Annotated in this window: 64 protein-coding genes and 2 pseudogenes (2 of these 66 cut by a window edge); 18 read left to right on the top strand and 48 right to left on the bottom strand. The window is 62.1% G+C overall.

All coding sequences use genetic code 11. The features are described from left to right. Both ACSYAO_RS13500 and ACSYAO_RS13505 read right to left on the bottom strand, forming a co-directional pair. A protein-coding gene (locus tag ACSYAO_RS13500; RefSeq protein ID WP_049430686.1) for a hypothetical protein crosses the window boundary here: on the bottom strand, positions 1-202 show its start. It extends 263 nt beyond the left edge of the window; only the first 202 of its 465 coding nucleotides appear in the window; its start codon is at positions 200-202; its stop codon lies beyond the left edge, outside the window. After that, positions 193-366, bottom strand: a complete 174-nt coding sequence (locus tag ACSYAO_RS13505) for a hypothetical protein (protein WP_156476632.1) — start codon at positions 364-366, stop codon at positions 193-195. The genes ACSYAO_RS13500 and ACSYAO_RS13505 overlap by 10 nt, the downstream gene beginning before the upstream one ends. 165 nt (positions 367-531) lie before the next feature. Between ACSYAO_RS13505 and ACSYAO_RS13510 the strand changes: the two genes are divergently transcribed. Further along, positions 532-2,322 carry a type 4 pilus major pilin gene (locus ACSYAO_RS13510; RefSeq protein WP_080356575.1) on the top strand — a complete coding sequence of 597 codons (1,791 nt, stop codon included), beginning with the start codon at positions 532-534 and terminating at the stop codon, positions 2,320-2,322. Between the two features lie 162 nt (positions 2,323-2,484). On the opposite strand, the gene ACSYAO_RS13515 is transcribed toward ACSYAO_RS13510, so the two are convergent. The 15 genes from ACSYAO_RS13515 to ACSYAO_RS13585 all read right to left on the bottom strand — a co-directional run bounded on the left by ACSYAO_RS13515 (position 2,485) and on the right by ACSYAO_RS13585 (position 10,558). Next, the gene (locus ACSYAO_RS13515; protein WP_100437638.1) at positions 2,485-3,246 is read right to left on the bottom strand and encodes an AbiU2 domain-containing protein; all 762 of its coding nucleotides are present in this window, start codon (positions 3,244-3,246) and stop codon (positions 2,485-2,487) included. Next, a complete protein-coding gene (locus ACSYAO_RS13520) occupies positions 3,243-4,160 on the bottom strand; it encodes a hypothetical protein (protein WP_149908577.1) in 918 nt (305 codons plus the stop codon). The genes ACSYAO_RS13515 and ACSYAO_RS13520 overlap by 4 nt, the downstream gene beginning before the upstream one ends. A gap of 90 nt (positions 4,161-4,250) precedes the next feature. Beyond that, positions 4,251-4,691: a DUF6573 family protein gene (locus tag ACSYAO_RS13525; RefSeq protein ID WP_044570520.1), complete on the bottom strand. Its 441-nt coding sequence runs from the start codon at positions 4,689-4,691 to the stop codon at positions 4,251-4,253. A gap of 263 nt (positions 4,692-4,954) precedes the next feature. Then, the gene (locus ACSYAO_RS13530; protein ID WP_049463000.1) at positions 4,955-5,428 is read right to left on the bottom strand and encodes a hypothetical protein; all 474 of its coding nucleotides are present in this window, start codon (positions 5,426-5,428) and stop codon (positions 4,955-4,957) included. Between the two features lie 25 nt (positions 5,429-5,453). Next, complete coding sequence (locus ACSYAO_RS13535) at positions 5,454-5,708, bottom strand: hypothetical protein (protein ID WP_049463712.1); 255 nt, start codon at positions 5,706-5,708, stop codon at positions 5,454-5,456. 161 nt (positions 5,709-5,869) lie between these two features. Next, entirely contained in the window at positions 5,870-6,196 is a 327-nt protein-coding gene (locus ACSYAO_RS13540) for a hypothetical protein (RefSeq protein WP_049462999.1), read from the bottom strand. Between the two features lie 243 nt (positions 6,197-6,439). Then, positions 6,440-6,928, bottom strand: coding sequence for a hypothetical protein (locus ACSYAO_RS13545; RefSeq protein WP_149908578.1), 489 nt, complete (start codon positions 6,926-6,928; stop codon positions 6,440-6,442). Next, positions 6,921-7,205, bottom strand: coding sequence for a hypothetical protein (locus ACSYAO_RS13550; RefSeq protein ID WP_088475617.1), 285 nt, complete (start codon positions 7,203-7,205; stop codon positions 6,921-6,923). Before ACSYAO_RS13550 ends, ACSYAO_RS13545 begins: the two co-directional genes overlap by 8 nt. Positions 7,206-7,293: 88 nt before the next feature. Next, the gene (locus tag ACSYAO_RS13555) at positions 7,294-7,515 is read right to left on the bottom strand and encodes a hypothetical protein (protein WP_024956690.1); all 222 of its coding nucleotides are present in this window, start codon (positions 7,513-7,515) and stop codon (positions 7,294-7,296) included. A gap of 38 nt (positions 7,516-7,553) precedes the next feature. Further along, complete coding sequence (locus ACSYAO_RS13560; RefSeq protein ID WP_049400425.1) at positions 7,554-8,051, bottom strand: hypothetical protein; 498 nt, start codon at positions 8,049-8,051, stop codon at positions 7,554-7,556. Continuing rightward, the gene (locus tag ACSYAO_RS13565) at positions 8,048-8,323 is read right to left on the bottom strand and encodes a hypothetical protein (RefSeq protein WP_141098915.1); all 276 of its coding nucleotides are present in this window, start codon (positions 8,321-8,323) and stop codon (positions 8,048-8,050) included. The genes ACSYAO_RS13560 and ACSYAO_RS13565 overlap by 4 nt, the downstream gene beginning before the upstream one ends. A 37-nt stretch (positions 8,324-8,360) precedes the next feature. Further along, positions 8,361-8,765 (bottom strand): hypothetical protein, encoded by a 405-nt coding sequence (locus tag ACSYAO_RS13570; RefSeq protein ID WP_088475618.1) that lies wholly within the window; start codon positions 8,763-8,765, stop codon positions 8,361-8,363. 292 nt (positions 8,766-9,057) lie between these two features. After that, the gene (locus ACSYAO_RS13575; RefSeq protein WP_024956693.1) at positions 9,058-9,540 is read right to left on the bottom strand and encodes a hypothetical protein; all 483 of its coding nucleotides are present in this window, start codon (positions 9,538-9,540) and stop codon (positions 9,058-9,060) included. Positions 9,541-9,599: 59 nt separating this feature from the next. Further along, positions 9,600-9,962 carry a hypothetical protein gene (locus tag ACSYAO_RS13580; RefSeq protein WP_046272117.1) on the bottom strand — a complete coding sequence of 121 codons (363 nt, stop codon included), beginning with the start codon at positions 9,960-9,962 and terminating at the stop codon, positions 9,600-9,602. After that, the gene (locus ACSYAO_RS13585; RefSeq protein ID WP_187143982.1) at positions 9,959-10,558 is read right to left on the bottom strand and encodes a hypothetical protein; all 600 of its coding nucleotides are present in this window, start codon (positions 10,556-10,558) and stop codon (positions 9,959-9,961) included. Before ACSYAO_RS13585 ends, ACSYAO_RS13580 begins: the two co-directional genes overlap by 4 nt. Positions 10,559-10,989: 431 nt before the next feature. Here ACSYAO_RS13585 and ACSYAO_RS13590 point away from each other — a divergent pair, with 431 nt between their 5' ends. Both ACSYAO_RS13590 and ACSYAO_RS13595 read left to right on the top strand, forming a co-directional pair. Beyond that, positions 10,990-11,340, top strand: coding sequence for a helix-turn-helix domain-containing protein (locus ACSYAO_RS13590; RefSeq protein ID WP_440565771.1), 351 nt, complete (start codon positions 10,990-10,992; stop codon positions 11,338-11,340). A 96-nt stretch (positions 11,341-11,436) separates the two neighbouring features. Continuing rightward, a complete protein-coding gene (locus ACSYAO_RS13595) occupies positions 11,437-11,733 on the top strand; it encodes a hypothetical protein (protein ID WP_141098928.1) in 297 nt (98 codons plus the stop codon). Here the strand turns inward: ACSYAO_RS13595 and ACSYAO_RS13600 are convergent. Both ACSYAO_RS13600 and ACSYAO_RS13605 read right to left on the bottom strand, forming a co-directional pair. Continuing rightward, entirely contained in the window at positions 11,730-12,518 is a 789-nt protein-coding gene (locus ACSYAO_RS13600; protein WP_149908579.1) for a DUF6988 family protein, read from the bottom strand. The two genes, ACSYAO_RS13595 and ACSYAO_RS13600, sit on opposite strands and share 4 nt — an antisense overlap. A gap of 97 nt (positions 12,519-12,615) precedes the next feature. Next, positions 12,616-13,215, bottom strand: coding sequence for a uracil-DNA glycosylase family protein (locus ACSYAO_RS13605; RefSeq protein ID WP_223224643.1), 600 nt, complete (start codon positions 13,213-13,215; stop codon positions 12,616-12,618). Positions 13,216-13,390: 175 nt separating this feature from the next. On the opposite strand from ACSYAO_RS13605, the gene ACSYAO_RS13610 reads away from it, so the two are divergent. Next, positions 13,391-14,497, top strand: a complete 1,107-nt coding sequence (locus ACSYAO_RS13610) for a hypothetical protein (protein ID WP_139338754.1) — start codon at positions 13,391-13,393, stop codon at positions 14,495-14,497. Between the two features lie 144 nt (positions 14,498-14,641). Here the strand turns inward: ACSYAO_RS13610 and ACSYAO_RS13615 are convergent, their stop codons facing one another. The 4 genes from ACSYAO_RS13615 to ACSYAO_RS13630 form a co-directional block, all read right to left on the bottom strand. Beyond that, positions 14,642-14,839 carry a hypothetical protein gene (locus tag ACSYAO_RS13615; protein ID WP_046272122.1) on the bottom strand — a complete coding sequence of 66 codons (198 nt, stop codon included), beginning with the start codon at positions 14,837-14,839 and terminating at the stop codon, positions 14,642-14,644. After that, the gene (locus tag ACSYAO_RS13620) at positions 14,836-15,015 is read right to left on the bottom strand and encodes a hypothetical protein (protein ID WP_046272123.1); all 180 of its coding nucleotides are present in this window, start codon (positions 15,013-15,015) and stop codon (positions 14,836-14,838) included. Before ACSYAO_RS13620 ends, ACSYAO_RS13615 begins: the two co-directional genes overlap by 4 nt. Then, positions 15,005-15,373, bottom strand: a complete 369-nt coding sequence (locus ACSYAO_RS13625; RefSeq protein WP_046272124.1) for a hypothetical protein — start codon at positions 15,371-15,373, stop codon at positions 15,005-15,007. Before ACSYAO_RS13625 ends, ACSYAO_RS13620 begins: the two co-directional genes overlap by 11 nt. Positions 15,374-15,595: 222 nt before the next feature. Further along, complete coding sequence (locus ACSYAO_RS13630; RefSeq protein WP_153643641.1) at positions 15,596-15,763, bottom strand: hypothetical protein; 168 nt, start codon at positions 15,761-15,763, stop codon at positions 15,596-15,598. Positions 15,764-16,004: 241 nt separating this feature from the next. On the opposite strand from ACSYAO_RS13630, the gene ACSYAO_RS13635 reads away from it, so the two are divergent. Continuing rightward, positions 16,005-17,450 carry an EAL domain-containing protein gene (locus ACSYAO_RS13635; RefSeq protein ID WP_046272226.1) on the top strand — a complete coding sequence of 482 codons (1,446 nt, stop codon included), beginning with the start codon at positions 16,005-16,007 and terminating at the stop codon, positions 17,448-17,450. Between the two features lie 478 nt (positions 17,451-17,928). Here the strand turns inward: ACSYAO_RS13635 and ACSYAO_RS13640 are convergent, their stop codons facing one another. The 3 genes from ACSYAO_RS13640 to ACSYAO_RS13650 all read right to left on the bottom strand — a co-directional run bounded on the left by ACSYAO_RS13640 (position 17,929) and on the right by ACSYAO_RS13650 (position 19,596). Further along, positions 17,929-18,135, bottom strand: coding sequence for a hypothetical protein (locus ACSYAO_RS13640; protein WP_153643642.1), 207 nt, complete (start codon positions 18,133-18,135; stop codon positions 17,929-17,931). Between the two features lie 564 nt (positions 18,136-18,699). Continuing rightward, positions 18,700-19,314, bottom strand: coding sequence for a hypothetical protein (locus ACSYAO_RS13645; RefSeq protein ID WP_032971128.1), 615 nt, complete (start codon positions 19,312-19,314; stop codon positions 18,700-18,702). Positions 19,315-19,362: 48 nt separating this feature from the next. Further along, complete coding sequence (locus ACSYAO_RS13650; protein WP_106468504.1) at positions 19,363-19,596, bottom strand: hypothetical protein; 234 nt, start codon at positions 19,594-19,596, stop codon at positions 19,363-19,365. A gap of 1,049 nt (positions 19,597-20,645) precedes the next feature. On the opposite strand from ACSYAO_RS13650, the gene ACSYAO_RS13655 reads away from it, so the two are divergent. Further along, a complete protein-coding gene (locus ACSYAO_RS13655; RefSeq protein WP_050559897.1) occupies positions 20,646-21,167 on the top strand; it encodes a response regulator in 522 nt (173 codons plus the stop codon). On the opposite strand, the gene ACSYAO_RS13660 is transcribed toward ACSYAO_RS13655, so the two are convergent. Further along, complete coding sequence (locus ACSYAO_RS13660; RefSeq protein WP_065427813.1) at positions 21,131-21,559, bottom strand: response regulator; 429 nt, start codon at positions 21,557-21,559, stop codon at positions 21,131-21,133. The two genes, ACSYAO_RS13655 and ACSYAO_RS13660, sit on opposite strands and share 37 nt — an antisense overlap. A gap of 15 nt (positions 21,560-21,574) precedes the next feature. Further along, positions 21,575-22,510 carry a sensor histidine kinase gene (locus tag ACSYAO_RS13665; protein ID WP_139338728.1) on the bottom strand — a complete coding sequence of 312 codons (936 nt, stop codon included), beginning with the start codon at positions 22,508-22,510 and terminating at the stop codon, positions 21,575-21,577. Positions 22,511-22,629: 119 nt separating this feature from the next. On the opposite strand from ACSYAO_RS13665, the gene ACSYAO_RS13670 reads away from it, so the two are divergent. The 4 genes from ACSYAO_RS13670 (at position 22,630) to ACSYAO_RS13685 (ending at position 24,869) form a co-directional block, all read left to right on the top strand. Beyond that, complete coding sequence (locus ACSYAO_RS13670; protein WP_032971133.1) at positions 22,630-23,154, top strand: EAL domain-containing protein; 525 nt, start codon at positions 22,630-22,632, stop codon at positions 23,152-23,154. 569 nt (positions 23,155-23,723) lie between these two features. Next, positions 23,724-24,200: a chemotaxis protein CheW gene (locus ACSYAO_RS13675; RefSeq protein WP_149908580.1), complete on the top strand. Its 477-nt coding sequence runs from the start codon at positions 23,724-23,726 to the stop codon at positions 24,198-24,200. Between the two features lie 117 nt (positions 24,201-24,317). Further along, entirely contained in the window at positions 24,318-24,551 is a 234-nt protein-coding gene (locus ACSYAO_RS13680) for a hypothetical protein (RefSeq protein WP_032971135.1), read from the top strand. Positions 24,552-24,590: 39 nt separating this feature from the next. Beyond that, positions 24,591-24,869 carry a hypothetical protein gene (locus ACSYAO_RS13685; RefSeq protein ID WP_125892001.1) on the top strand — a complete coding sequence of 93 codons (279 nt, stop codon included), beginning with the start codon at positions 24,591-24,593 and terminating at the stop codon, positions 24,867-24,869. A 212-nt stretch (positions 24,870-25,081) separates the two neighbouring features. On the opposite strand, the pseudogene ACSYAO_RS13690 reads toward ACSYAO_RS13685, so the two are convergent. Continuing rightward, positions 25,082-27,311 (bottom strand): annotated as a pseudogene (locus ACSYAO_RS13690) (methyl-accepting chemotaxis protein). A 147-nt stretch (positions 27,312-27,458) separates the two neighbouring features. Here ACSYAO_RS13690 and ACSYAO_RS13695 point away from each other — a divergent pair. After that, positions 27,459-27,668 carry a hypothetical protein gene (locus ACSYAO_RS13695; RefSeq protein ID WP_139338727.1) on the top strand — a complete coding sequence of 70 codons (210 nt, stop codon included), beginning with the start codon at positions 27,459-27,461 and terminating at the stop codon, positions 27,666-27,668. A gap of 96 nt (positions 27,669-27,764) precedes the next feature. Here the strand turns inward: ACSYAO_RS13695 and ACSYAO_RS13700 are convergent, their stop codons facing one another. The 6 genes from ACSYAO_RS13700 to ACSYAO_RS13725 form a co-directional block, all read right to left on the bottom strand. Further along, positions 27,765-28,148, bottom strand: a complete 384-nt coding sequence (locus ACSYAO_RS13700) for a response regulator (protein ID WP_032971140.1) — start codon at positions 28,146-28,148, stop codon at positions 27,765-27,767. Positions 28,149-28,331: 183 nt separating this feature from the next. Further along, the gene (locus tag ACSYAO_RS13705; RefSeq protein ID WP_006375647.1) at positions 28,332-28,805 is read right to left on the bottom strand and encodes a BLUF domain-containing protein; all 474 of its coding nucleotides are present in this window, start codon (positions 28,803-28,805) and stop codon (positions 28,332-28,334) included. Positions 28,806-28,866: 61 nt separating this feature from the next. Continuing rightward, positions 28,867-29,142 carry a hypothetical protein gene (locus ACSYAO_RS13710; protein WP_032971143.1) on the bottom strand — a complete coding sequence of 92 codons (276 nt, stop codon included), beginning with the start codon at positions 29,140-29,142 and terminating at the stop codon, positions 28,867-28,869. A gap of 93 nt (positions 29,143-29,235) precedes the next feature. Then, positions 29,236-29,670 carry a BLUF domain-containing protein gene (locus ACSYAO_RS13715; protein WP_049462735.1) on the bottom strand — a complete coding sequence of 145 codons (435 nt, stop codon included), beginning with the start codon at positions 29,668-29,670 and terminating at the stop codon, positions 29,236-29,238. 970 nt (positions 29,671-30,640) lie between these two features. Continuing rightward, positions 30,641-30,772 (bottom strand): hypothetical protein, encoded by a 132-nt coding sequence (locus tag ACSYAO_RS13720; RefSeq protein WP_258013789.1) that lies wholly within the window; start codon positions 30,770-30,772, stop codon positions 30,641-30,643. Between the two features lie 348 nt (positions 30,773-31,120). Next, entirely contained in the window at positions 31,121-31,837 is a 717-nt protein-coding gene (locus ACSYAO_RS13725; protein WP_049463714.1) for a DUF6988 family protein, read from the bottom strand. 282 nt (positions 31,838-32,119) lie between these two features. Here ACSYAO_RS13725 and ACSYAO_RS13730 point away from each other — a divergent pair, with 282 nt between their 5' ends. Continuing rightward, entirely contained in the window at positions 32,120-32,494 is a 375-nt protein-coding gene (locus tag ACSYAO_RS13730) for an HNH endonuclease (protein WP_149908581.1), read from the top strand. A 276-nt stretch (positions 32,495-32,770) separates the two neighbouring features. On the opposite strand, the gene ACSYAO_RS13735 is transcribed toward ACSYAO_RS13730, so the two are convergent. Genes ACSYAO_RS13735 through ACSYAO_RS13745 form a run of 3 tightly spaced genes read right to left on the bottom strand, consistent with a single transcriptional unit; the run spans position 32,771 to position 34,726 of the window. After that, a complete protein-coding gene (locus ACSYAO_RS13735; RefSeq protein WP_080356557.1) occupies positions 32,771-33,385 on the bottom strand; it encodes a relaxase domain-containing protein in 615 nt (204 codons plus the stop codon). Positions 33,386-33,395: 10 nt separating this feature from the next. Further along, a complete protein-coding gene (locus ACSYAO_RS13740) occupies positions 33,396-34,172 on the bottom strand; it encodes an ankyrin repeat domain-containing protein (RefSeq protein ID WP_157805906.1) in 777 nt (258 codons plus the stop codon). Beyond that, the gene (locus ACSYAO_RS13745) at positions 34,169-34,726 is read right to left on the bottom strand and encodes a hypothetical protein (RefSeq protein WP_180862734.1); all 558 of its coding nucleotides are present in this window, start codon (positions 34,724-34,726) and stop codon (positions 34,169-34,171) included. Before ACSYAO_RS13745 ends, ACSYAO_RS13740 begins: the two co-directional genes overlap by 4 nt. Positions 34,727-34,846: 120 nt before the next feature. Here ACSYAO_RS13745 and ACSYAO_RS13750 point away from each other — a divergent pair, with 120 nt between their 5' ends. Together ACSYAO_RS13750 and ACSYAO_RS13755 are read left to right on the top strand one after the other, a co-directional pair. Beyond that, on the top strand, positions 34,847-35,290 hold the full coding sequence (locus tag ACSYAO_RS13750) for an ankyrin repeat domain-containing protein (RefSeq protein WP_049460850.1): 444 nt from the start codon (positions 34,847-34,849) through the stop codon (positions 35,288-35,290). Between the two features lie 25 nt (positions 35,291-35,315). Next, positions 35,316-35,888 (top strand): hypothetical protein, encoded by a 573-nt coding sequence (locus tag ACSYAO_RS13755; protein ID WP_065428843.1) that lies wholly within the window; start codon positions 35,316-35,318, stop codon positions 35,886-35,888. Between the two features lie 6 nt (positions 35,889-35,894). Here the strand turns inward: ACSYAO_RS13755 and ACSYAO_RS13760 are convergent, their stop codons facing one another. Further along, positions 35,895-38,831: a UvrD-helicase domain-containing protein gene (locus ACSYAO_RS13760; RefSeq protein WP_262220592.1), complete on the bottom strand. Its 2,937-nt coding sequence runs from the start codon at positions 38,829-38,831 to the stop codon at positions 35,895-35,897. 193 nt (positions 38,832-39,024) lie between these two features. Here ACSYAO_RS13760 and ACSYAO_RS13765 point away from each other — a divergent pair, with 193 nt between their 5' ends. Then, a complete protein-coding gene (locus ACSYAO_RS13765) occupies positions 39,025-39,486 on the top strand; it encodes a LexA family protein (protein ID WP_049460845.1) in 462 nt (153 codons plus the stop codon). Positions 39,487-39,489: 3 nt separating this feature from the next. After that, the gene (locus ACSYAO_RS13770; protein ID WP_049460842.1) at positions 39,490-39,864 is read left to right on the top strand and encodes a hypothetical protein; all 375 of its coding nucleotides are present in this window, start codon (positions 39,490-39,492) and stop codon (positions 39,862-39,864) included. Here the strand turns inward: ACSYAO_RS13770 and ACSYAO_RS13775 are convergent. Continuing rightward, on the bottom strand, positions 39,857-40,108 hold the full coding sequence (locus ACSYAO_RS13775; protein ID WP_180849813.1) for a hypothetical protein: 252 nt from the start codon (positions 40,106-40,108) through the stop codon (positions 39,857-39,859). The two genes, ACSYAO_RS13770 and ACSYAO_RS13775, sit on opposite strands and share 8 nt — an antisense overlap. A gap of 11 nt (positions 40,109-40,119) precedes the next feature. On the opposite strand from ACSYAO_RS13775, the pseudogene ACSYAO_RS13780 reads away from it, so the two are divergent. Next, a pseudogene (locus tag ACSYAO_RS13780) lies at positions 40,120-41,115 on the top strand (Y-family DNA polymerase); the annotation flags it as partial. 144 nt (positions 41,116-41,259) lie between these two features. After that, positions 41,260-41,358 carry a DUF4113 domain-containing protein gene (locus ACSYAO_RS13785; RefSeq protein WP_440566987.1) on the top strand — a complete coding sequence of 33 codons (99 nt, stop codon included), beginning with the start codon at positions 41,260-41,262 and terminating at the stop codon, positions 41,356-41,358. A 47-nt stretch (positions 41,359-41,405) separates the two neighbouring features. Here the strand turns inward: ACSYAO_RS13785 and ACSYAO_RS13790 are convergent, their stop codons facing one another. The 8 genes from ACSYAO_RS13790 to ACSYAO_RS13825 form a co-directional block, all read right to left on the bottom strand. Then, on the bottom strand, positions 41,406-42,212 hold the full coding sequence (locus ACSYAO_RS13790) for a hypothetical protein (protein WP_049460840.1): 807 nt from the start codon (positions 42,210-42,212) through the stop codon (positions 41,406-41,408). A 538-nt stretch (positions 42,213-42,750) separates the two neighbouring features. Continuing rightward, a complete protein-coding gene (locus ACSYAO_RS13795) occupies positions 42,751-43,989 on the bottom strand; it encodes an abortive infection family protein (RefSeq protein WP_223224645.1) in 1,239 nt (412 codons plus the stop codon). A gap of 44 nt (positions 43,990-44,033) precedes the next feature. Next, positions 44,034-45,227 carry a GIY-YIG nuclease family protein gene (locus ACSYAO_RS13800; RefSeq protein WP_049429062.1) on the bottom strand — a complete coding sequence of 398 codons (1,194 nt, stop codon included), beginning with the start codon at positions 45,225-45,227 and terminating at the stop codon, positions 44,034-44,036. After that, on the bottom strand, positions 45,220-47,325 hold the full coding sequence (locus ACSYAO_RS13805) for a DEAD/DEAH box helicase (protein ID WP_188348070.1): 2,106 nt from the start codon (positions 47,323-47,325) through the stop codon (positions 45,220-45,222). Before ACSYAO_RS13805 ends, ACSYAO_RS13800 begins: the two co-directional genes overlap by 8 nt. Continuing rightward, positions 47,322-50,081 (bottom strand): DNA methyltransferase, encoded by a 2,760-nt coding sequence (locus tag ACSYAO_RS13810; RefSeq protein ID WP_110712759.1) that lies wholly within the window; start codon positions 50,079-50,081, stop codon positions 47,322-47,324. Before ACSYAO_RS13810 ends, ACSYAO_RS13805 begins: the two co-directional genes overlap by 4 nt. A 198-nt stretch (positions 50,082-50,279) precedes the next feature. Next, positions 50,280-52,475: a fimbria/pilus outer membrane usher protein gene (locus ACSYAO_RS13815; protein ID WP_049463717.1), complete on the bottom strand. Its 2,196-nt coding sequence runs from the start codon at positions 52,473-52,475 to the stop codon at positions 50,280-50,282. 3 nt (positions 52,476-52,478) lie between these two features. Continuing rightward, positions 52,479-53,138 carry a fimbrial biogenesis chaperone gene (locus ACSYAO_RS13820; RefSeq protein WP_440565780.1) on the bottom strand — a complete coding sequence of 220 codons (660 nt, stop codon included), beginning with the start codon at positions 53,136-53,138 and terminating at the stop codon, positions 52,479-52,481. 130 nt (positions 53,139-53,268) lie between these two features. Next, positions 53,269-53,609: the 3' portion of a Csu type fimbrial protein gene (locus tag ACSYAO_RS13825; RefSeq protein WP_049460831.1), read on the bottom strand. Its footprint extends 160 nt past the window's final position; 341 of the gene's 501 nt are visible here — the last part of the coding sequence; its start codon lies beyond the right edge, outside the window; it ends in the stop codon at positions 53,269-53,271.

The raw sequence follows: 53,609 nt of genomic DNA on the forward strand, positions 1-53,609 counted from the left end.
GCCACGCCATGCAAGCGACGTGGAAAGCGGTGATTCCGTTGGGCCCCACCGGGTGGTCCAAGGACGGGAAAGCCGTCAGGCCCCTCCACGCCTTCAGACGTGCCTCGCGGATGGCCGCAATGGTTCTCTTCAAAGCCTGTGGGTTGCGGTGCTCGATGGCATCCAGAAGCCGTTGAGCACGCCGGTCTGTGGTCATTTCCATTTCAGCTCCTTGCGCAGCTGGCGCTCGAAGTGGCGTTGCTCGCGCGCCAGGCGGGCTTGCCGGCGAAGCTTGCCTTCGGGCAGGAACGCGGGAACCGTGGGAGGGATGTGCGCGAAAGGAAGGCCAGCAATAAGGCGGGACAAGTTGGCGGGGCTTTCAATCATGGTGGCGGTCTCTTGGGTTGTTTGGAGCTACGTTCGTGAGTAGGTCGCCCCACTCACTTGACCTCATGCAACCAGATCGCCGAGCAATGTCAAGATGAAAAATCGATCTTTTTTTGACTAAAAACAGGGGCTTGCGGAATCCCAGGTGCATCGCATGCTGAGTGCATGACGCACACAACCCGCCCCCGTTGTTCGCCCACCCTCACCCGCCTTTCCAAGGGCGTGCGCAGCGCGCTGGGCTTCACCCTCACCGAGGCCTTGCTTGCGCTCGGGGCCGTGACCGCCGCCACGGGCGCGATGTTCCTGTTCTTTGGCCAGGTCGATGCAAAGGCCAAGGTGGGCAGCGAGACGCGCAACCTGCGCGAGCTGTCCCGTCGTATCGAAAACAGTTTTGGGGTGGTGGGAACGTTCCGCGGGGTGAGCACCACCGCCGTGGTGGTCGATGGCCTGGCCCCCGAATCCCAACTCGGCATCGGGGAAAGCGTCTTGACCAACGCGTGGGGCGGGGCGGTAAACGTCCAGCCCTACACGGTCGATCGCTTCGGTGATTCGTTTTCCGTGAGCTACGCCGGCCTTCCTCGTCAAGCGTGCGTGGACCTAGTCGCGGCCAACGCGGGCGGGGTGTGGGACGCTCAGGTATCGGACGTGTCGGTGATTCGAAACACCGGCGGCCAGCTCGACGTGGGATTGCTGGGCCGCACCTGCGCTGACAAATCGCGCGTGGTCTTCGTCTACCACAGCGGATTGCTGGGGGGCGAATGGACCGGGGCGCCGCTGGTGTTGCCGCCCGCCACGCCCTCGGTCACCCCACCCGTTTCTCCGCCCGTGGGAACCCCGGTGGGGCCTGTGGGACCGGTGCCACCTTCCACGCCGGTGTCGCCCCCAACCGCGCCGCCGCCCAGCGTTCCGCCCACGACGCCCCCACCGGTCACGCCGCCCGCTCCCCCGGTGAGCGTGACGCCTCCGGCTCCGCCCACTTCACCGCCGGTCACGCCGCCACCGCCAACAAGCACGGTGCCGCCGTGCCAGGAGTGGAGCGAGAACCGGCCGATCGCCTGCCCCTCAGGCCAGGTGGGCCAGGTGTTCCAGAACCGCCGTCATCACTGCGGAACCGACCCAAACGTTTACGAAGCGTGGGCGGGATTCACGACGGCCGGCAGTTGGACCACGACCAGCAGCACCTGCGCACCGTGCCCGGCTCCCGAGACGCGCATCGTGGGATGCCCTGCCGGTCAGTTTGGCGCGATCGGCCAGCAGCGGACCTTCGCGTGCACGGGCACCGGTTCGTGGAACGCGTGGACCCAGACCAATACCACCTGCACGGCTTGCCCAACGCCTTTCCCACAAACGGAAACCCAGTGGATCACCACGGCGGCCGCTTGCCCGGCGGGCCAGAGTGGATCGCACACGTGGCAGGCCGAGCAGCGGCGGACGAGGACTGGGACATACAGCTGCCCGGCCACCACGTGGTCGCTGCCCAGCCCGACGTTCACCACTTGGACAAATTGGGCGGCGACTGGGGTTCGTCGCAACGAGGCCAATACATGCACCCCCAACGCACCACCTCCGACGTTTCCTGAATACACCGGGCGATCTTGGCATTCGTGGGGAGACGGAGGGCACTACGGCTGGGCGATCTTCTGCGACGCTCCCCGGACCCTGGCCGAGCTTCAAGCCACCTCGTTGGCCTGCACTTGGCAATACGAAACGAACGACACCCCCACGTTTACGCCAGAGCCACCTGGCGTGACCCGCCCAACACCGGCTTTGGAAGCCTGTGTCTACGCGCTGCGCGCCAACTTAACTCCGATGCCAGGTTACGGCTTCGTCAACCACCCTGGCACCGCGGTTTGGCCTGCGGCTTGCTCGTGCAGCGTCGTGGGTCCAGGCGCGCGATTCTACTGGCAAGACCTGGGAGCGAGCGACTGGGTGGGCTTTGAATTCAAGTGCCCCTGACGGCAAAGAAGGCGGGGGGCATCCCTCACGTTCGAAGTGGCAAAGCTTCGGATTTCCAAAACCGACCGGAGGCAATGCCCTCGCACCGAGCGTGCTTTTCAGAAGGCAGGTGGCTTGACCACCTGCGGCGGCTTCTGGGCTCTTCGCTGTTGTGCCTCGAAGTCAAACCCCAGCCAAGGTTTTCCACATCGCCTTGCCCTGGGCTTCGTGAACCGATGCGTATTGCTGTGGATCCCAGCTGGTCCCGGTCAGCAGCAGTCCCAGCTCTGCCACGGTGGCTTGGCAACGATCGCCAAAAGCCAGGAACTCATTGAAGGTCAACCCAAGCGTGTTGATGTCAAACGCGCCAGGCTCCTCGTCCAGCTTGCGCATTTCCAGGTGGGCGTGGTGCTTGTCCCGGAGGGTCTTGATTTTCGCTGCCACGGGATCAGCCGAAAGTATCACCATTTCATTGGAGACCTTTTCCCAACCGCTATCGAAGCGCGAGTAGTTCTCGTCCCGATCGCTCTGTCTGAACTTCTCCTGGAAAACAGCCGAGCTTTCGGGCGGCAGGTCACTGATCGGTTCGTCGTGGAAGTGATCGAAGATGCGACCGTAGCGCTCCCGGTAGTGCTCCTTGATCGCGGGATCTGCTTGAAGCTTTCGCCAGAGGTTGGTCAGGCTACCGGACCGCGAATCGTTATCCAGAAAAAGCCGTGACTGATCGCGCACCAGGTCTTGTCCAAGAAGCGGCGCCAGGTGGTTCCAAGCATTGGCACCCGGCGTCTTGTCCAGCTTGGCTTTCAGCCCCGCTTGGATCTCGGGGTCTTGAATGAGCGGGGACAAAATGTGCCGGCGCTCGTCGAGGATGTGGCACTCCTGCGTGAGGACCCGAACGAATCCATCGATTTGGCGAATACGTTGCTCCAGTTCCTCAGGCTTCATTCTTGCTCCGCCTCCAGCGGCACTTGCTGGAACCGCACCTGCAGGCGTTTGATGAGTGCTCGAGTTTCCGTGTTCGGAGCGCGCGTGCATACCAGCACCGCCTCCCCGTTGGGCACGTGACGGATCGCCTTCTGCTCGGCCCGGAGAACGGCGCGGTATTTCACCGCTTGATAGACGCCTCGCTGGAGTTCGTCTTCGCTGCACCGGCTGGTCTTCACCTCAACGGCTAGACGGTGCCTGCCGTTGTCGAAGTGGGCATCCAACCGATCGCCGGAGCTCAAGAGCTTCTCGTTCGTGCCCGTGGTGAAGTCGCCGTAATCCATGAACTCTTCGGGATGGCTGGCCACCCACGCCTTCAACGCTTTGTGCTCATCGCTTTCTGGCCTGCCACCCTCCTGGACTTTAGGAAGGGGAAGAGGCGCATCCGCTGCCACCTCTTCAACCGCCCCAGCGGACGGGGTCAGCATGGTGGCTCCCAGAGCGCGGGCGACCTGGTCCCAATTGGGATAGGTGAAAACGTCTTCCATCGCCTCTCGCAAGTGCGCGCGGCGCTCTTCCTCGGTGTCCAACTTCTTGCCCGCGAAGTAGGCCGGCGAAATCGTTATGGCACCCTCGCCACGGTGTTTCGTGTTCTTGTTGACGACGATTGCATGGAGGGGCGGGATGGGCTCCTTCCACCGCTTGCTGAGCCACTGCAGGGCCTGGGCCACTCCCCCGGCGACGGTGCCGTAGAGGTCTTTGCGGGGTTTGATCTCGTGTCCGAAGGTGTCGTGCAGCTCTTGGGCCAGGTCGCTGTAGGAATGAGCTTCGCCCTCCTGCGCCCACCGGATGAGGATGGGCAGCGCATCCGGGATAACCCGGCTCCGCCAGGGTGTGCGTGCAAACTCCACCTTCGACCAATCGAACTTTTCCATCCCCTACTCCTCCCTTGTCGTCTCGCCATGGTAGCGGCGGGACCAGCACGGGAAAACGATGAGGGCCGGTGTCCCGCCCCTCTCCCTTTCTCAATCCTCGTTGGGCAGCATGATGGTGACCACCGGCTCCAGGGCGTCCCCGGGCCCACACAGTGCTTTCAAGGTGACAAGGCGATGGGTCGACCGCGTCAGGCCAGACCCGGCCTCCGGGTGGGCTTCGTTTGACAACCAGTCGCCGGCATCGGACAGAGCCACGTGGAGCTGGTAGTGGATCTCCGAACCGTTGCCCTGATGCCGCTTGATGGCGACGTGGAGCATGAAAAGCACATCCCAGAGCCGGCCGTCCACCGACTGGCCGCGCACCTCCAGTCCCGCGGGCACTTCCACGTAGCGTGCCCACGCAGCGCGGGTGATGGCCACGGGCAACTTGAAACCGGCTTCTTTGGCCACGTCGGACACGTCCACCAAGACGCCGTCCTCGATCGCCTGGGCGCGGGTGTAGGAATGGATGAGGTCGGAAGGCTCGAACATGTTGTTTCCTCGCTTGGTGAGTAATGGCCCGGTCCAGGGCATCCGGTGCGGATGTCTTGGAATGGGAAACCCACCGCCCCACCGCTCGGCGCGGTCAAGGGAGGAAATGGAAGGGCTGGCGCGGCCCGCAGCGAAGCGAGGACACGGGCCTTGGAATGGCCCTTGACCGGAGAAGCCGGGCGTTGGGGCCGCGCGCAGCGCATGGGGCTTGAATGGCGTGCCGCGAGCGGCACACCGATTCGGCGTTGAACTTGGGAATACCGTCAGGCCTGGGCGCAGACCAGAGGGACCCGGTCCATCCAGGTGCTCTGCCCTGCCGATGCTTGGGCGGTGAGCGGGCCAAGGCCCTGGACAAACGTCAGCCGTGCAAGCTCGACGTCGCTCTGGGGCCAGTAAGGACCATCCGGCGAGAACACGAAGTGGTCCCCTTGAAGGGCCCCACAGGTGGTGCAGTGATGGGCCAGGTAGGTTTGCCCTGACGTCAGGGTGGCGGCGAAGCGAAGCCAGGGCGCGTGGCCCGCCACGAAAGCGGCAGTTTTCTTGTCCAAACGCTCGATGTAGCGCAGCACGCCACCCTCCCCCTGATCCACCAGGCCCTCGTCGTCGTGCTCCTCGAACGAGGGCACCCAGATCGCGGCGGTGGGCGTCGGCGCGTGGCAGAAATGGCACTCGGTGTGACCGAGCAGCAGGCCGTAGGCCGGGGCTTGAAGGGTGGATGGAGCGGCGGCGTGCGTCATGAAACCATTTTGCCCTGCCTGGGTGTCAGCCGGTGAGACGAGCCTGCGTTGAATCATGTGTGTTTCGGAGCGTGCCCCGCTGTGAACCCAGCCACGCCATTTGCTTGTATTCGTCTTTGCTGAGCAACTTGGACACTCCCAGCCAATGCACCAGGTGGTAGTGCGCAATCGTTCGTGGGTAGCGCTGAATCCCCTCGTGCAACAGCTTTGGCAGGTAACACACAGAGCCATCGCGGCGCTCGTATGCGTAATAGCGGTGGCGGGCGGCACGCGTGGTCATGGTGTTTCCCTCAGTGCGCCCAAAGGGCACGATCGACGTAGCGTTCAAGGCGCTGGGCCAACCAGACGCTAAACGGAAGGGCGATGGGGGCAGCGATGGCGAGAAGAGAAAGGGTCATGTCGGCGGTTCCAGTTTAAGTCGGCGGGAAAAGCGTTGTGGCTTTACTCGCTTTCTGCGAGCTCGCAGTATGCGAGCAATTCGAAAACGTAAAACAGGTCGTTTTCTTCGAAGACGGGCTGGACCTCACAGACGTAAGGGCCCGGGCGGTAGTCGGTAGTGATCCAGAACGGAGCCTGCCTGAAGTCCACAAACTCGTTCTTGTAATCGTAGAGATCGGTTCCGTATGAACCGCTGTAGGGGCAGTAATCGTAAGTGTTGGAAAGGATCGATTTCCGGGAACGCAGATAGACGCCTTCCTCCAGCTTGACGACGCCTTCTTTGCGGGCAACCCGGATTGCTTCGGCGTAGGTGTAGGTCTTGGTGCTCATTTACAAACCCCTTTGATTGTTGGTCGGCGCTATTGCCTCCCTATGAATTCAAAGTAGATCACCGTGGAAATTTGTCCACGGCCTTAGTGGACAAAATCTTGACTAAAAGTAAAAACTGCGGAGCTAAGGCCGCAGTTTTTCCTAACATCACTTGTCGCGCCGAAGGCGTCACCTGCTCTTTTCCACCGCTGCTTCTACAGAAACCGGCGCGCAGCGACCGGTGGCGGCGTTGGGGCGTCGGCTCTACAGCCTTGCCCGCTTTGCACTGACGCTTCCCCGGACTGCCCATGCCTGCTTCAGGTGGACCGCGCGTTGTTCGGCTTCCACCGTGGCCACCACGTGCGGCATCGCCGCCTTCAGCGATGGCGTGTTCCAGAACGGGCTGCCCCGGTGAGGGTTGCCGCCCAGCCGCAACAGCAGCAACGCCGTCTGCTCAAGTCGGCTGCGCTCGTCGGCGTCGTCGCTCAACTGGTAGTCCGCCGCCAGCTTTTCCAGCGGGCGCTCGCACCAGTGGTTCCTCTCTTGAGGGTGCGCACCAGCTTGCAGGAGGGCTTCGACGATGCGGGGCCAGGCAAGTGCGGAATGGAGCGCAGGACCTTCGTTGAGGCGCCATGCGTTGGGGTTGGCGCCCTGCCGCAGGGCCTGTAGAGCGCGGAAAAGACTTCCATCGACGCACGCGTGAATCAGCTCAGCGCTCGGACTTCCTGGCGGTGGTGGGCGGCGGTCACCCATGGCGGCTGCCCCGAACCTGGTTCCGAAGCAGATGTCCTTGGACGTAGTCCCGGATGATCTGGCGCACCGCTTCTGCGGTGGAAATCCCCGCGTTCACCGCGCCCTGCTCCACCGCCTCCAAGACGCTGCGCTGCAGCGGAAGGTAGGCCAGGCGCACGTCCCTCTCCCCACCCAGCCGACGCTTGCTCAGTGCGTAAGGGTGGGCGGCATACATGGCGAGCACTTGGCGCACGGCTTCGTTTCGGGTGACCTGCGCGCGCGCGGCGGCCGCCTGCAAGCGCTCCAAATCACGGGAGTAGCCCCGGGAGGACGGAAGGGTGACAAGTTTTGGGGAAGGGACAGGTTGAAGCACGTCGCGCTCCGGCTTAGGACGCCGCGTCCAACGGCTTGGCGGCCGCCTCTCGGACCACCGCGATGGCACGCCAACGGTTGATCGCAGCGCCGGCGAAATACAGGGCGTCCACCAGTTCTTGCGCGGCCCCCTTCTCAAGCAGGGCCCGGTTGCAGGAGGCGAACCCTGCAAGGATTCCGTAGCGGTCCGCGTCGTCTTTGGCTTTGTTCATGGCTTCCGCAATTTGAACGTTCATGTCGAATCTCCTGATTTTTGCTGGTGGGTGATCGGCGGTTACAGACGCACGCGCTGACGAGGAGCTTCCAGGACAGCCGCCGGAGCTTCGCTGTGCGCCTCTTGCCGTGGGTTCCAGACCTGCCCACCGATGACCATGCTCGGGCCGCCTGCAGCAGGAAGGACCTGCGAAAGCCTGGCTTGCTTCGCTGCGGCGTTGATCGCACGCACGGTGCCCTCTTCCATGCCTTTGGCTTCGTAGATCACCTGCCCCTCCAGGTGATCCCCCGCTTCATCCACAAGGGCGGCAAGGGTTCGACCGAACTTCGACTTTGGTCCTTGGTTGCGAGCATCGGCGTCCCAACGCTCGATCACTTCGAACGTCTTCTCATGACGATGGCCAGACTTGTTGAGTTCTTGGAGCACCGCTTCGGCGTCTTTCACGTTGAAGCGAATGGCGGAGAGCTTCACCGGGTGCGCGTAGCCACCGCCACTCGAAGCCGATTGCGTGATGGCGACCGCTTGGTTGCCGTCGCTGACGAGGTGATGAATTTTCATGTCGATTTCCTTGATGGTTCCCGGAAGGCGCGATTGCCTATCCACAAACTCAAGGTAGATCGCCCCATGATTTTGTCCACTGCTTGAGTGGACAAAACTTTGACTAAAAGCAAAAACTGCGGAACTAAGGCCGCAGTTATTCCTAACATCACTTCTCGCGCCGAAGGCGTCATCCGCGCTTCTTCCATCGCCGCTTTCCAGAAACCTGCGCGAAGCGACCGGCGGTTGGTTTTTTGCACAAAAAAGGCCCCTCGCGGGGCCTCAAAGGACATGAATTGTTCTTACGCGATCAGTTTTTGTCAGCACGCCTTACTCCGCGCACTCCACGCCGATCCATTCTTCATCGAACCATTCGTCCAGCGTCGCCAGGTCCTTGACCTTGCAATTGGTGCCGTAATCCGACCCTTCCATGTCGAACACCACCTCATAAAGGAGCTGCCCGTCCTCTTGGCGCTCCACGTTGACGGAGACGGTTTGGTCAGCCAACAGCTCGTCGTCTTCGCATCCCAGCTCTGCCGAATTGCGGTTCAGCAGGAAAGCCAGCAGCGCGTCTTCAACGGAAGGCTGGAACGCGGGATAGAGATAGCCCGCCGCGCCGGTCGAAAAGGTATACCCAGACAACTGGTCAAACAAAGTGCTGGCAGCGGCATGCGCAGCTTCGTGAGCTTCCTTGATGGTGATGGTGTCGTTTGTGATGAGCATCGCGTGGTTCATGGCGAGATCCTTGTTTGTCGGTTGGCACGATTGCCTTCCCATGTATCCAAGGTAGATCACCATAAAAATTTGTCCACGGTTTCGGTGGACAAAATCTTGACTAAAAGCAAAAACTGCGGAGCTAAGGCCGCAGTTATTCCTAACATCACTTCTCGCGCCGAAGGCGTCATCTGCTCTTTTCCCACCACCGCTTTTACAGAAGCCGGCGCGAAGCGACCGGCGGTGGCTCTGGGCTTTGTTCTTTGAAAAAAAAAGGCCCCCTCGCGGGGGCCCCAAAGGACATGGACTGATCTTACAGGCTGGTGGAGCGCCAGAGCTTGCCTGCGATGCCACCCACGATCAGCGCCACGGGCATGAGCGCCGTCAGAGCCATCGGGGGCACGGAGGTGAAGAAGTTTCGCTCGCCCTCTTCCAGGCCCGGGTAGAGCAGGCCCACGGCAACGCTGACCAGCTGCAGGGCAACGACGAAGAGCAAGCCCACCAGGGCGCCCTTTCCAAAGCCACCTTTGCGCGGCGAAACCGGGAGCCCGCTGGCCCTAGCCGCGCGCACGCGGGCCGCGCGCCAGTTCAACACGTAGAGCAGGAGCAGCAAGAGCAGCACGGCTGCCCCACCAGCGGCCGCCAGGCCGGCCTCCCAGCCGTAGCCCATGTTCTCGCCGATCTCTTGGGCTCCGGCAAGAAACAGCAGGCCTGCACCACCGAGGATGACGGTGCCCGGTGCCAGCAAGCCCCACTGCATGTGACCGCCGGGGGTGTGGTGAGCGTTGTAAGACATGGGACCTCCTTGAAGTGGTGTTCCCTCAATGCATAGCGCGATTCCGCGCCTTGGCAAGGTCAGCCCTTCTTCTGGGCTCCGACCGGCACCCAGCCTGTGGGTTGCTTCTCAAAGATGAAGTCGTAAGCCGACGGCACGGGAACGGGATCGGGCTTCAACTGCTGCCCGCCCTGGAACCCGACCACGTCCAGCGTTCCACCGGTCACGCACGTGGCCCGCTGGGGACCACTGGAGGTGCAATCCGCGGTGAGGTCTTTCCAACCCCAAACCTCGATTCGTTGGCCCATTTCGCTGGAAAGGTTGGCGTTGGCATGCGCCTCGTAAGCGTGGGCGACTTGTTCGATGGTGGGCAAATCCGCCTTGCTGCTGCAGGCGGCCAAGCCTGCGGTGATCAGGGCGAGGGAAACGTGGGTTGCTTTCATGCCGGTGCTCCTTGCGTATGGGTTAAATCAACGTCGATGGTTTCGTCGCGGTATCCGAGCCGAACCCTCTCTATCGTCACGTCCATCTTCGGCACCGTGCCCTCCACCCAGACCCGGTTGACGGAGAACACCACCAGATCGTCTCGGTAGCTGCGACCTTGTCGCGCCAAGTTGGCGGCCTCTTGGGCGCCCACTCGGATGAGCAGGTGGAAGCGGCCGGCGTTGGGTGGGCTGGACACCCCCGTGGAGGTGCGGTGAACCCACGGCACAAAGCCCTTGCCGGTGACGCTTTGTCCCGCCGCGGACACCTGAGGCATCGGGATGAATCCTTCCAGCACGCCACGGTCGGCCCGATAGGCGACATCGCCCAGGGCTTGGAACGTGGGACGAACGGCAAACCGTCGGATGGCCTTGAAGCGCTGCAGGCGCGCGTCGAAAGCCGGGCCATAACGGCGCTCGATGGCAGCCGGATCATCGCCTGAGATGCCGTTGGCGCCCTGGGCCTTCGTGTCCATCAGCCACCATTGCCTCAGGCACCATTGGCGCTTGTCGGCGTCGATGCGATAGGACGAATGGGCCATGGCGAGCAGCTGCATGTCGCAAGTGTCCACGCCGCCACCACCCACAGCCGTCACCCCGGCCCGCAGGTGCTGAGCCCCTTCCAAGACGTCCTGATCCAGGTCCCAGTAGGTCCCGGTCGGCTCGACGTAAGGGCTCCTTGCCCTATCACTGACCACCTTGGGCGTGCCTTGGATGGCTCGGCCGATTTGGCGAAGCAGATCCGATCCAGTCCCCGATTGCGCCTGCGCTCCAGCCGCCGCAGTCAGGGCAAACGCCCCGGTCAGCACGGCCCTTCTAACTCCCTTCATGGAACCCCCTGTTCCCACCAATGGATTTGGGATCTTGCAGCCAACTTACGCGACACGTAGAGTCTACCCGGGGCGTAGCCTCTGGGTCATCCTGTCCGCATGCCTGCATTGCATCCGTTCAGCCCGTGACCGCCGCCCCGCCCGCTCCCCGAGCCGTGGTGGCCGCGCGTCTGCGCCAAGCCCGCGTCCTGCGGGGCTTGAGCCAGCGCGAAGTCGGAGTGCGGATGGGGATGGACAAGGACACGGCGTCGGCCCGAATCTCTCGGTATGAATCCGAGGGCACGTCGATCAGCTTGGAAGCCCTCTTCGAGCTGGCCCAAGCCTTGGAGGTGCCCCCAGCCTATCTTTTGGCGACCAGCCCAGCGATGGCCGATGCGATCTTGGCTTTGGGCGAGCAGAGCGCGGCTCAGCAGGAACGGTTTGCCGAACTGCTGGGCGTTTTGGGTGAGCTGTCGGCGAAGAAGCGCAACGCACTCATCGAAAAAGTGTTGTCGCCCACCAAGGACTAGGGCATCGGCGAACAAGGACGAATCGACCCCATGTGGACATGGATCACCAACCTTTGGCGCGGCAAGCGGACGGAGCCCACCCGGTCCCCTGTTGCCATGACGACGCTGATCGAACTGAACATGCTGGAGCTCAACGCAGCGGAGGCCAGCAGCCGCGCTGCACTGGACCCACCGGGGCATGAAGCAGCACTCCTTGAGAGATTCAAGGCATCGGCCCAGCTTGTCCTCAACGAAAAGCCTCCGTCCGACGCAGCAGACTCAACCTGGGAATCCCTTGGTCAGAAGGCACGCCGCCTAAACCGAGGATTCGCAGACCTCCGATTGCAACTCTCCCCGCCAGCGATCGTTGGTGGGGATAGAGAGCCGCGCGACAATGCGCGTCCGATCCTTTAAGGCGGCCAGGCCAGCTCTTCCATGCGAGCTTTCCTCCGTTGCATGTAGTGCAACATCCCGCTGGCGCACTGCTCAACAACGGGGCTTTCCTCAAAGGCCCCAACCCCAACCGCTGTCAGTGCTGCAATGACGCACAAGTTGGTGGTGGCCACCGCGTTGACGGTGGTCTGAAAAAGAATGGCTGCCGGCACGTGCGCCCCGATCTTCCCATTGGGATCTTGATACATCACCCGAATGGCCTTCCCGCCATGGACCAGTCCGCAAAGAGGGTCCCACGAATTGGTCACCGTCCGAGCCAGCTTCTGAGGCTCATCGTCCTGCCCGATGCGTGCAATGGCCTGCTCCACGTCCGCGGCCAGGTCTTTGAGGGCAATAGTCACCCACTTTCCTTTCTCGTTCTTCTTTCGGGGGCCGCGATCTTCCTGGAGAAAGTCCTCCAGCTGTTCGTCGTCGGCAAGGAACTGGACAAACACCGCCCGCAGGAATTGCTCAATCTGGGAGCGGTGCATTGCCAAGGCCACCGCTGGAAGATCGATGGGATGGGTTTCCAGGAGGAACAGCAACGCACGCCCGTAGTCCATCGAGGCCCTCAACAGCTGGAAGGTCACCCGGTGGCGCTCGCTGCCGGCGGGAACAGTGATGCGGGCCATGCAGGACATGTTCGATTCCAGGCTGGCCTTGGCTTCTCTGGCCTCCTGTGCGATGTCCAACGCCGTGGGCTGCCGCGTGGCAGCACGCGGCTCCAGCGCATCGCGGATCGCATCCTTCAACGAATTGTGCGTCATATCCTTTGCCCTTCATTCGCGTATTTCAAAAGATGCCTCAGAGCTGCGGCACGATCTTCCCAGCAATCTACGTTCCAAGATGGATGGTAGACCCAAGTCATCCACGCCCCCCGTTGCCATAATCGAGAGACCATACGTGGCGCTCCTCCAGATAGCGCCGCCTCCTGCCCTCTGAGTTCGCATGGCGAGCATGGAAGGTAGGCTGGTCCGACCGCTTCCCGTGATCGAACATTCGCCAAGCGGTGCGGCCGAGCACCAGGATCACCTCTGGCCGGAGCAGAGGGAGGATCACCTCTACCAACCACTTCCCGCCTTGACTGAAGTCGGTTCCTGACGGACGGTGTCCAGCTCTCGTGCCGGCAAAGCGCTGGGACAAGTTGCAAAATGCAACGTGCTGCCAGGCGTGGGCGGCATCCACAACATTTGGGCTGCTTTGATCAGTCAGCAGGCGATCCAGCTCATCAAAGAACTTGCCACCGCCTTTCCTGTTGCAAGTCTGCATGTCGCCAAACGTTTCACGGGTGAAAGGACGAGTGACGACGGGATCGTCGGTCCACCCAGCCTCCCGGTAGTGGGACTCGCCCAGTAGCAAGACGCGGCGCCCTTCAACTCCCTTCCAGTAGCCGCGGCCGACGTAGGGCACGAAGGCCACCTCAGCCGGCCACGCTTCCATGTTCAACTCAGCCGGATCATCCATGCCATTGACCTTCGTATGATGGTGTCAGGCTACTCCACACCGTGCTGCCATGCAGCTATTGCACGCCATCCCATGCCATCCCATTTTTCCGCCACATTTAGCCGACAGAAAGCTCTTGCATACCGCTCGCACGTGCTTTAACTGTATGGGCCTTCAAGGATCATGCGGAGGCCCCATGACAACTCACCACGGCTGGCAGGCGTGCCGCGCATGCCATGCACCAGGACTTGATGTGCGTGTAGAGGGAGGCTGGCACCTCCGTGCCAATCCCGGCTACTGGGGAACCAGCGTCCCTAAAACCTTGGTCCTGGGGTTTTCCAAGGGGGCCACCCAAATTGCCGCCGCCCAACACGGGAGCTTCGATGGGGTCGCATTCGCGGGTGCTATGCGCCCTCGCCTCGCAGCCGTGTTGCACGAGCTTGGGATCGATCTGGGTGGGCAAACGATCAACGACGCCCTGACCGCCGAAAGCCGCCACATGGGCGCCGCCTCCTTGGTACGCTGCGGGTTGTCGGTGATGGACAACGGCAAGCTGGTCAGCAGTGGCACCATCATGCCCAAGGCCATTCGTTCGTCGTTGCCTTTGGAAGCCATGAAAACATGCGTGGCACGCCACCTGGACCCGTTGCCTGACAGTGTGGAGCGCGTGGTCTTGTTGGGGACCACCGATGCCTACATGAAGGGGGTCAAGGCGCTCATGCGCCAGCAATTCAACGACTTCCGAGAAATCAACGAGGTAGCCTTCAGCGCCCAACGCCGGACATGGGTGTTTGCGTCGCACCCCAGCCCGGCCAACGGGACCTTTCAAGCCTGGATCGACGGTGACACCGCCACCGAACCGGGCCGCAAGAAGCAGCTGGCGCGCCAAGCGTTGGGTCACAAGGCCCCAGCGCAGCCCCTCTCAGCTCCGCCTCGCCCGGCACCGGCACCGGCACCGGCACCGGCACCGATCCAGCGTGCCACGCCGCCTGACCCGATTTCACCAGCTAGGGCGTCCAACGGCGACCGTTTTGCCCGAGCCTTCCACCTGGTTCGCCACGATGGAAGGGTGATCGTCCCGGTGCGGATGAGGGACCGAGACACGGGAAACGTGGCGTTCCGGGTGGCCAAAATGGGCAACACCAAGGATGGCCAGCGCGAGATCCACGACGAAGCTGAGCTGTTGCGCTTGTGCGAGAGCGGGCAATACCAAGTGCGCGCCCAACCGTTGGACAAGTCCACACCGGCCAACTTTATTCGGCCGCTGCGAAACCACCGGATCGTGAAGACCCCTGCCCGTTGATCGCCGCACGGCGCGCCAATCCCTCACAAAGCAACAAGCGAACCATCTCGCTGACATGCAGCCCCTCCCGGGCTGCCGCCTGTTCCAGCCGGTCTTTCAGCTCCTGTGGCACGCGAACGGCCATCTGCACGTAAGGTGGCCGGCTCACGTGGACAGCCTCGCCAGGGTGAGCACCCACGCCAGCACTAGCCCAGCCAGGATTTGGGCACGCAAGCGGTAACGCACACGAAGCGCCCCGCTGGCGTGCCGTGCATTGACCCAGAAGATGCCAGCCAGGCCCAACACGGTGGCCAGGAACGCTGCAGCCAGGACGGCGGCCAACACCGCGCCCACGGTGGTCATGCCAGCGCCCCTGCCATGGTGGCCAGGACGAACCACTGTCCAGCGATGAGGCCGTAGCCGATGAGCAATCCCTCCAAGCCCGCCCAGCGTTGGCCGGGGGTGCGCAGCAGCGCCGCGCTGTCGTTGAGCAAGGACCACCCGGAGAGGATGGACAGCCACTCAAAATCAATGGTCATAGCGGTCATAGATCGAGCCCTCCCCTCCAGCGGAATTGATGGTGGAGGGCAACATGACCTCCTCGTTTTTCACGCGTCCGAACACGCTGGCAAACACGTCCATCAGCGAGGTGCTTTGGGCCGCGTCCCGTTCGGCCTGGCGCGCATACTCGTCCAACCCAGACGGGACAACCTGGCGTGCGCCGTTGACGGCGCCGCGCAACCCGCTGGCGTTGGGCATGCTCGCCCCAAAGGTGCGGTTCCACGTGTCGGAAAACCGGTCCAAGCCGTCCATGCCCATAAACAGCAATCGCGCCAGCACCAGGACAACCACGGCGTTGACGACAAGCCGCGTCGTCAGTCTGAATCCAATGAACATCTTCCCCCCTTTCGTTTCGTTGGTCGGTGTCAGACGCACGCATCGCGAACGCCATACGTTTGGGATACACCGGCACGCGAAACCCACAAGGGGGTTATTTTGACTAAAGCTAAAAATTGGGAGAAAAGCCCAATCACGCTGCAGGCGCGGCTGCACTTGCCCGTCAGCCGGCGCTCGACTGGGGCATTGCGTTGAACGGTCCGAGTGACCAAATTGGCAGGGCTAAATCGGGCCCAAGTCTTTGACCACCGCCTGGCCAGGCTTCAAAAAGCCCAATAGCAACCGTCCGCCGGCGACGGTCCGCCCCATGCTGGCGTTGAGGTATCGAGCCTGGAGCTGCGCTGCCACCAGCAGGTCCTGGGTGGCCATGCTGGCGATCGCCGGGCTCACGGCCTGCTGCTGTACAGTTCAGACGCAGATGCATGGTTGTTCGATCAAGGCTTGCAAGCCAGTGGAGCTGGGGCTGAAGTTCATGGAAAGCTTGCCGATAAACCTGTAACAAGGTAAATGAGGCGAGAAGCCAAGCGAAGCGATGGCGCGTTTCAGATCGGGGGTTGCTTTGAGCGTTCGAGAAAATCGGCTTCGCTACGTCTTGACCGTAATAGGAGCCACGGCGGCGTGCGTCTTGGCGATGCTCGCGGTCGCCCAAGCCATCCTCTACGTGCGTGACAAGGAAGGGGCGGAGGCAGTGGCGGAAGCCGCGGTGACGCGCTCGGAGGCTTTATCCCTTGCAAGGCGCGTCGCGGCCGAACAAGCCTCTCGCATTGGACAGCCGCCTTGCTCCGCCACCGACATTGACTCACTGAAAGAGATCGCGTTCCGCTCCAGCTACATGAACGACATCGGTCGCATCCGAGACGGACGCCTTGTCTGCAGCGCTCTCTGGGGGCGCTCGCGCCCCTACACCCTCCCCGCCCCACGCTTCTCCAGCGGCGCTGTCCGGCTTTGGCACGCATCGGATCTCGTTGGCTCCCCCTACACCGGGTCCAATCTGATCGCCCAAGGCGACACATTCACCGTGTCCTCCCCGTCTGCCTTCGAGAGCTTGGACCCTGCGCGCAGCAGCTCCATCAGCATCGAAACGAAGGACCGATCGTTTACATTCCGCACCTTGTCCCCGACCAGCCGCGTCGGCACCCCGTCTCTCGTCCAAGCTCAACATTGCAGCCGGGTGGCCGACGTTTGCGCGTTCGTTACCAGCCCTAGGCACGTGGTGTCCGAACTGCCCTCGGCGTTGCTCACCACCATCCTGTCAGCGGGTGCCTCGGTAGGGCTTTTGCTCGCGTTCTTGCTGATCAAACACCAAATCACGGCTCGGCAAACCATCCAGCAACGGTTGGTGCTTGCACTGAAGCGCAGCGAGATCGAACTGGCCTACCAGCCACTGCGTCGAATTGGCACGCGGGAGCTCGTGGGATTTGAAGCGCTCAGCCGCTGGCGCCCGCCGGGAGACGATGAAATCCCGCCGGCCATCTTCGTGCCCATCGCCCACCGATTCGGCCTGAGTCCTGATCTTTTTCGATACGTGCTGGCCCGTGCCATGAATGATCTCGCCCCCGCGCTGAGGGAGCATAGGAACCTCTACGTAAGCATCAATGCCGAGCCCGTGGACATGGCCCAAGAGTGCGTCGTTCGCTACATCGGCAGCGTCACCAACGATTTTGGCGTGTTGCCAGAGCAAATTCGCATCGAGATCACCGAGCGGGAAGAACTCGTGTCCGCTGCCGCAAAGAGCAACATGCAGGCCCTCTCAGTTCTGGGATACCGGTTCTTGATCGACGACTTCGGGACCGGCAGCGCCAACTTCTCCCGCCTCGCCCAATCGCCGTTTCGAGGAATCAAGATCGATCGCATGTTCGTGGCCGCTATCAACGAGGACTCCCCCCTGCGGCCCGTTTTGCCAGGGATGTATCGCATCGCACGTGAGCTTGGGCTGGATGTCATCGCAGAAGGCGTCGAATCAGAGGCGCAAGATTTGCTGCTCTACCGGATTGCTCCAGAGGCTATTGGCCAAGGGTGGCACTATGGCTGCCCTCTCTCAACCAAAGACGCGCTTGCCGCCATCCAAGTTGGGTAGCCCTCGCGCACGGGTCGACCCGAGCGCGTTCACTGGCGCTTGACGTTCGCCCTAGCAAGATGTCCGTGCGTCCGATGGACGCGACAATCGTGAAAATCTCCGCTATGGCGCTGACCCCAGTTGGCGCCGCCGAACCCAACGGGGTGACTCCCCCTCCCCTAGGTGACGCCCCGGCAGTTCAGGGCATCGTCGTGATCGGCCCCCCTAGCAGGCGGCCTCTTTAGGGCAACGCGCGACACACACCCTCAGCAGTGGTCCGCAACCGACTGGCCGCCGGTCTGGCCTTTTGCTGGTTAACGAACTGGCTCAGCGCTTTCCAACAGCGCCGCTCGGTTACTTCCCTGTGCCTAAGGCTGTCGCCGTGCAGCCCGCCTCTTTATCATGCTCCTGCGACGGCAATAGAGGGATCGGACAGCGGTATCTGGCGTGCGGACTGCGCGGACGACCCCGTAGATGAATTCTTCATAATCCAATTGTCTCATCTGGTTCCGGTGGGGTTGTCGCGGTGCATCATATGCATTCCGCTCTGTTCAGCTTTTTGTTCATCTTCATGCCCAACATTGGACGTTTCTTCATCGATCAGGTTGAGGGTGTGCGGCGGGCCGACGGCTCGCTCTTGCAGGTCACGCGGATCAGTTGCGCTTGTCTGGAATGCGGCCGCCAACTGCGATTGGTTCCAGGGCATGGCCTGCTGGACTTGGACGGCGCCGCCGTGCTCACTTGCCCGCTCTGTGACAACCGCTAGGCGGTGGCACGCGCGAGGTTGGAAAAGCTTTGCCCCCAACCTAACCACCCGCGCATGGCGAGTCTTGATTGAAGAGTGGACCGCTGTGTGCTGGCCCGAAAGGGCCGATTGACGGTGCAGTCAAGCGGAACGCTCACCGGTTTCCAACGCTTGAGCTTGGGGCCACCCTGCTGCCAGACCGCGATTCGGTGGCCAGCCAATGGAGGAGGGGTATGCACAAGGCTGAGACGGAGGCGTTGGTCAAGTTGGAGCTCCGCCTGAGCGAGTGCGAGAGGCGCCTGCCCAACGCTGAGGGCGAAACCAATGCCTTGGAGTATGCGGTCAGGGCTTTGGTGGCCAGTTCTGCCAATCCCACCGCGGTGCGCCTTGCATGGGCCCACCTGATGCCCATGATCGTCGACATCCATGTGCCTCCCCAGCCAACGCTCCAATGCGGACTTTCTGCTTGGCTTGCGTCATGGACTGAGGTCCGTGGCCGAGCAAATCGACGCTTTGCCCTGCCCCCTAGAGACCTCCCAGATCGAGAACGGTTGCTTGGCCCTTTGAGAGAATTGCTGCCAACAGACGACCGCCCGCTAATGGCCGCTCGCTGTCGCCGTTGAGGTAAGCGGCTTGCAAGCGTCCTGCTGCCATCAACTCCGCCCGTCCCATGCCTGCTGGCTGATTCCGCAAGGGCTCTCCTGGCGACGCCAAGCCTCCCACCAGCGCTTGGACCACGGCGGGACGGCCATCTTCGGACTTTGCATAAGCGGTGGCAACCATGCGCTGGGCGTGCGCCGACCAGCCGCCCAAAACCAACTCGGTGTGCATAGCGCTGATGGGTATGCCAGCGGCTGCCGCCGCGCTCACGTAGTTTGGCCAGAGGCGATCAATCACGCCGCCAAGCTCGCCGGACAGCCGCTCTATCGTGAAGTCTGCTCGAAAACTGGCTTGGAGACAGAGCTCGTAGATTCTTAGGAAGAACTGGGCCGACCCACGCGTGGCCAAGACGGCGTTGTGCTGAGGCAGCAGAAGCAACTTGGCGCCCTCTGAGTGCGCCCCGGTTTGAGCATCTTGCGCAAGGGTATCGACGGTCACAGCCAAGTGATCGGCACTCAGCAACACGTTCAAAATGCTCATCTGCCGTCCTTGGGATCCATTCCGTCGATTGAACCTTCCAACGCCAATTCAGCCATAGGGGTTGTTGAGAATCTCAGACGCAATCCGCTCTCCCGCGTCCAACGCATGGAGGCACGACGACGCTTTGATGCTCAAATCCGAGCGCCCTCCCACGCCGTGGACCTCGACAGCGAGAAGAACCCAACGGCTTTCACTGAGCCGCCAGATCTCGGAGGTGTAAACGTGCTCTCCCACCGACAAGGTGACCCGTTCTAAATCTTTGCCCGGCTTGGAAGTACCCATGGCCCTCGAACCCTGACTGTTCAAAAGCAGTGTGCACGCGAACGCCGCTGGCCTCAACTGATCGCCTTCCTGCGACGCGGGGAGTCACACTCAAGCGAAATGCCCCCCGATGGATCAGACCCAGTCCTCATTGGATGCCGGCGATGTGACCGTGACCTGCCCAACCTGGGGTGGCCGTCATGGCGTTGAAAGGGCGGGACATAGTGAGGGGGCCGCGCCCACCGCGTTCGGGGCATCTCCGGCCGACTCCACCGCTGAAATGGGCCCGATCTGCAGCAGAGCCAAGGCCGCCAAGCACGCCTGCCGACTGGCGAACGTCTCCCGGGGAGCCATCAAAACATGCCCGCGTGGCGCCACCAGCCGCCAGCGCCAACCTTCCGCCCCGGTGATCCCGGCCCAAAATCCCACCCGGTGGTATACCTCAACGTACATAGCTGCCTTGCGTGATCAATCTGCGATGCTAGCGCGATCGAACCGAGCTCGGCCTATCTTCCGGCCGGGCGTTTAACTCGTCTTTTGAACAACGCGCTCAGGCGTGCGTCGCTAGAGCCTGCTCCGGCCCCGGGACGCCCCGGCTCACAGGCTCATCCAGCAGGTTTGAGCCCCCAGGACGTCCGGGAAGAGACCGCAACAATTGACTCACCCTGTGGACGCTTCCTCCCCTACCCCCCTCCGCACCCAGCACGTAGAGAACCCGCCCCTCAAACTGGGCGGATACCAGCTCAAGCCCCTCCACGTCTGCCAACTTCTTCGTCAGAAGAGCTCGCCACGACGCGGGCGGTTCGGATTCAAATTCGACGATCACCGCGGTATCACCGCACTCCAGCGGCATGATTTCGACGCGAAGGGCGTGGGGCGACGCTGCCGGCAAATCGGGGGCGGATCGGGCCATAGTGGGAGTGTCCAGGCGGGAGGGGTGGGGATTGAGTATCCAGCCCTCGCGGCAAAACCGCGTCAAGGCGCGACGGCGCCCTCGCCTTCCCGTGATTGCCGTCATCACAGGGATGCACCAGCGCTTTACTCCCAGTCCTGCATGATTCCTCGAATTTTTGATCAACCAGGTTTGCTATGACTGCCTCTCGTACCCTCGCATCCTTCTTGTAGAGCACGACGTCGCCATCCGCGAATCGATGCAGGACGTTCTCAAAGACAGCGGCTATGACATCACTGCGGTCGGAGACGCTGAAGCGGCTGTGGAGCGCTTGGCGCAGCAACCCGCCTTCGATCTCCTCATCTCCGACGTGGGCCTGCCGGGGATGAACGGGCACGATCTCGCCAAGCACGCCATGGCACGCCACCCTTCCGTGACGGTCCTGCTGGTCACCGGTCACGGGGGCGTTCCCGGCGCAGACCCACACTTCCTCGAAAACGACGTTATGCTGCTCAAGGAGCTTTCACGCTGCTGGAGTTGCTGGGAACGGTTCGTTCGACGCTTTGACGGCTTCCAGCAACAACTCGGTCACTCTTCTTTCCAACTCCCCCGCGGCGAACGGCTTGGTGAGTATCTCCATGCCAGACTCAAGCTGGCCGGCTCCTACCGCGACGCTTGCTGCATAGCCGGTGATGAATAACACCGGCGTGTCGGACGGCGCTGCCGGCCCGCGTCCGCCACCTGCCGCCCATTGAGCGAGCCCGTCAGGCCCACGTCCGTAATCAGCAAATCAAAGTGCTTTTCGCTGGCATGCACAGTGAGGGCGTCGCTGCCGTTTGCAGCCGCCTTCACGCGGTGGCCCAAACTGCTCAGCACCTCTTTCACCAGCGTGCGCATGGCGGTCTCGTCTTCTACCAGAAGGACCGAGCGACCAGGCGACGTGGCTGGGGGAAGCGCGGGCGTTTCCTGGATTCGGTCATCGGTATCAGCCGTGCTTTGCGGCAAATAAAGGTGCATCGTGGTTCCCACCCCAGGGATGGAGTCAACCGCCACCTGACCGCCGGATTGGCGCGTGAATACGTAGATCGGCAAGCCCCACCCCGTGCCCTACCCGATCGGCTTGGTCGTGAAGAAGGGCTCGAACACCTTTTCAACAACGCTCGCGTCCATGCCGGTTCCCGTGTCTCGGACCGACAAGCGAACATAGGGTCCAGGCGTCAGCACCAAACGCTCCGCCAGTCCGCCATCGACGTGTGAGAGCTCGGCCTCAATCGAGATGCGCCCTCCATCCGGCGTCGCATCGCGCTCGTTGATGCAAAGGTTGAGAAGGGCGTTTTCCAGCTGCGGAGCATCCACCCGCACGACGTCCTCCACTTGATCCGACCGCGTCTCGATCTCAATGGAGGGCCCGATGGAGCGGGCCAGGATGTGGAGCGTCCTGTTCACCATGGCCGACACGTGGATGGCCGACGGTGCCAACGTCTGCCGGCGAAAGAACGCCAACAGTCGTTGGGTTAACGCTGCAGCTCGGTCGGCCCCCGTTCGAGCCATCTCCACGTAGCGACCCAGGTCCTCCAAACGGCCTTGGCCAACGCGCATCTCCAACAGCTCCAAGCCCATGGAGACCCCGGTGAGCATGTTGTTGAAGTCGTGGGCAATGCCGCTGGCCAGTTGGCCGGGGGACTCCATCTTCTGGCCCTGTCTCAGCCGTTCCTCCATCGCCATCAGTTCGTCAGTGCCGGCCTGCACCCGCTCTTCAAGCGTTGCGGTCAACTGCTGCAAACGCTCTTGAGCCACGCGGCGATCGGTGATGCCGGAGGCTGCACCGAACCACTCGCTCACGTTGCCTTCGCTGTCCATCAACGGGACTGCCCGCAACTGTATCCAGCGGACGGAGCCGTCTGGCAACAAGGCGCGGTGTTCTACCTCCAACGGCGACGCCAACTCCGCGGCATGAGCAATGGCCAATTCCACCGCGGGCCTGTCCTCGGGGTGGATCAGCTGTTGACGCCAGTTGCCCCCAGTGGCCTTGAGCTCGGCCATGTCCCCTTGGCGATAAATCTGCTCCTGCTGCCAATCGGGGGAGATTGAGTAACGCGACTGGGTGGCCGCGGCCACAAATGCCCCCAGGGGCCGCTCGCTTGCGCCTAGGATTGGCACAATTGGCGCAATGGAAGCGTGCTGGCCTTGCGTTGAGCCTTTCCATCAACCTCTCCGCTCGGAATGTCGCGCGGCAAGGAATGGCCGATGAACTCGTGGCCAAAATCCACGCGCAGGGGTTGGATTGCCAGGACGTGGAGGTCGAGATCACCGAGGGAGAATGGCTGCGGGTCAACTCGCTGCCGGGCGAGCAACTCAAGCGGATGGCCTCGTCAGGCATTCGGCTCGGGGTGGATGACTTCGGCAGCGGCTACAGCAATTTCGGGTACCTGACCGAGTTGCCCATTCACACGCTCAAGCTCGACAAGTCGCTGATAGACGATATTTCCGAAGACCAACGCGCATTGCTCAAGGTCCAAGCGATCGTCGGTCTGGCCCATGATCTGGGCTACTCGACCGTCGCTGAAGGAGCCGAGACGAACGGTCAGGTCGCCAAGCTCCAAGGCCTTGGGTGTGACGAAATTCAAGGTTTCGCGCTTTCCAGACCCATCAGCGCCATTGAGTTGGCCGAGCTCCTTGCGCCCTGACCCGAGGGAGTTTGATACTCGGTCTTCCAGCCGACGAACCGTCCCGGATGGAAGCACGCGGAAGGATCCTGCAGCGTGCGTATCGCTTTCAGGAAGTCTGCGAGATCGCTGAGGCCGCTGACTGCCTCTGGCCTATTTCAGGACCCTACCCGTGGCTAATACCGGCTTTTATTTTGCTTCGCTTTGTCAATGGAGAACTGACCTCCGACGGCGCTCTGGCGCGTCTGCATGCTGTTGAGGCCACTTGTAGCAGCTGTGGTCTCACCTCGCTGCTAGCACCGGGCGAGGGCCTGACGGACTTGGAAGGCGCCGGTGTGATGGTGTGCCCACACTGCCAGAACCACCAAGCGGTGAGCCGGATGAGGTTGGAAGAGTTCATGAAGCGAATGGCCGGCACGAACGCTACAGCCACCGCTAACCCATCGTCTTCGGACGACGGGCAGGTCTTGTCAGAGTGAGGCCCTTGGCCTGCCAATCTGAACGCCTCGGATTTCTTAGGGCATGAATTGCCACGGTGGACACATTAAGGGCATGATGCGATCGCCCTTTGGTCTTTGCCCACAGAAACCATGACCGTTCCCCTGCCTTATGATCCATTTCTGCAGGCCTCATCAGAGCCATTGCTGGAGCTGGTGATTGTGCGTGTGGGCTGCGATTTGTTCGGTGTGGATGTCGAGTCGGCCGTGGAAATACGCGGACCAGAGACGCTGACCCGAACCCGGGACCGCCAGTTTGTAGTCTTGATCAGAGGGCAAGACGTCCCTGTGGTTGATCTGGGCTTGATCACCGGAGGCGATGCAGTCGGGACGGGTTGTCCAGCAATGCTGTTGGTTCAATCCGCGGTTCAGCTGTTCGCCCTTGCAGTGGACGAAGTCTTGGTCATCGAGAGCCTGTCTGCCTGGCGTGCCGAGCCTGCCGCTCACAGCGACCGATTCGCTGAGCTCTGCCCGCAGGGCGTGCAGCTGGGAAACGGCAAACGCGTCGCCGTCATTGACCCTGGTCGTGCCCTATCCATTCAGCAACGGCTGGAGATCGATTCAGGTTGATTGCCCAATGCTGCACGGTGCTGCCGCTTTCAGTTGCAACCGATTCGCGCGCGTTCCAAGTTCCACGCTTTGCGGTAATCTCTGGCTGACACCGCGATTCCGTGCATGAGGCGCTCGATGGAGAAATTCGACGGAGCAACGTGGTTCCCACTGGACAGGTTTGAAGTCGGCATTGACGCCGAAACAGCAGTGGTTGCACTCGGGCTTTACCAAGTTCGCAACGCGGCCGGTGACTCGACCATGTGCGGCTCGACGATGACTCCGACGCAAGCGGAGCGAACTGGCAATGCCCTTTTGATCGCCGCCAACCGTGCTCGCCTGACGATCCCGGGCTCAAGCAGCAGCCACTGATCCTCTTCTGTGTTGATGTGCCTGCTCGCGGAGGGCTTGGTGAACGACGAGGTCAGGGACGCATTTTTGCGTCTTCAAGAAGCAATGAATCGCATGCATATACGTGTTGCGGCGCTGGAAGCGGCCACAGTGCTCCTGCTTCGCACGAACGCCGGCAACGCCAACGTCGCAGACGAGTTTGAGCGCAGCATTCGGCACTACCTCCAAGGGATGGACCAGCACCGGGACCATGTCTTCGCGTTCGAGGAGATCGTCGAGCCATGGCTGGGCATCCTGAGGGAACCATTGGCTGGCATTCCCCCGTCTCCGAGCCGCTGAACTGCCAAAGCGGAGCGGCCATCGGGCGGCCGTAACCTCGGCCAATGCCATTGCCGCCTCGCCGCCTCACGGCGCAAGGCGCCGAGCTTTCGGCGCGCTTGCGGGTCTGAGGCCGCCATCCAGGCGGCCTCACCCACGGTGACTTCAGCGGCAACTTCGGTCAACCATGCCCTGCGAGCGACCATGCGTTCGCACTGGCCTTGGAAGGGCGGTTAGAACTCCTGCCAGTGCGCTGCGTCCGCAGATACCTGCCGTGCGGGACGAGCTGGCAATGCCTTCGGCGGGGTTGGCTTGCCCGCGTAGGCGGTTTGAGAAAGGCGGGAGCCGTCCACAGCACCTGGCTTGGTCAAGCTTGCACTGGCCGTGGCTGGCGTCTTTCCCTGCGCGCGTTCATTCACCTTGAAGACCGCGACGGCGGTTGCCAGCTGTACCGACTGGTCTTCCATGGATCGGGCAGCGGCGGTCGCTTCTTCCACCAACGCGGCGTTCTGCTGGGTCGTTTCGTCCATCTGAGAAACAGCCTGGTTCACTTGCTCGATGCCCGACGCCTGCTCCTGAGAGGCGGCAGATATCTCACCAATGACGTTGGACACGCGCTCAACCGAGCTGACAATCTCAGACATCGTCTGGCCAGCCTGGTCAACCAGCGCCGATCCTTGAGCGACCTTGGCCACAGAGTCCTCGATTAGCCCCTTGATCTCCTTGGCTGCAGAGGCAGAGCACTGTGCCAACGTGCGCACCTCGGAGGCCACCACGGCGAACCCTCGACCCTGGTCCCCGGCTCGAGCCGCCTCCACGGCCGCATTGAGTGCGAGGATGTTGGTCTGGAAAGCAATGCCATCGATCACGGAGATGATGTCCCCGATGCGGCGCGACGAGGCTTCGATACCCCCCATCGTCTCCACTACTTTCCCGACCACTCCACCGCCCTGCCCGGCCACGCGCGAGGCCCCACTCTGGCCAACTCGCTGGCCTGGCGTGCATGCTCGGCGTTTTGGCGCACGGTGGAGGTAAGCTCCTCCATGGACGCCGCCGTCTCTTCCAAGTTGGCCGCTTGTTGTTCGGTGCGTCGCGACAAGTCGCCATTGCCCGCGGCAATTTCCGTCGACGCGGTATTGATTGCCGTGGATGCCTGCTGGATGCGGGAGACGATATCGGTCAGCTGAGCCACGGTCGCGTTAGCGTCTTCGCTCATCGTCGCAAAGACGCCGCGGAAGTCGCCTTCCATGCGGTGGGTCAAGTCGCCAGAGGCAATGGCCTGAAGCAAGGTGGAGACGGCGCTGAGGCTGTGGTCAGCTGTCTCCATCAGACGGTTGAGGTCCGAAACCATCAATTCAAAGTCGTGCTGGAACGCAGACGTGTTACCGCGGGCGGAGAAGTCGCCGTCGGCAGCCGACACTGCCAACCGCTTGATCTCCGTGTTGATCGCCAGCAGACTTGCTTTGGCAGCGTCCATCGATTCGTGGAGCACGCCCGGGAGCCGGGCAGGCGTCGCGCGTCACGCCGCAGGTCACCGGCCGCATACTCGTTGAGCACTTGGATGGCATCCAGGATGGCCTCAAGGTGCTCGAACACCATTGTGTTCATGCCCTTGGCCAGCTCGCCGTAGACACCGGGCAGGTCCTCCGGAATCCGGTGCGAGATGTCTTCGGCCTCGTGAAGCTTGACCATGACCTTGGTGTCGTTCGAAAAACGCTCCAAGGTGGCAACCATTTGACGGAGGGAGAGCAGCATCTGGCGCGCCTCATCGCGGCTCTGGTAGTCGGTTCGCACGTTGAGGTCGCCATTGGCCACGCTGCGGATAGCGGGCAACGCCTCACCAATGGGCCGGGTGACCGAACGGCTGATCGCCCACCCCAGCACGCTTGCGACCAAGTACAGCACCGCCAAGACCAAGCCTGTGATCGACATCAGGTTGTTGAGGCTTGCTGCGTTGGTTGCGAGTTCAGCCTTCATGCCGCGAAGGTTGTATTCGCTGACTTTCTCCATGGCGTCGAACAGCGCCACGCGCTTTGCCCTGGATTCTGTCACCGAGATCGTCTGCGCGGCCTCGGCATCGCCAGCGAGGAGCGCAGCGTGAAGCTGATCGTGGATGACAAAGTAATCGCTCAACGCAGCGCTGACCGGCTTGAACAACGCGGCATCTTCGCCATCGGCGAAGGACCGCAGGTATTGCTTCACCAGCTCGTTGATCTTGGCCTTGCCCGCCACGATCCGCTGTTCGTATTGCTTGACGGCCTCAGCGGAAGTGGCTTCGCTGACCTGGGAGGTTTCGTAGATGCGGAGATCGCCGAACTGCGCACGCATCTCTCCGATGGCATAGCTGCCAGGCGCCCAGACGGACTCAATCCTGGACAACTCCTGCTTCGAATGTGACGCGCGGACAATAGTGAAGATGCCCAACGCCAAGGTCATGCTGGTCGTTATGGCGAATGCCAGCATCAGTTTTTTGGAGATGCTTCCGACGTGGCTTCTTCGGCGCACAGGAAGAACACGGCGTCGCCGTGGCTTGAAGCACTCAACGCGCTATGAATGGAGATAAGCGCGGCGAAAGGAGACCTGACGAAGGCCTCCTGGTAACTGTGGCCTTTGATCTCGCTCGCCGTGGCCAACAGCGCGCTTGGCCTGCTCCGCTCGATCAGAAAGCGGCCGATTGCTGGAGTCGGGAAATCCAATGGCGAACGACGTATTCAGGAGCCAGTTCTTGAACGCTGTCTGCAGGACAACGATCTGGTCGCCGTCTTGAAAGTGACGGTGCTGAACGACAGTGCTTCTGATGATGCAAGTAGCGCGCATTGATGGGCAGCAGCGACGTTCGCTTCCAGCGTATCCACTGTAAAGAGGAAGGCTTGCGGTCCAATGCACTCCAAAGGGCGGATGCATGTTGCCAGTCAGCTAGCGCACGTGCGCGCCTGCCGGTTCGCCTCTGCAATCTTTGCCAAGCGCCTCGATCCAGGAAGCGATCTGTTTGACGCCGTAGGGCTTGGACAAAACACCCCGATCCCGGTGCCGGCTGATCACATCGTTCGGATGAAGCGTGGAGGTAAAGAAGACAGCGATGCCATCGCGCCGAAGTTCGTCTGCCAACTTGTATGCACTGCGCCGGGCGTCAGGGCTGGCGGGCACATCCAGAATGACGACGTCGACGTGCCCCGCTTGCGCTGCGCGCAAGGCTCCTGAGCTGAATTCCAAGCATTCGACGTCATAGCCGAGCTCTCTTAGTTCGACTCCAACCACCTCACAGATGGAGGTTTCAATGTCCACGAAGAGAACGTTCATGTGGATTGCCGTTCCACAAGGTCGGGTCAAATTTTCCACACGGTCAGCAGCTGGTTCAAGCTAGTTGGGACGACTTCTGCTTTCGGCAGACGGAATCTGCTCAGCTTTGCCAACGCTTCATCGGGAGCGCGAGAGGAGCTCCCAGCATCCTTCCGCCGGGTGACAGACCAGTCGCCACGATGTTCATTTCGCCTCCCCTTCGCTGAGTGGTTTCGAGAGGGGCCCCACGTAGACTGAGGCAGACGGCCCTCCCGTGAAGCGCACAAGGAGATCCATCGCCGTTGCATTCATTGCGTCCGCATCGCCCCGCTGAGAGAAGCTGGCCCAGTCTGCCATCGCGATGCTCTGCAGCTGGCCCTCCTTGGCCAAAAACAGCCGCATAGGCCACCGCGGCAGCCGACGTTGCGAGACACGCCCGCGTGCCAACTCGATGAAGTTCAGGTGGCTGCGCGCTTCGGATGCCCTGGCGTAGGCAACGCGAAGGCCATCCGGTGGACCCTCCAGGTAGGACAGGAACCGGGCCCCGTCGTACAAGGTCACCCCGGTCACGCCGGCCTGTCTGTTGAACCGCTCCGCGTCGGCTATCAACTCAACCAGCCGCCCAAGGCTAAGGTAGGGGCTGGCCTCACTCACAAAAACCACCGCACGGTTTGGCATGACACGCTCCTAAGATTGCTTCAGACCCAACAACCTGACGGGTCGGGAAGAGCAACAAGTGCTACACGGCAACCTTTGATTTTGCCTTCCAGGCGCCTGTTTCCAGATCCTTCCGCAGCACCCAGTCCTTCGCCGGAATCTTTGCCCCACGGGCGGTCAGGTAGTCCGGCATGAATAGCATGATCTCCCCCCCTTGAATCAGACAGCTGGTCGAGAGGACCACGCCGTCACTGAGCTCGACCAAGCAGGTGGCTCTCTCGCCCAGTTCAGCCTGCTCGCCTGTCAGGGACGCGGTGGCCCCTGGGTAGATGTGGCTGTGAGTAAATTCCAACCGCATGGCATGCCCCTGTCGAATGCCTCAAATTCATGACTCCCCTGCTTCCACTGTGCAACGTGAATCGGGCGGCCTACAGAGGAAATCCGTTACCCATCACTGCGGAACGTCATCGAGACGATTGCCGACCAATGCGGCAAGCCGCTCCATCCCCGTTTCTGGGATGAATTTCCCTCCGAAGCGTTGGGAGAAATTCACCCAGTTCGACCTCATCAGTGCTTTGAGCTCGGCTTCTGAAATCCGCAGGAAGAGCAATGCATGCGCAGGGAACCGCAACTGCTGGATGGATCCCCGCGCCAGCTCAACGATTTCGGTATGCAGGGTGACGGACTCGGTGTAAACGGAGCTCGCAGCCACCGCACTCGCTGTGCCTTCCATATACGTTAAAAACCTGCTGCCGTCGAAGCATACAACTGCACGCGAGCCGCACTTGGCATTGAACTCTCGGCCTGCACGCATGACTTCGGGCAAGCGCTCATCAGCGATGCCATCCACCGCCGCGCTCACGAACACCACCGCACACTTGGGCATTGAGGGCCACCTCCAACTCCGCACCAGTGAGTCTAAACAGGCCAAGAGTAGATCAGCTGTGTAAAAAACGCAGTCGGGCTCGGACCGAAGGTGCGGCCCTTCTGAACCGTTAAGGATGCGCCATGGTTGGGACCATTCTAAATCAAGCTGACTGCAAGAGAGTTGACCTAGTTGGCAGCGTCGCCCCGAGGTGCGCGAGGGCTGCGGCCTCAACGACCGAAGTGCTGCAGAGAAAAAAGATTCCATCTCGCGGTCCAGCCGACGTCAAAGACCGATGGAGGGTGATCACCGACGCTGATTCATCGCCCACGGACACCTCGTGGAACTTCGACCCGAAAAGCGAACCTGGAGGGCTCTCCGACTTGCTTTCGTGTCCTGCCGTAGCTCCACACCGTACTGCCCAAGCGTCCCGATGCCACTGGCAGTGAAGACGTATTTCTATCTAAACGAGGTCAGCCAGACCAGAACGAGTCGACCCTCGGCAAGAACGCGTTTGTGAGCAAGCTTGCTACGTATCATCGGGCTGCTCGCTGTTGACCGGGTTGATCGATTCGTTCCGCTGGTCGCCCGTGGACGACCGCCTTGGGAGCCCCCAACGGTGGACAGGGTCAGTATCAGACAGCGGCAGCGGTGAGAGCAACGCCTACGCGCAATCGGCCATTCCGGCCATTTCGGCCGGGCGGGTAGATGGTCTCACCGCACCACGAACGGACGCTCTCCGAGCAAATCAAGCCAACCGAACCGAGTGGGGCTTGATCCTTTGGCGACCCGCCAGGCTCAGCTGAGCACCCAGGCACTCATTGCTCCGCCGATTCAGATCCTCGGTGCACGCGAGACAGACGCCATCCGCCGTGCGACTTGAAGTAGCCGGTGTCCCCCGTCAACGAATAGCGGAATCCGGCCCAAATCGATGTGGGCACGGAACTGTGCCACGTGCGAGCCTTCTGATAGGCGTAGCGAAACGAACGCATCATTTCGCTCCTCCGCGACGCCACCATTGCCGACCGGACGGCGCTTTGAAAAGCGCGATTGCAAGTTGCAGCAACCCCAGCGCAGCAGCAGCGGCGAGGATCACTAGGGCAAGAGACAAAAGAAGGTCCATGGCGGGGGTCCTGCGGGCCCGTGAGGTGGCAGCACGTCTGAGCACCCGGGCCATTGGCGCTCAGCAGTCCCCTGTCCGCTGGAGGTGAAGATCGCTACAAGCGCGTGATATCGGCGTGAAAGGCCCTGCCTAACCGGTTGCCTCTGAAACCAACTAAAGCTGACCACTCATAAGCGCTCATACGCCAAACAAGTTGATTTAATTGAACACTTCAGGCTTTCTCCCCGTTTTGACCGGCAAGGCTGTTTATCTTTGTTCAGAAACATCTGACACTGTTCGTTCCATTGGCTGCTGCAAGAGCGGCGGCTCTCGCAGCAAGGATGCTCCTGGATTAAGAAAAGGATCCGACTAATTTTGCGCGCTGAAACACCCTACCCTACGCCTTCCCCCGTCAAAGGTCGGTGGGGCAGGCGCCGCGTCACCCAACACCTGAACCAGGCCCATGTCGCGCAGCATGGTGACGATCTCAAGTTGCTTCTCCGCAACCCACTGCGGCCGGGTAGCCACTTCTTCCTCTGGCACCCGCTTTCCGGCGAGTTCCACGGTTTCGAGAGAAGCATGGAGCGCCATGGACGCACTGAATCCCAGCAGGTCCACCACCTCGTCAGGGGACGTGTCGATGACGCCGGAACGACGGATCAGGGACTGGTAGCCATGGTGGACGTAGCCGTGCATCGTCTTTTGAGACTGCTCCCAGGTATCCAACAAATCCGCGTAACGCTTTTCACCGGAACGCTGAACCACCCTGCGGATCATCTTCTCTGGGGCTGCAGTGTCATGGCCCTTCTGGAACCGCGCCAGCTCTTGGTCATCGGCCCATTGCAGCCACAGCCCGCGCACGAACGCCTCAAAGGCAGGCCGCATCAATGCTGTCGCAGAGCCCAACAACCCATGTTTGACCAGGAGCATGGCTGACGATTGGTGCTCGTGCACCACCGCGAAAGCGACGACCGCCATGTGGTCTGGCTCCGGCCCATGCAGGACCAATCCATAGAGTTGCTCCTCGTTCCAACGCCGCACGTGGTCGGCCCACTCCAGTGCCCGCTGCACGCGCAGCTCTTTCAACCAAACGGGCCATGCGTCCGGTGCTGCTCCGCCCTCAGGCATCGGTCTCCTCTCCGCTGGCCGGAACCGGACACAACGCTACCGGGGCGTCGAGCAGATCATTGGTTTGGTCAAAGGTTGTCATGGCCCATCTTGACACCCACCGCCCCTGGGCGCGATAACTCCCTTGCCGCGAGGGGAAATGCCCCCGGCGTATTGCCTGCTTAGCTCAAGGCAACAGGTTCCCGATTCGATCGCACAAGCGACGACGGGATGGTTTTTCCTGTTTTTTGAGATCTAAGCATGCCCAAACTCCAACGGTTGAGAACCGAGGCTTTCCTCGCCCAGAAGGGCCGGTGCTGCTATTGCAGCCTGCCGATGTGGAATGCCTCACCCGACGAACTAAAGCCGTTCGGCCTGCGCGCCAAAACGGCCGCGCCGCTCCGTTGCACCGCCGAGCACCTGGTCGCCCAACAAGAAGGCGGCAAGGACGTGGTAGGCAACATCGCTGCCGCCTGCTGGCTCTGCAACACACGCCGGCACAAACGCAAATCGCCGCCCTCCCCCGAGGCTTACCGCGCGTTCGTGCAGAAACGCTTGGCGAAGGGCAAGTGGCACCCGCCGAGCGTGGCCAAGTTGCGCCTCAGAACGCGTGGAACGCAACCACCCGACGGATGAGTTCCGCCACGCTCACGTGCTGCCGCTGCGCCTCACGGCGGACGCGGTCGGCCAGGTCTCGGGAAGCCCGGATAGGCGGCAGGCGGTCGTCCCTGGGGCCGGCAACGGGAGAGCGCAGCAGCTGGGGGCGCGCCAGGTAGGCGGTGAGCCATTGGCGCACGGCTTCGCTCTCGCTCACCCCGGCTGCTCTAGCGCGTGCGGCCAATGCCTGGCGCAAGGTTGAAGAAAGGGACACTTTCGGCAGCACGGCCGTCAAGGGAGGCTTGGACGTCAGCGTCACAGCCTCTGCCTCGGTCGGCCCACGGGGGCTGGGCGGAAGAAGCGCTCCAATCGTTTGGTCTCCAGCAACGCTTCCATGAAGGCACCCATGGCGTGGGTGTAAGCGTCCTCGCTGGCCGCCAACCGCAAGCTCAGCGCAAGCCGTTCCCACTTTCCGTTCGGTGCGCATGCGATGGCGAACAACCAGTGGTGCGTCCAGTCATCCTCCAACCGATCGGATGCAACGAAGAGCACCCGGTGATCACGCTGGAACGGCAGGGACGACAGCGCCTGGTCAACCGCATGGCGGTGGGCAGCCTGTAATCGTGCCCTCTCCTCGCCGTCGGTATCCAGCAGCGCGGCGAACCCTTTTGGCAGGCGCAACGAAACGCGGTAGCCCGCCGCACAGGTGTGGTGGTCTTCGCCTTCCCACAACCGCTGTTGCCCATCGAGCTCCTGGCCCATAGCAAAGCGCCGCATGGCGCCCTCGGTCACCGGCCCACCGGGCTTCAACTGGGTCAACCACGCACCACCCCAGCGCAACGCGGCCAAGGGCGCGTCCAGCAGTTCTGCGAAGGAAAACCCATCGGCGAACACGTCCTCCCGGCAGATGCATGTGAGTTGCAGGTTCATGGGATCACCCTCATAGCCGTGCCCTACTATTCGGAACGGCTTTCGTTGCGCCAGGGAGAGTCGCATCCAAACGCAGGGCCTCTTGTTCCGTTTCCCATCTGCATAGGCGCTCGCGTATTTCCGGACGTTGCTGTTCAAGCCACGCATCAGGGTGCGTCTTCTCCTCTGGAGCAAGCTTTCGCACCCATGCTTCAACATGGGGGTCCGCCCCCGCCTCCAGCAACACCTCGAGCAACTCAACATTGCTCTCAAGGTAAGCCGAAAAGATGGGCACCCAGATACCCTCCTCCTCGGAGAAATCTTGCGCGGAACGCTCGGCATTCGGATCTGCCCCAGCCGCCAACAGCACGCGACAGACGGCCACCCGCCCACATCGTGCAGCCAGGTGAAGCGCGGTCTCTCCGCCTTCCTTCTCCCGAGCATTCACATCGGCGCCTTCAGCAATCAGTTGCTGAAGTTCATTCAGATAGAATCGTTCCCGTTCCTTGTGGCGAAACCGCAACAACCGAAAGATAGGCGGCTCCTTCCATAACCGCTGCCACCGCTTAGTCCTGACACCCACGCGAATTCCGAGGCGCTCCAATACCCTTAGGTAGGGGATCAAGAGGGGGGAAAACGTCGTAAAGAGGAAGAAGTCCACTCGCGCCTTACAGGGGTCGTCATCCAAGCCCTTTCTGGGATCACGAAACGCTTCGATCCACCAATTCACTTGCCCCCAGGGATTGAGATCACGAAGCTCGTCAATCCACCATTTCACCCGTTTCCTGATTCCATTGATTGGTTTCACAATGGCCTCCTTGGGACCCCGGCTCGCCGCTTGTCCGTGACAAGGGTCGGCTTTTCGGGGAGCAGCATGCCGTTGAAGTCGAGGGGAACCCCGGTGGGGTTTGCCCCACCAATTGGGAATCCCAGCTCCCGCGTCATGGCGATAGCGCGCTCGATGGCTTGCACATAGGCCCGCCTCCGCCGCCGGCTATCGATTCCCATTTCTGCCTGGATGGCCACGAGCATCGGCAACGGAATGCGAAGCTCAAAGGCGATCTGCCCGTTGCTGGTGTCGGGAAGCCCCGATTGGGTTTCGATCACCCGCAAGGCGTGGCAACCCAGGTTAAGGCTTCTCGCATGCCCCGTGGGGGTGCGCCAAGTCACGGCGATCGCGGCGTTCTTTCGCTCGGGGTAGACGGTCACGGTGTAGAGCTCGGCGTTTCGGGTGGGTGGACGTTTCGACCGCTTCAGCGTTTTTCCTCCCGCCCCATCAATGGTTTTCGCGATCCCCATCCCCGTCTCCCCCATGGAATACATTTGTATCCCTTCAACCCCATGCAAGCAGATAAGATCCATCTGTCCAGTGGGCATTCCCGACTAAAGCGAAAAACTGCTGGGGTTGCCCCACAGTTTTTCAAACGCCTGCCCCCTTGCGCGTTTCCGCTGCCGCGGTAAACCAGTGGGAAAGGAGGACGCATGGCCAACACCGAGTTGCTCGCTGCAATCCAACAGCGCAACCCCGCTCAGGTGGCTGCGGCGATCGGGCGCGGGGCCCAACCCAACGCGCACGACGCCCGTGGCTACTCGCCGTTCCACGTCGCCCTGCTCACCGCTGACGCTCCGACCGTTCGCGCCTTACTGGACAACGGGGTTGATCCGTTGGAGAGCACGAACCTGGCCCAAAGCCGGAACATGGGCGCCAAGACCCTGGTCGCATATCGCCATGGCCGGGCGCATGCGCACCCACCGGGCAGCCGGGAGCGGGATGCCGAGTTCGCCGCGTGCGAGGCATTGGACCGCCTGCTGGATGAGCGCGGTGCCCCGGCCACTCTGGACGATACCCATTGGTGGATGAAGGGGGTCGAGGACGCGGCGGACATTGCTGCCCGACAGGGGCGTCCGTGGAAGGCTGCGGGGTAGCAGTAGGCTGGGCTACGATGTGGCCATGCCCGTATCACCCGACAATGCCTATCGGCTGTTGAAAGCTTTCGGAATGCTTGAGTTCCAGCTCAAGCAGACCGGTGAATTCTTTCAGACCAAGACCCCCAAGCCTCCCATCTGGAAGTCGTTCAAGATCGGCTCACTCGAGATCGATGTGCGCCGCAGCGCCTTACCACCACCTGCTCCCGTCCACATGGTAGACGTGGACTGGAACAAGGTGGATCGAGCGGTGGCGCGGATGGGGCAAGCATTCGTCGCCCTCGTTCCCGTTCCCGCGCAGAGAATGCTGCTTGCACCACCACGTAATCGGCCGAAAAGGGAGCGCATTGAGTTTGACCTGACGGGCCGACCACGAGCGGCCTACCAGCCCGTCAACCTACCCCACAACGACGCCGAAGCCTTGGTCGTTGCCATGCGCCGTGTGCGCAACAACCTCTTCCACGGGGGCAAGGAAGACCCGCTGGAGGAAACGTATTTCGGAGAAGACAACGATTGGGCCGTGGCCGCCGCAGATGTCGCGGATGCTCTGTTGGATCTTCTCGACCGCCAGCTGCTCCGCCCCGTTCAGGCCCCCTGACCAGCTTCAATCTTCCTTGTTCGGTGGGCAACGCGGAAACCGACTGCAGGAGTGGAACACCTCCTTGGTTGCACGATTGACGCGCTCCACCAGCACGCCCTGACCACACACCGGGCAGGGCTCCGCAGGCTCCCCTTCCGTCCTTACGATTTCCACGCCGTGATCTGCCTGGAGCTCCACCAGGAACTGGGAAGGTTGGTGCTGGGTGGTGTAGACCACCACCGAACGCTTCGCACGGGTGAGGGCCACGTAGAACAGGCGGCGCTCTTCGCCGAACTCGAAGGTCTCCGGCTCGGGCATGGCCAGTTGAAGAATGGGATCGTCCTGGACCTGGCTGGGAAATCCCAGGGTGTCCTGAACCACATTGAGCAGTGCCACGAAGTCGGCTTCCAGCCCTTTGGCCCGATGAACAGTCAGGAATTTGAGGTCGATCTTGTCGCCGAACCGCTGCCGCCAGGCCTCCAGCCCCCTGGGCCGGTCGTTGCGGTAGCGGCCCAGGATGAGCATGGACCGCAATGGTTTGCCGTTGGTGCTCTCGGGCAATTTCTCGTAGAGCGACTGAATGTTGGCCTTCAACCGTCCGGGGATGTCCTCAATGGTAGGCAGCGCGACCACGCTCACCCGGGGACCTTTCAATGGGTTGCTGGTGAAGACCTTCTTGACCAACTGCATCGGATTCTTTGACACGAACTCCGACGTGAGATCGCACAACGACTGAGGGCACCGGAACGTCTGGGAGAGGTGCCGAACGGCCGCATGTGGATGGGCCTGCTGAAATCCCGACATGATCGCCAGGTCGGCGCCGGCAAACCGATAGATGCTCTGCCAGTCATCGCCCACCGCCGTGAACTGCGCACCGCTGGCGTCAACGATTGCCTGGAGCAGATGCATCCGCGCGCGGGAGGTGTCCTGGAACTCGTCCGCCAACACCATTTTGACGCTGCAGGGGAAGCGGCCAGCGATGATGTGGTCGGCGGACTGGTTGAGCATGTCGTCGAAGTCCACCAGACCCTCTGCGGCCAATCGGTCTCCCCAGCGCTGGGCGACGGCCTCGTAGAGGTCGAGGAACAACTCCATGCGCGGCACGAAAGCACCTGGCAAGGTGTCGATGCGCTCACGGGCCTGCTCGACCGATTGCCGCGAGCCCTTCATGTGCTGCTGGAACACGCGTATGACTTTCGCGATGGCCTGCGGAGACACCGGGTCCGTGTCCGGAGGGACGCGGTCTGGGTCGAACACCAGGTCGATGCCCTTGGACTGGAACAAGTCCTGGAGCGCGGTCAGGGCGGCACCGGTGCGTAGACCATGCGCGGTTGTTTCGAACAATCGCGTTCCCTGGTCGCGGTGGAGTTGCCGCTTCCAATGCACGCCCTCCAGGTAATCCTTGAAGGCTGGGGGCGCTTCGCCCTTGGCATTGAGCGCGAAGTGCTCGTGGAAGACGTCGATGTCGGGGTAGTAGAAGTCGGGGCGGTATTGCCGCTTGGTAGCGGTGCGGGTGTCGTGGGGATACGGCTCCTCGTAACGGTAGTTCACACCGTGGAGGAACAGCCAATCCGCGATGAGGCGCTCGGACTTGCTCTTGACTATCTCCCCGCGCAGCGTGCGAAAGCCCCGCTTTCGCTGGCTCTCCGGGTCGTAGTCCTCCGGTTCCTCGCGCGCGTCCCACCGCCCCACGTCCTTGAAATAGAGCAATCGGAAGAGATCCCACTGCGCCACAAACGTCGGATTCTCAGCGCAGAGCTCATCGACCAGGTGGCCGATGAAGGCCTCGTCCTTGCCATTGCTCAGCCATGGCGCCGGGGTGGGCATTTTCCCCGTCACCGCGCCGATGACTTCCAGGCCGAACGCATGGAACGTCTTGGCGGTGATGCGATTGGCCCCGTCGAGTTGGCCCAACCGCTTGGCAATCCGTTGGCGCAGCTCTTCGGCCACGTCGGCGTTGAAAGCCAACAGAAGAATATCCTCCGGTGCGCAGAGCCCCTCCTCCAGCGCGTAGCCGGCCTTGGCCACGATGGTGGAGGACTTGCCCGAGCCGGCGGCGGCCACGACCAGCAGCTCGTCGTCCATGCAGACCACTGCCTTGGCCTGCTCCTCGGTCAGGGGGTTGGACTCCACCCGCTCGAAGAACGAGCGCTTGGCCTCCATCTGGTGTGCCTCAAAAGCGGCGTTGTGCGCGTCCACCAACCGGACCAGCCAGGCCTCTGCCGTAGGGTGGTAGGACGGTGGCGTGGCATCGATCCACTGCACGCCTTGGAGCACCGGAGGAGCATCGTCGGCCAGGCGCGCTCGCCGGCGGCGACGGCCAATCCAGCCCTGCTCGCCTACCCACGCGGTCTGCCGCTGCGCCCAAGCTGCCAAGGCCTTGGTGAACACGGCACGGCGGCGGCGCTCGTCCACGCCCTCTAAGTAAGCCTCGGGGGTTTGGTCGAGCGTCGGGTAGAAGCTGTTTTTCTTCTTGCGCTCCTTAGCCAACGCCGGGTGATCGAGCAGCGCTCCCCAAGTGGGCAAGCCAATCGCCGCTGGCGAAGGGATGGTCGCCTTAAGTTGCTCCAGCAAGGCCGGATCCACCTCATTCACCGCTTCCAACCGCTGATCCACCTGCCGCTGCCAAGGGTCCAGGATCTTGATGGCGCGGGATCCGTAGTGAGCCAGGCTGCCGGTCACTTTCTCCCGCACGAACTGCTGGAGCTCCTCGGCCTTGTCCTCCCCCAGGCCTTCCCCGACCACCCAACCGGTTCCGATGATGTGGAAGTGGCACTCGAGCGTCGTGGAGAAGTTGTGCCGCGGCTTGCACTCCAGCGAGTGTATGAGGATCAAGGGGCCTTTCACGACGCGCCGGCCACGATCGAGGGAGAGCTCGAACGCATCCCCGTCTGAGTTGAAGATCCAGCCGCTCCCGCTGAACAACCAGCTCCGCAGCCGCGATGGCTTCCAAGTTGGCATTCCCTCTCCCTTTCCCGCGCGTGGAACCGGCCCCGCGCACTGCCCCATCGGTTTCACGGCCCAGCCCACCCTCGCAGTGACAAGGGGTTGGGCCCGTTCAGCGAAATACTAAATGACGAGGGTCTGGAGGCGGAGCTAGCCTGTCTCCCCGGTGCGTCTCACCGGGTGATTCTGACTTGTAGAGACTACCGCCATGCTCGACACCACGCTTCCGCCCGGTTACCTGGGCGCCGCCAACCTCCGCGCTCTGCCCTTGCACCTGCCGTTGCTGCCGGTGCGGGCCACGTGTGGCTTCCCCTCGCCTGCAGAAGATTTCTACGGCTCTCAGGACATCCTGGACATCAACCAACGGGTGGTCCGAAATCCGGTGGCTACGTTCTACGTCGAGGCAGACACGGGCACGTCGATGGTGGAGTTCGGCATCTTCCCGGGCGACACCCTGGTGGTTGATCGCTCCCTCACCGCCCGACATGGAGACATCGTCATGGTGTGTTGGGAGGGCGGCTTCACGGTCAAGCAATTGCGGCTGCGCGCGGGCCGCTACGAGCTCCATTCCGGCAATCCTGCGAATGCCCCCATCGTCGTGCCGGAGGACGTGGAGCTGGACGTGTGGGGCGTGGTGACCTGGTCCTTCCGCAAACAGTTGAGGCGCTGACACATGGACGATGCAAGCCGCTGGAGCAAGCTCAAACCGATGGAGGGCCCGCGCTGGCCGATCCGGTGTGGCCATGTCTTCACCGCCGAGGATCTGCTGCGCCTGCGCGAGGGCCTCTGGCCGCGCCACATGGACGACCGATGGGCGGTGTGGCTGGACGGGGAAACGCTGCGCTGCTGGCGCTCGTGGACCGGCACGTGCATCTACGAAAGCCAAGTGACCCTGGCCGAGGACGGCACCGGCGTGGCCGTGGTGGTGGACGTGCTCGACGACGGGGACACCTACCGGCGGGCCGCCACCGACGAAGGCGAATTAGAGCGGTTTGAGGGCGTGCTCTCCCAGGTGCGCCGGCAGCTCGGGGACGATCTGGTCACATGATTCTTCCGGACCCCTCATCCTCGTCATCGTCGCGGACTCCACGAGCAGCAGCGGCAACTACATTGAGCCGTTCACGCTGCGCGCCTGCTTCTGCGACCCGTTGTTCGTGCTCCCGGCGCTTACGCTCCGCCTCGTCGCGTTCCTTCTTGCGCTTCTCGTCAGCCGCTTCCCGCGCACGTGCAGCCGTCCATGCTGGACTACCAATTTCAAGCTGCGCAGACCCCTTCTCCGTTTCTTTTGTCACCGCATCTCTCCATGTTCGGCCTCGTTGACGGAAACAATTTCTACGCCAGTTGCGAGCGGGTTTTCAATCCCTCACTGCGCGGACAGCCAGTGTGTATCTTGTCTAACAACGATGGATGCGCGATCGCCCGCAGTCAGGAGTGCTAGGACCTGGGCGTGAAGATGGGGCAGCCCATCCACGAGGTGCCGCCCCGCATCCGCCGCCAACTGCGAATCTTCTCGGCGAGATTCGGCCTCTACGGGGACCTGTCAGGCCGGGTGGTGTCGGTGCTGCGGGAGTGGTTCCCGCGCGCGGAGGTCTACTCCATTGACGAATCGTTCGTGACGTTCGACGGTGTGCCGGCGGAGCAACGCGAGGCGATGGCCCGCCAGGCCCGTGCCCAAATCCTCCAGTGGGTGGGCATCCCGTGTTGCGTGGGTATCGGCCCCACAAAGACCTTGGCCAAGCTTGCAAACAAGCTGGCCAAGAAGACCCCGCACGGGGTGGTCACCGCCCTGCCCGGTTCCCCCGAGCTGGAAAGCTATCCGGTGGAAGACGTGTGGGGCGTGGGGCGCAAGCTCGCGGCCAAGCTGGGCGCCGAAGGCATCCTCACCGCGGCCGACCTGGCCAGAGCCGATTCCGACACCCTGCGCGCCCGCTACGGGGTCACGCTGGCACGCACCCAACGGGAGCTCCAGGGGGTGGTGTGCAGCGCCTTGGAGGAAGTGGAACCGGAGCGGCAGCAGATCGTGGTGTCGCGGTCTTTCGGCCAAGAGGTCACTTCACTGGAAGACCTTCAACAAGCGGTCTCCACGTTCGCCCAGAGGGCGTGCGAAAAGTTGCGGTCACGCTCGCTGCAGGCCAGCGGAGTGTGGGTGTGGCTCAACACCAACCCCTTCAAGCCGGGTGCCGCTCAATATCACCCCAGCAAGGCATTCAACTTCATCGCGCCCACGAGTGACACGCGCGAAGTGCTGCTGGTGGCCCAAGGGTTGGCCAAGGCCATGTGGAAGAACGGCTACCGCTACAAGAAAGCCGGCGTGGGGTTGCTCGACCTCACGCACGGCGACGTCCATCAGGGCGACCTGTTCGCCGGCATCGACCCCCGCTCGCAAGCCCTCATGAAGGTCATGGATCAGGCCAACGCGAAGTTCGGCCGGGGCACGATGGGCATGGCGTCCTCGGCCTGGCGATCCAAGGGGCCGGCGCTGGCCAAGCCGGTGTGGGCCATGAACCAGAAAAACTTGTCGCCAGCTTACACGACCCGGTGAGATCAGTTGGTGCGGGTCAGATGACCTGTCGGCGCGCGGACTCGGAGCTAATCCGCCACTGCGGGGAAGCGCTCCGCGTGGTCGGGATACAGGTCTACCATGAAGAACTCTCGGCGAAATCTTTCAAAGATTCCCGGGTCGCGGATCATGGCCTCAATCTGAGCTTGTGACCAAACCGCGCCATGCGCGGCAGCGCGGGCTCGCAGACGTTCCGCCTGCTGCTGAACAGCCTCTTGCGTGAGGTGGCATTCCGCGTAGCCTTCGACAATCAAGCGGTAGATGGTCTGCGCGCTCAACTGCCAGAACTCGTCGCCAGCTTGCGTTGCCCGAAGGGCACTCATGGCCCGCTCCGAGGACCGGGTCATCAGCAGGGCTTGATAGAACGAAGACAGCGCTGTTTCCAGATCTCCTGCCGATATCTGCCGTTTGGGAGCCAGGAATGCCCAGAAAGGCGCCCGATGCTCAGCACGAACAAAACTGGCGATGGCGCCCCCATGGCATGCGGCCACCACCGTGATGAGGTTCAAGCGCGTGGCCACGTTGAGGTTTACGAACGCCGGCTTCATGTCGTTCCACGTCAACCAAGACCCGTCAGCGAACTCCAGCCCACCCTCTCCACCGTGGCACTCGATGTGAAGCAACGGCACGTAGGGCTCCCTGGATGCTTGCTGAGCAAGCTGGGCCAGCAGATCGAGAAAAGCCCCGCTGGAAGGAACACGAACGCTGGCGATGTGAGGAACGCCGCCGATCACCTGCGCCCAGTCTTGGGCATCCGCGAACAGGCGGGCTGCGGTGTTGAGTTGGCCTTCCGGGAGGGAATCCACGATGAGAATTTGGTTGAAAGTAGCGTTCATCGGCGCCTCCCCAGCCCCGGACTGCCGCCTTGCACCACCGGGCTGCCACCTCGCCGCCGCCTCCCATCGTCGGGACCCAGCGCACGCTCTAGACGTTGCAGCGCTGTCTTGGGCGCTGGCCTGGTATCAACGGACGGCAGCTTGGCTATCTCAGCCTTACTCATTTTGGTCGAGGGCTTGAACCGATTCTTGGGAAGCTTTGTCTTCCCCGGCACTTTCTTCTCAAGCGGCTTCGGTTTCGGTGCAGGCGGCGCTTCGTCGAGCATGCCAAGCTTGGCAGCCACCATGCGCAGTTTCGACGGTGAATTGGCCTTGCGGAGAAAAATGCGCGCACGGCGCTCCGCGTAGGCCCGGGACCATCGCATGCGTGTCATTCCCTCGACGATGATCGTTTCCAGGAACCTCTCTTGGGCTGAGGTCAGAACAATCGGTCCGTTGGGCTGCCCCTTCTTTGACACCCGCTTCTTGGGAGAACGCCCAACAGGACCCTTCTTGCCCGAAGGCTGCGCCGACTTCGGCTTCCTTGCCGATCGAGGTGTCACCCATCCACCTCCGATTTGGCCGGCCGTGCTTGCGTGCGGTCCCGGTAGGTCTCCGTGACGAAATCCACAAACGCCACGGCAGACGCCACCGCCAAGCGCGCATGCCGGGGCTGCAGCCCACGGTGCTTACCGTCCTTGCCATGGCCGGTGCCGTAGAGGCGGCGAAGGTTGGCCAGGTTACCGGCGATTTGGTTCAGGTTGCTCAGGATGCGCTTGATGCACTCGGCCCCCTTGGCTTGGTCATCGATCCCTTCGGGCACCAGGTCCAAGCTCTTGGCCAGCTTCTTGGCCAAGTCGTTCATGTCGTCGCTCTTGCCTATCTCCACCCCCATCTTGCCCAGGATGGTCTTGCAGCACGATTCCACCAGCTCCTTGGCGCTGCCGATGGCCAGCTCGGGATCTTTCTCAACCGCGTATTCCATGCGCTGTATCTGCTTGGCGATGGCGCCCGCGTCCAAGGAATCGGCGGCAGACCTTCCCCTCTCAAAGGATCGGTGACCGTTGGAGGTCAACGGGCGGGGTTCATACCGGGCCCTTCCTGCGATCCGCTCGACTTCGACCAAGTGCCAACCCGCTTGCCGCAGTTGGTCGTTGAGGTGCTCAACGATGGTGGCGGCCTCCTCCCGGTCAGGCCTCACCACCGGGTGGACCATCTCCGCCAAGAACCGCAGGAAGGTATCGGCCGGACCATCGAGCAACGGGAAACGGTCGTCGTCGAAGATCCAGTAATCGTCCCAGTCAAAATTGTTGACCCGGTGCTGGTAGATGTCCCCGGCCGCATCCTTGTAGCGCGGATCGGTGGATGGCAACCGCCGAAGCTCGTAGATGCGGCTCAGGAACTCCGTGTCGTCCAACGCGCCGAACACATTCACCTGCTCCAGCCGAAGCCCATCGAAGATGTTCCGGCGGACGTTTCGGGGAATGGCAACCGGAGAGGCGGAGCGCCAGTCTTCGTTTTGGCCCACGATGGGAATCAACCGGGCGGCGAAGAAGTCGCGGCCATTCGGGGGGATGGCTTCCGACAATGCCTCGGTGATCTGTTCGCATACGTCCTTGAGCTTGGGCCGCAAGCGCGCGAACTCCGGCGCCGGCACCTCCAGCAACACGTTCCAGTAGTTCGTGCCCCCATTCCAGGTATCAGACGTGTCGTGCTGGATAGATGCGGTGGAGGTGCGAAGAAGATCAGCCGCGTCGGTGTGCCCACTCTCTTGGAGCAGCACGTAAGCGGCGCCCAAGCACCGCTCCAACACGTGGTCATCGAGAGGGTTCGTCAGCACGATCAGCTCCGGCGAACCAGCATCGCTTGGGCGGGGTCGTAGACGTAATCGGTGATGCTCCCGTCTTGGATGCGCTTGACCGCCTCGTCAATCACCGGAAGCGGGACCAAGAACCACTCCCGCGGCTTCACAGGAACTCCCATCCGATCTCGGAGGGTTAGCTCAAGACGCGCAGGCTGGAAGATGCGATGAAAGATGTTCTCAAGGCGAATGGGATTAACGTTGGCGAGCTTGTAAGTCGCGATGACCTCCACCTTTGCCAACATGTAGGTCGACTCCCTCTCCGCGTTAGCAATCCTGGTCTCAACCTTACCCCCGGTAACGCCGATCTTGTGGATCAGCTGCTGATTCTCCTGGACGTATGAATTGCGGGAAAGGCTCCGCAGCACATAGATGGTGCCGTTCACCACGTCGTCCGTTTCCAAAGCATCCCCAAACAGGGGACCGTAATCGTCGTCGGTGATGCGTCGGCCGGTGTCGTCCTTGTAGAGCGCCCGCTGCAAGGAGCGCTCGAGCAAATCGCTCTCGGTGCCGTTGGAGTAGATCACGCGCAGCCTGGCGTTGGATTCCCCATTGGGCGTGCGCACCGGCTCGCCTACCTCGGCGACGTAAGCCATCTGCCCGCCGAGAATGAAGAAGTTGCCCTTCTCCACGCTGGCGTCGCGGCCAAACCGCAGGGTTTTCCGGAGCCCCGACTTGAGATCCCCCTCCACGCGCTCAAAGAGCGGTGCAAAGCGCTCAAAGTCTGCGCAAGGCGTGCGGCTGGCGATGTCTTCCAAGGCCTTGCGCTCTTCATAGGACCGAACGTGACGCAGCTGGGTGATGTCGTCCTCTGCTCCTCCTTCGCTCACACCCAAGTCGGCCAGCAGGGCGTCATCGTCCACCGATTCATCTTGCCCGGTGGCAGCAAGGGTTGGGGCTTCTCGGAGCAATCCGTGCGTATCCAAGGGCATGAGCAATGGATGTGCATCGGCAAGCAACCGCAGGCGGTCCAGGCGCACGGCGAACAGGCGTTCAAAGATGTCGCGCTCCTCTCCATGCTGAGGAGCACGCCCATGCTCATCCACGAACCGGAGGATTTCCTCGAAACCGGCGATCAGCCGTTCTTCCTGGGGCGTTCGGGCAGCGGCCTTGATCGGGGCCAGATCTTGCCCCAGTTCGGCCAATAAGGCCTCGTCTTCGTCCCAATCAGCCATGATCGCTGCCTCGAGCCTCTGCCGCCTTGCGTTGCTGGACGTGCTTGGCCAAGGCCACCACGCCTTCAGCCATCTTGCGCTCCCAAGGGTCTGGCGAGTTGATGTCGGGGGCTCGCTGCTTTTCTGCCTTGAACGCGCGGGCACGCAGGGCCAACGCCTTGGCTTCGTCGTAAGGAATGGCCACGCGCTTGGCTGAAATGCTGGCCTGGACCTGACGGAGAATCTTCTCATCCATGGCCTTGGCTAACACCGCGTAGGCTGCATCGAACGGGTTGATCCGGTCGATGAGGTCAATGTTCAAATCCCGCACGTTGACGAACTTCCGCACCCCGTCGATGAGCGAGGTGTTGCCCTGCTCCCCCTGGGCATCGTCTTCCGCCAGACGCTGCTTGGCCTGTTGGGTCACGTTGAGCGCGGCGATGGCGTGCTGACGGATGGCCTCCTGGTCTTCCGCGGTCAGGTCCGGGTATCGGTCACGCACGATCTTGCCGAGCTGAACCTGGGTCAGGTCTTCGGGCAGGGTGTTTTCCTTGTCGAACAGCCCACGTTCCACCGCCGTCTTGTCTTGAATGAAGGTGGTGATCACCTCGTTCAGATCCTCACGGCAGATGCGCGCCGCTTCGGGCGAGGTCGGCATGGCCAGCCCCCCAATCTCCACGTGAACTTGGCCCGTGGTCGGATTGACGCCCACGTTGTGACCGCCCTCTTGGTAGCCGTCGTCGCCGTAGTCAAAGCCGTCCATCTTGCCGGCGTTCTTAGGCGTGAACTCGAACCGCGGGGCCAGGACCTGCTCCATGAGCAAGCTGGCCGCGATGGCTTTCAGGGTGTCGTTGACGGCGTCCACGACCGCGGCCTCGTCGGCAGCGGGTTCGGCGATGAGGTTGGTGAAGCGGGATCGCTCCTTGCCGGGCGCATCGCGGGTCGCGCGGCCGATGATCTGAACGATTTCGGTCAAACTGCTGCGGTAGCCGATGGTCAGCGCGTGTTCGCACCAAATCCAGTCGAACCCTTCCTTGGCCATCCCTAAGGCAATGATGATGTCGACGTGGTCTCGGTCGTCCTTGTGCGCAGGATCCTTCAGCGCCGACAGAACCTTGGTGCGCTGTGCAGCGTCGGTGTCGTCCACCAGGTCGGCAACCTTGAGCACGCGTCCGTCGGCCAGCTCGACCTGATGGAACCCCGTGGCCGGGTCCAATCCCTTCCAGGTGCCCAAGCGGGACATGATTTCCTCGACCTCACGGTGCTTGTCCTTGAGGCTCTCCCGGGCATTGACGTTGGGGATGTGGACGATGGTTTTCAGGCCAGGATCCAGCACCTTCATGATCGCGTCCAGGTAGCGGCCGGTGTAGAAGAAATAGCCGATGTCTAGGGACTTGAGGTAGGTGTAGCCGTTGAGCTGCTCGTAGTAGGTGTAGGTCACCGTTTCAAAGCGTGCCTCGTCCGAGGGCGAGAGCACCGCCACGGTGTCTCCACGGAAGTAGGAACCGGTCATCGCCACCACGTGGACCTGTCCATGCGCGATGAGCTGACCCAGCTGACTGCCCAGCTTGTTGTCCGGGTTGCTGCTGACGTGATGGAACTCGTCGATGGCGATCAAACGGTTGTCGAAGGCCTCGATACCGAACTCGTCCACGGCGAAGCGGAAGGTCGCATGGGTGCAGACCAGCACCCGGTCATCGCTGGACAGAAACTCGCCAACGGCTTTGATTTTGGACTTGGCGACCTTCCCGTTGTCTTCGCCCGGTGCGTTGCACAAGTTCCACTGTGGCCGAACCACCCAATCGCTCCAGAACCCATGCTTGCTCAGCTCTTCGTCGGCAAAGCTGCCCCCGATCGAGCGTTCGGGCACCACGATGAAGGCCTGCTTTAGCCCTTGGTTCTCCAGCTTGTCCAACGCAATGAACATCAGGGCTCGCGACTTTCCCGAGGCCGGAGGCGACTTGATGAGCAGAAACTGCTCGCCCCGCTTGCCGTAGGCTCGCTCCTGCATGGGCCGCATGCCAAGCGCGTTGACCTTGTTCGACTCCCCGGTGCGAGCGGCCGTGATGGAGACGGACGGCACGGTGTGCCGATTGGTCGGATTGGTTTCCATGGTCATTTCGCCCTTCCCCCCTTCTTGGGCTTGGCCGGCGCGGCCGTCATCTTGGTGTAGAGATCGAACAACTTTTCCAGCCGCTCAGTGTCGTTTCGGAATCTGCGACCGATGTAGATTCGATCGATCACATCATCGTTCCGTTCATGAGCTTGGCGCAGATCCTCCGGCATTTGATCAGCGACATACAAATCCGCGATGGTGGATGGATAGTGCGCCTCTCTCGCCAGCAAAATCTCCTGGGCACAGGTCATTAGATCTATTCGATTCTGATCCGTTAACAGCGGAACAGGAAAGCTGTTGTAGCAGACGCCCGATGAGTAGCGAAGATCTGATTTCATTCGCCCCGCAGTCAACGACACCCAGGCAAGATGCATTCGAGAACAAATCAGCGACAACACATACAGCGGCGCATCATAGATAGCCTGGGCAGCGTCCGATATCACAACATCACTACCCACCAGGCCAACCGGAATGTGCGGCCGCTTTTCCGATGAAACACGCGGAACAATTATCGAAGTGGCCTTAGCCGTGATCGTGCGCTCAAAGCGATGTGGCGTATCAACCCCTAATTTGCCCCGCTCGCTACCACCCTCTCTATAGGCGACAATCGCGTCCAACCGCTTCTTGATGAATGGGATCGAGTTCGCCAAAGCCGCCTTATCGTCATCGATCCAAAGGCAATAACGCTCAATTCCATTGATGAACTCCATGGAGCCAAGAATTTTCCTTACGAGAACCGCAGCCTCCGGATGACCTTGGAGTAACTCGTCCTTTTCATTAGAGGTGAGCATGAAGTTACCCAGATCCCGAGGAATATTTCCCGCAACCATCTCAGGCAGACCTGAAATAGACTGCGAGTGCTTTTCCACGATGACATTTGGACCGTTCACCAAATAAGCGTTGATATTCCCAACGACCTGCCGCTGAGAATCCCTGTAAATACATTTGTCACCGACCCGCCGACTCGAAACCCCAACGACCACACAAATTACGTTCGCGTTGTTGCTTGCATTATTGGACCAATAAAAGTCCTTATGGGCGAAAAATATTTCCTGACCCCTAGCAAAAATTTGAGGCCAAATAATGGGAACCTGAACCCCCTGACAAATTGAATTTGTTGATACGAACGCAAATGCCCCGCCCCTTTCGATATATTGAGATGCCTTCCAGAACCATCCGGCAATGTAGTCCATTGCTTTGTGCTTGCTCCTAGGCCCTAGCACAGATTTCAAATCAGCCTTTTGAGAGTCTGTCTGGAACTTATCTCCCACATACGGTGGATTTCCGCAAATGTAGGTTTCTCCACCCTCGTTTTCAAAGTCGATTTCGGACTGATCGGCGGGAGCAGTGAACAAGTCGTCGCCCTGGAGGTTGACCTCGGTTCCTGTCGGCGGGCAAACGGAGAGCCAATCGATGCGCAAGGCGTTGCCGCAGGTGATCCAGTTCTTGCTGTCGAGCGGAAGGACGGTAGCCAACGCCTGCTGCTGCCCGCGGTAAAGCACGTCGCACTGAAACTCGGCAATGATGAGCGCCAGCCGGGCAATCTCGGCGGGGAAGTCGTTGAGTTCAATGCCACGGAAATTGTTGATCGGGATCTCGGATTTCCGGTCCTCCTCGCCGCGCCGCCGGTTGATCTCCGCCTCAATCTTGCGCATTTCCTTGTAGGCGATAACCAGGAAATTGCCGGACCCGCACGCCGGATCGAACACACGGATGTGCGCCATCCGCTTGCGCAGGTTGAGCAGCTTGGCCTTGTTGTCCTCCGCGGATTCCAGATGTGATCTCAGGTCATCCAAGAAGAGCGGGTTCAGCACCTTCAGAATGTTCGGCACGCTGGTGTAGTGCATGCCCAACGATCCGCGCTCCTCCTTGTCGGCCACCGCCTGAATCATCGACCCAAAGATGTCTGGGTTGATCTGGCGCCAGTTCAGTTCACCGATCCGGAGCAGATACGAGCGTGCAGCCCGGGTGAACCGCGGAACTTCTGTGCTGCCTGAGAACAACCCGCCATTGACATAGGGAAATGCCAGCGCCCAACCATGAAGGCCCGCGCTGGGACGATCATCGGATTTCAAGTTCATCGCCGTGAACAGCGTTCCGAGCACGGCGTCTGTGTTCGATCCGTCAGGAGCCGACATCCGGTCCACGGTGCGCGTGAACAAGCTATCGCCGTGGAAAATGTCCGTGTCCTCGGCGAAGAAGCAGAAGATCAGTCGGGCCATGAAGTGATTCATGTCCGATCGCCGCTCGTCGGTGTCCCAGTCCGGGTTGTGGGTCAGCAGCTCCACGTAAAGCTTGTTCAGACGGCCCGTCGCCCGGACATCGATCGGGTTTTCCTTGATCTCCTGAACGGTGGTGATGCCAGCGAAGGGCAGGAAATAGCCAAAGTGCTCGGCCAGCTCGGCATAGGGGCATGCCAAAGGCTCCCCTGTGGCCAGATACTCCGCCTCAAGGGATTCACCGTCGGTGGCAAGGACGAGCTTGATCCGATACGTCGAGTTCTTGGCGCTGGCCTTCAACGCTTCGAACGTCTCACGCACCTTTCCTCGTTCGCACACTGCCAAGTGGATGTGGTTGCGTTGAAGAATGGCCCCTGGAACGTCGGAAAGATTCGTCCCGCCGGACCCGACTTTTCTCAGGCGCTTGAGGGTGACCTCGTTGTTGCCAAACGCCGCCAAGAACTGGAAGGGGAACTCTGCAGAATCAAAGGGAGCCTGGGCCAGCTCATAGATGGCCTCTTCGATTTCCACCGCGTTCATAAGGCCAAGATCCACGACGAAGCCCCGCCGTGACAGGCGCGGCGGAAGGGAGGATGGGAGCAGTCCACGTGGCGTTGAAGCAATGACATCCGGCAACTCTCAAAAGACAGGTCCCAAGTATCGTTCAGCCCCATGGTAGAGGGCCACTTTCGCAGCACCTGCGACGTAGCAAGCCTTTGTTTCCAAAGGCTCTCCCCATCAGCGGCAAGCCACCTCGGCCACCGTTTGCGCAGCCCGAAGGTCCGCAGGCAGCTGGGCCTTGCAGACCCCTTCCACGTCCACCGTCTGGCCGGGGCGCGGCTGCTCCAGGTAGAGCACCCCGTCATAGCCCACCTGGGTGGTCTCGGTCGCCGTCTTGGCCACCATGCCCGCTTCGATGGCCGAGCCAGTGAGGCGGAAGGTTCGTGCGGTCTCGGTCAGGACCGGGAAGGTAAGGTGCATGCCGGCTTGGCGGCCAGCGGTGGCGGTTTGCTCGATCTCGGCCAATTGGGTGCCCAGTGGCAGCGCCCGATCGTCTACGCGAACCTCCGTGGGCACCATCGGGGTCACCTCGCCCACCACCAAGCGGCCCTGGGCGTTGGTCTTCCCCACCAAGCGGCCACCCACCCTCACCGGCACCCCGGCTTGGCCGGGCACGTCCACCACGGCGAAGGATTCGGCCGGACCCAGGAACGTCACGCCCTGGCGTTCCAGGTGGACGGCACCGGTCATCGAACCGGAAGTCCAGGTGCCGTTGGGCCCTTGCTCGGCGTTGATCTGGGCCCACCCTGCCCGGGTGGTCCAGTTGGCGTTGGCCCGGGCGGTCTGGCCAGCCGCTCCCTCGTCCACCGAGGCAGACAAGCCGACCGGGGTTCCCAACACCGTGGGACGGGCGCGTCCTTGGACGGCCCAGGCGGTGGCATCGGGGGCTTGCCGGGCCCTAACGCTCACGCCCTTGCCCCGGCCGAAATCGTAGCTATAGCCCACCTCCACCCGGGTTTCCTTGCGCTCCAGATCCCGCAAGGCGGAGACGGCCACGGTGTGCCCGTTGCCACGCCAGGTCAGTCCGGCGTCGGCGTAAGCGGTGCGAAAGCGCGGCGTGCGCACGTCCGAATAGCTGGCCCGAAGGGACCACTGGGGCGTGGGCCGCCAGAAGACCGAGCCTCGGGTGCGCTGCTCCACCTCCACCGCATTGGAGGCGCGCAGGCGCCAGTAGTCCTGTTGGCGCTCGTGCTCCAGGCGCACGCCAAACCCCGGGCCGCGGTAGTCGTAAGCCATGGCCTGCCGTTGGCCGCCTTGGGTTGACGTGCCCACTTCCAGATCCAGCGTGCCGTAGGTGCCAAGCACCGTGGTGGCCCCCAACGCCACGTTGGCCTTACCGTTCGATGAGGTTTGGGCGGTGCCGCGCAGGCTCCACCGGTCATTGAGGCCCCAAGCCACCGACCCGGTCGCGCCCAATGCCTCGTAATTGCTCTCCCCTTGCCGCACCCGGCCGGCGGCGACTTCCCAGGTGGTGAGCCCTTTGCGCAGCAACGTGGGGGCAACGTAGAAACGCTGATCGCTCACCACCGTTTCGCGGCCGTAGGGGTCTCGCACCACCACTTGGGCTTGCTGCGCACCGGCGCCCAAGGCGCTGCCATCGGCCGTGAACGGCCCCTTCCCCACCTGGCCCTGCAGCACACGGGCGCGGTTGGCCAGGACTTCGACCGTGGCCGGATCGAGCGCCACGCCACCGAGCATCGGGACGGGATAGGTGGGCGTCAACGGGTCCAACGCCCGCGGGTCCTTGGCCACGCGCACCCCGCCCAGGTTGACCGGAGAGGACGACGGACCAGCGAACACATCGCCGGCCTGGTAAGTCACCAAGCGGTTGGGATCGTCTTTCTGCCAGCGCGTCACGCCGCGAACGTAGCCGGTGCCCGACGCGTCGGTGTTGACCTGCCCGCTGGTGCTGACAACGCCCCAACGGCCCGCCTTGCGGACTTCGTGCCCCAAGGAGAGCGCCTGCTGTTGCTCGGACACCATGCCCGCCACGCTGTAGTTCACCAGCACCCCGGGAGCGGGCGGCGCGATGGGGCCGCGCTCGGCGCGGACACGGGCCACGCGCTGGGCTTTGAGCCGGTCTGCCGGCAAGTCCAGAGCGACCGTGGCGCTGGCCTCGTCCACGGCAAAGCCCACGCCCAGCGCCTGGGCGCTCATCGGATCCGTTTGACCCGGTGGAAGCTGGAGTCCGACCTCGCGCCACGTGGCCGGCTCGGCGAACCACTGACCGCCTTGCTGCCAGAACGTGAGCGGATCCGCCTTGGCCTTGCCGCCGATCACCGGCACCAGGAACGCGGGTGCCACGCCTTCGGGCACCGCTGCGCTGGCCGACGATGCAGCCAGCAACAACAACGCCAAGGCGTGGCCACGCATGGATCACCGCCCCACAGGGACGGTGACGGGCTGGCCGTTGACGGTGATTGAAAGGTTTTCAGCGCGCTGCCCGGGCTGGGCCTCGTAGGTCATTGAGGCCCCCGGCAGGGTCCAACCCAACGCACCCTCGCGCCACGGCTTGCCACCAGCCGGGCCGATGGACGACACGCGGGCGGCGGTCTGGCCGTGGTTGGTCAGCCGGTAGCCCTTGGGCACCGCCTGGACGGTCACCTGGGGGATGGGTGCATTGGTTGCTTCAAAGGCCACGGGCAAGTTCTGGTTGACCAGCAACTGGACGCCTTGGACGTTGGGAGCCCTGAGCTGCATTAGCAGGACGCGGTAGTAGCGCCGCTCGCCCAGCGCGCCCACCCTCATCAACCGGGCGGTGCGCTTGGATTGGGGCGGGACGTCCACGAAGGTCGGCGCCCCCACGATCTCCGTGGTGGGTGAAAACACGTTCTGCCCCGTGGCCTGATCCCACCCCATCGCTTTCACCTGGTAACGCACCGAGGCGTCGCCGCTGTTGTGCAGCGTCACGGCGACGTGCTTGGCCGATGTATCGCCCATCAGGATGGTGGGGCCAACGGAGATGGAACCGGCGGACGCCGAAAAGGACAGCAAGGACGCGGCGGCCACGGCCAAAAAACGTTGGGAATGGGTCATGGGGTCTCCTTTGGGGGTGTCTCCATTCAAGCTAGATCGGAATACCATTCCGTCAACCCATACCTACTCATCGTTTCGGAAACAAAAAGCCCCCGGGGCAAGCCGGGGGCGTCGGGACAACCGATGGGGATCAGTTGTAAGCGGCGGTGACGGTGACCGTGTCGGTGTAGTTGCCGCCCACGGCCTGCTTGAGGGCCAGGAAGCGCACCGCGTAGTTGTAGCTCTGGACGGTGCCGTCGCCAACGCCGGTGAACGCGTCGGTGTCATCCCCCCAGACTTGGCTTCCCTGCGGGTCCTTGAAGAAGCCGTAGGGGATGTAAGCCCCGGCGCCGTTGGTCACAGCCCGGTAGGTCTCATACCCGGACAGCAGGCCGAAGTTCTGCCCTTGGCCCGGCGAAATGGAGTAAGTCGTGCCCGCGTTGCACACGATGCTCAGCCCGGAGGTGCGGGCGGCAGCTTCAGAGATTCCCG

Origin of the sequence: Stenotrophomonas sp. STK16_22, from assembly GCF_051984505.1 — a bacterium.
GTDB lineage: Bacteria > Pseudomonadota > Gammaproteobacteria > Xanthomonadales > Xanthomonadaceae > Stenotrophomonas > Stenotrophomonas maltophilia_A.

Coding starts and splice junctions, on each gene's coding strand:
- ACSYAO_RS13505 (WP_156476632.1), bottom strand. CDS start 366: ATGATTGAAAGCCCCGCCAACTTGTCCCGCCTTATTGCTGGCCTTCCT.
- ACSYAO_RS13510 (WP_080356575.1), top strand. CDS start 532: ATGACGCACACAACCCGCCCCCGTTGTTCGCCCACCCTCACCCGCCTT.
- ACSYAO_RS13515 (WP_100437638.1), bottom strand. CDS start 3,246: ATGAAGCCTGAGGAACTGGAGCAACGTATTCGCCAAATCGATGGATTC.
- ACSYAO_RS13520 (WP_149908577.1), bottom strand. CDS start 4,160: ATGGAAAAGTTCGATTGGTCGAAGGTGGAGTTTGCACGCACACCCTGG.
- ACSYAO_RS13525 (WP_044570520.1), bottom strand. CDS start 4,691: ATGTTCGAGCCTTCCGACCTCATCCATTCCTACACCCGCGCCCAGGCG.
- ACSYAO_RS13530 (WP_049463000.1), bottom strand. CDS start 5,428: ATGACGCACGCCGCCGCTCCATCCACCCTTCAAGCCCCGGCCTACGGC.
- ACSYAO_RS13535 (WP_049463712.1), bottom strand. CDS start 5,708: ATGACCACGCGTGCCGCCCGCCACCGCTATTACGCATACGAGCGCCGC.
- ACSYAO_RS13540 (WP_049462999.1), bottom strand. CDS start 6,196: ATGAGCACCAAGACCTACACCTACGCCGAAGCAATCCGGGTTGCCCGC.
- ACSYAO_RS13545 (WP_149908578.1), bottom strand. CDS start 6,928: ATGGGTGACCGCCGCCCACCACCGCCAGGAAGTCCGAGCGCTGAGCTG.
- ACSYAO_RS13555 (WP_024956690.1), bottom strand. CDS start 7,515: ATGAACGTTCAAATTGCGGAAGCCATGAACAAAGCCAAAGACGACGCG.
- ACSYAO_RS13560 (WP_049400425.1), bottom strand. CDS start 8,051: ATGAAAATTCATCACCTCGTCAGCGACGGCAACCAAGCGGTCGCCATC.
- ACSYAO_RS13565 (WP_141098915.1), bottom strand. CDS start 8,323: ATGTCCTTTGAGGCCCCGCGAGGGGCCTTTTTTGTGCAAAAAACCAAC.
- ACSYAO_RS13570 (WP_088475618.1), bottom strand. CDS start 8,765: ATGAACCACGCGATGCTCATCACAAACGACACCATCACCATCAAGGAA.
- ACSYAO_RS13575 (WP_024956693.1), bottom strand. CDS start 9,540: ATGTCTTACAACGCTCACCACACCCCCGGCGGTCACATGCAGTGGGGC.
- ACSYAO_RS13580 (WP_046272117.1), bottom strand. CDS start 9,962: ATGAAAGCAACCCACGTTTCCCTCGCCCTGATCACCGCAGGCTTGGCC.
- ACSYAO_RS13585 (WP_187143982.1), bottom strand. CDS start 10,558: ATGCAGCTGCTCGCCATGGCCCATTCGTCCTATCGCATCGACGCCGAC.
- ACSYAO_RS13595 (WP_141098928.1), top strand. CDS start 11,437: ATGACGACGCTGATCGAACTGAACATGCTGGAGCTCAACGCAGCGGAG.
- ACSYAO_RS13600 (WP_149908579.1), bottom strand. CDS start 12,518: ATGACGCACAATTCGTTGAAGGATGCGATCCGCGATGCGCTGGAGCCG.
- ACSYAO_RS13605 (WP_223224643.1), bottom strand. CDS start 13,215: ATGGATGATCCGGCTGAGTTGAACATGGAAGCGTGGCCGGCTGAGGTG.
- ACSYAO_RS13610 (WP_139338754.1), top strand. CDS start 13,391: ATGACAACTCACCACGGCTGGCAGGCGTGCCGCGCATGCCATGCACCA.
- ACSYAO_RS13615 (WP_046272122.1), bottom strand. CDS start 14,839: ATGACCACCGTGGGCGCGGTGTTGGCCGCCGTCCTGGCTGCAGCGTTC.
- ACSYAO_RS13620 (WP_046272123.1), bottom strand. CDS start 15,015: ATGACCATTGATTTTGAGTGGCTGTCCATCCTCTCCGGGTGGTCCTTG.
- ACSYAO_RS13625 (WP_046272124.1), bottom strand. CDS start 15,373: ATGTTCATTGGATTCAGACTGACGACGCGGCTTGTCGTCAACGCCGTG.
- ACSYAO_RS13635 (WP_046272226.1), top strand. CDS start 16,005: ATGCTCGCGGTCGCCCAAGCCATCCTCTACGTGCGTGACAAGGAAGGG.
- ACSYAO_RS13640 (WP_153643642.1), bottom strand. CDS start 18,135: ATGCCCTGGAACCAATCGCAGTTGGCGGCCGCATTCCAGACAAGCGCA.
- ACSYAO_RS13645 (WP_032971128.1), bottom strand. CDS start 19,314: ATGAGCATTTTGAACGTGTTGCTGAGTGCCGATCACTTGGCTGTGACC.
- ACSYAO_RS13650 (WP_106468504.1), bottom strand. CDS start 19,596: ATGGGTACTTCCAAGCCGGGCAAAGATTTAGAACGGGTCACCTTGTCG.
- ACSYAO_RS13665 (WP_139338728.1), bottom strand. CDS start 22,510: ATGGCCGAGCTCAAGGCCACTGGGGGCAACTGGCGTCAACAGCTGATC.
- ACSYAO_RS13675 (WP_149908580.1), top strand. CDS start 23,724: ATGACCGTTCCCCTGCCTTATGATCCATTTCTGCAGGCCTCATCAGAG.
- ACSYAO_RS13680 (WP_032971135.1), top strand. CDS start 24,318: ATGGAGAAATTCGACGGAGCAACGTGGTTCCCACTGGACAGGTTTGAA.
- ACSYAO_RS13700 (WP_032971140.1), bottom strand. CDS start 28,148: ATGAACGTTCTCTTCGTGGACATTGAAACCTCCATCTGTGAGGTGGTT.
- ACSYAO_RS13705 (WP_006375647.1), bottom strand. CDS start 28,805: ATGCCAAACCGTGCGGTGGTTTTTGTGAGTGAGGCCAGCCCCTACCTT.
- ACSYAO_RS13710 (WP_032971143.1), bottom strand. CDS start 29,142: ATGCGGTTGGAATTTACTCACAGCCACATCTACCCAGGGGCCACCGCG.
- ACSYAO_RS13715 (WP_049462735.1), bottom strand. CDS start 29,670: ATGCCCAAGTGTGCGGTGGTGTTCGTGAGCGCGGCGGTGGATGGCATC.
- ACSYAO_RS13720 (WP_258013789.1), bottom strand. CDS start 30,772: ATGGACCTTCTTTTGTCTCTTGCCCTAGTGATCCTCGCCGCTGCTGCT.
- ACSYAO_RS13730 (WP_149908581.1), top strand. CDS start 32,120: ATGCCCAAACTCCAACGGTTGAGAACCGAGGCTTTCCTCGCCCAGAAG.
- ACSYAO_RS13735 (WP_080356557.1), bottom strand. CDS start 33,385: ATGAACCTGCAACTCACATGCATCTGCCGGGAGGACGTGTTCGCCGAT.
- ACSYAO_RS13745 (WP_180862734.1), bottom strand. CDS start 34,726: ATGGATCTTATCTGCTTGCATGGGGTTGAAGGGATACAAATGTATTCC.
- ACSYAO_RS13750 (WP_049460850.1), top strand. CDS start 34,847: ATGGCCAACACCGAGTTGCTCGCTGCAATCCAACAGCGCAACCCCGCT.
- ACSYAO_RS13755 (WP_065428843.1), top strand. CDS start 35,316: ATGCCCGTATCACCCGACAATGCCTATCGGCTGTTGAAAGCTTTCGGA.
- ACSYAO_RS13760 (WP_262220592.1), bottom strand. CDS start 38,831: ATGCCAACTTGGAAGCCATCGCGGCTGCGGAGCTGGTTGTTCAGCGGG.
- ACSYAO_RS13765 (WP_049460845.1), top strand. CDS start 39,025: ATGCTCGACACCACGCTTCCGCCCGGTTACCTGGGCGCCGCCAACCTC.
- ACSYAO_RS13770 (WP_049460842.1), top strand. CDS start 39,490: ATGGACGATGCAAGCCGCTGGAGCAAGCTCAAACCGATGGAGGGCCCG.
- ACSYAO_RS13785 (WP_440566987.1), top strand. CDS start 41,260: ATGGCGTCCTCGGCCTGGCGATCCAAGGGGCCGGCGCTGGCCAAGCCG.
- ACSYAO_RS13790 (WP_049460840.1), bottom strand. CDS start 42,212: ATGAACGCTACTTTCAACCAAATTCTCATCGTGGATTCCCTCCCGGAA.
- ACSYAO_RS13800 (WP_049429062.1), bottom strand. CDS start 45,227: ATGGCTGATTGGGACGAAGACGAGGCCTTATTGGCCGAACTGGGGCAA.
- ACSYAO_RS13805 (WP_188348070.1), bottom strand. CDS start 47,325: ATGACCATGGAAACCAATCCGACCAATCGGCACACCGTGCCGTCCGTC.
- ACSYAO_RS13810 (WP_110712759.1), bottom strand. CDS start 50,081: ATGAACGCGGTGGAAATCGAAGAGGCCATCTATGAGCTGGCCCAGGCT.
- ACSYAO_RS13815 (WP_049463717.1), bottom strand. CDS start 52,475: ATGCGTGGCCACGCCTTGGCGTTGTTGTTGCTGGCTGCATCGTCGGCC.
- ACSYAO_RS13820 (WP_440565780.1), bottom strand. CDS start 53,138: ATGACCCATTCCCAACGTTTTTTGGCCGTGGCCGCCGCGTCCTTGCTG.